General features: G+C 28.7%; 49 protein-coding genes and 1 riboswitch (2 of these 50 only partly in view). Of the genes, 45 read left to right on the plus strand and 4 right to left on the minus strand.

What is annotated here, in order from left to right; genetic code table 11:
• From nifJ to EJL03_RS01220, 42 genes are all read left to right on the plus strand, one after another.
• Nucleotides 1-2,651, plus strand: the 3' portion of a protein-coding gene (nifJ, locus tag EJL03_RS01015) for a pyruvate:ferredoxin (flavodoxin) oxidoreductase (protein ID WP_125152105.1). The gene continues 862 nt to the left of window position 1, outside the view; the window shows 2,651 of its 3,513 coding nt (coding positions 863-3,513); the start codon falls outside the window, past its left edge; it ends in the stop codon at nucleotides 2,649-2,651.
• 152 nt (nucleotides 2,652-2,803) lie between these two features.
• Nucleotides 2,804-4,807, plus strand: coding sequence for a methyl-accepting chemotaxis protein (locus EJL03_RS01020; RefSeq protein ID WP_125152106.1), 2,004 nt, complete (start codon nucleotides 2,804-2,806; stop codon nucleotides 4,805-4,807).
• 106 nt (nucleotides 4,808-4,913) lie between these two features.
• Nucleotides 4,914-6,401, plus strand: coding sequence for a spore germination protein (locus tag EJL03_RS01025; RefSeq protein ID WP_125152107.1), 1,488 nt, complete (start codon nucleotides 4,914-4,916; stop codon nucleotides 6,399-6,401).
• On the plus strand, nucleotides 6,394-7,497 hold the full coding sequence (locus EJL03_RS01030; protein ID WP_125152108.1) for a GerAB/ArcD/ProY family transporter: 1,104 nt from the start codon (nucleotides 6,394-6,396) through the stop codon (nucleotides 7,495-7,497). The genes EJL03_RS01025 and EJL03_RS01030 overlap by 8 nt, the downstream gene beginning before the upstream one ends.
• Entirely contained in the window at nucleotides 7,476-8,582 is a 1,107-nt protein-coding gene (locus EJL03_RS01035) for a Ger(x)C family spore germination protein (protein ID WP_125152109.1), read from the plus strand. Before EJL03_RS01030 ends, EJL03_RS01035 begins: the two co-directional genes overlap by 22 nt.
• Before the next feature lie 122 nt (nucleotides 8,583-8,704).
• Nucleotides 8,705-9,043: a DUF1292 domain-containing protein gene (locus tag EJL03_RS01040; RefSeq protein WP_125152110.1), complete on the plus strand. Its 339-nt coding sequence runs from the start codon at nucleotides 8,705-8,707 to the stop codon at nucleotides 9,041-9,043.
• A gap of 63 nt (nucleotides 9,044-9,106) precedes the next feature.
• Nucleotides 9,107-9,754 (plus strand): HAD-IB family hydrolase, encoded by a 648-nt coding sequence (locus EJL03_RS01045; RefSeq protein WP_125152111.1) that lies wholly within the window; start codon nucleotides 9,107-9,109, stop codon nucleotides 9,752-9,754.
• A gap of 16 nt (nucleotides 9,755-9,770) precedes the next feature.
• A complete protein-coding gene (locus tag EJL03_RS01050; protein ID WP_125152112.1) occupies nucleotides 9,771-10,598 on the plus strand; it encodes an aminotransferase class IV in 828 nt (275 codons plus the stop codon).
• A gap of 80 nt (nucleotides 10,599-10,678) precedes the next feature.
• On the plus strand, nucleotides 10,679-12,706 hold the full coding sequence (locus EJL03_RS01055) for a DUF342 domain-containing protein (RefSeq protein WP_243108585.1): 2,028 nt from the start codon (nucleotides 10,679-10,681) through the stop codon (nucleotides 12,704-12,706).
• A gap of 10 nt (nucleotides 12,707-12,716) precedes the next feature.
• Nucleotides 12,717-13,163: a chemotaxis protein CheW gene (locus EJL03_RS01060; protein WP_125152113.1), complete on the plus strand. Its 447-nt coding sequence runs from the start codon at nucleotides 12,717-12,719 to the stop codon at nucleotides 13,161-13,163.
• A 39-nt stretch (nucleotides 13,164-13,202) separates the two neighbouring features.
• Nucleotides 13,203-13,691, plus strand: coding sequence for a chemotaxis protein CheD (locus EJL03_RS01065; protein ID WP_125152114.1), 489 nt, complete (start codon nucleotides 13,203-13,205; stop codon nucleotides 13,689-13,691).
• Between the two features lie 15 nt (nucleotides 13,692-13,706).
• The gene (locus tag EJL03_RS01070; protein ID WP_125152115.1) at nucleotides 13,707-14,750 is read left to right on the plus strand and encodes a protein-glutamate methylesterase/protein-glutamine glutaminase; all 1,044 of its coding nucleotides are present in this window, start codon (nucleotides 13,707-13,709) and stop codon (nucleotides 14,748-14,750) included.
• Between the two features lie 2 nt (nucleotides 14,751-14,752).
• Nucleotides 14,753-15,520, plus strand: a complete 768-nt coding sequence (locus EJL03_RS01075) for a CheR family methyltransferase (protein ID WP_125152116.1) — start codon at nucleotides 14,753-14,755, stop codon at nucleotides 15,518-15,520.
• 12 nt (nucleotides 15,521-15,532) lie between these two features.
• Entirely contained in the window at nucleotides 15,533-17,584 is a 2,052-nt protein-coding gene (locus EJL03_RS01080) for a chemotaxis protein CheA (RefSeq protein WP_125152117.1), read from the plus strand.
• 12 nt (nucleotides 17,585-17,596) lie between these two features.
• Entirely contained in the window at nucleotides 17,597-18,196 is a 600-nt protein-coding gene (locus tag EJL03_RS01085; RefSeq protein WP_125152118.1) for a chemotaxis protein CheC, read from the plus strand.
• Nucleotides 18,197-18,211: 15 nt separating this feature from the next.
• Nucleotides 18,212-18,571 carry a response regulator gene (locus EJL03_RS01090; RefSeq protein ID WP_125152119.1) on the plus strand — a complete coding sequence of 120 codons (360 nt, stop codon included), beginning with the start codon at nucleotides 18,212-18,214 and terminating at the stop codon, nucleotides 18,569-18,571.
• A 154-nt stretch (nucleotides 18,572-18,725) separates the two neighbouring features.
• Nucleotides 18,726-19,130: a chemotaxis protein CheW gene (locus tag EJL03_RS01095; RefSeq protein ID WP_164508965.1), complete on the plus strand. Its 405-nt coding sequence runs from the start codon at nucleotides 18,726-18,728 to the stop codon at nucleotides 19,128-19,130.
• A 19-nt stretch (nucleotides 19,131-19,149) separates the two neighbouring features.
• Nucleotides 19,150-20,145 (plus strand): flagellar motor switch protein FliM, encoded by a 996-nt coding sequence (fliM, locus tag EJL03_RS01100; protein ID WP_125152121.1) that lies wholly within the window; start codon nucleotides 19,150-19,152, stop codon nucleotides 20,143-20,145.
• Nucleotides 20,138-21,334, plus strand: coding sequence for a flagellar motor switch phosphatase FliY (gene fliY / locus EJL03_RS01105; protein WP_125152122.1), 1,197 nt, complete (start codon nucleotides 20,138-20,140; stop codon nucleotides 21,332-21,334). Before fliM ends, fliY begins: the two co-directional genes overlap by 8 nt.
• 255 nt (nucleotides 21,335-21,589) lie before the next feature.
• On the plus strand, nucleotides 21,590-21,871 hold the full coding sequence (locus EJL03_RS01110) for a flagellar biosynthesis anti-sigma factor FlgM (RefSeq protein ID WP_125152123.1): 282 nt from the start codon (nucleotides 21,590-21,592) through the stop codon (nucleotides 21,869-21,871).
• Nucleotides 21,872-21,951: 80 nt separating this feature from the next.
• Nucleotides 21,952-22,359 carry a flagellar protein FlgN gene (locus EJL03_RS01115; protein WP_125152124.1) on the plus strand — a complete coding sequence of 136 codons (408 nt, stop codon included), beginning with the start codon at nucleotides 21,952-21,954 and terminating at the stop codon, nucleotides 22,357-22,359.
• Nucleotides 22,360-22,403: 44 nt separating this feature from the next.
• Nucleotides 22,404-24,233 carry a flagellar hook-associated protein FlgK gene (gene flgK, locus EJL03_RS01120; RefSeq protein ID WP_125152125.1) on the plus strand — a complete coding sequence of 610 codons (1,830 nt, stop codon included), beginning with the start codon at nucleotides 22,404-22,406 and terminating at the stop codon, nucleotides 24,231-24,233.
• Nucleotides 24,234-24,248: 15 nt separating this feature from the next.
• The gene (gene flgL / locus EJL03_RS01125) at nucleotides 24,249-25,853 is read left to right on the plus strand and encodes a flagellar hook-associated protein FlgL (protein ID WP_125152126.1); all 1,605 of its coding nucleotides are present in this window, start codon (nucleotides 24,249-24,251) and stop codon (nucleotides 25,851-25,853) included.
• A 21-nt stretch (nucleotides 25,854-25,874) separates the two neighbouring features.
• On the plus strand, nucleotides 25,875-26,306 hold the full coding sequence (gene fliW, locus EJL03_RS01130; RefSeq protein WP_125152127.1) for a flagellar assembly protein FliW: 432 nt from the start codon (nucleotides 25,875-25,877) through the stop codon (nucleotides 26,304-26,306).
• Nucleotides 26,306-26,521 (plus strand): carbon storage regulator CsrA, encoded by a 216-nt coding sequence (gene csrA, locus EJL03_RS01135; RefSeq protein ID WP_125152128.1) that lies wholly within the window; start codon nucleotides 26,306-26,308, stop codon nucleotides 26,519-26,521. The genes fliW and csrA overlap by 1 nt, the downstream gene beginning before the upstream one ends.
• A 23-nt stretch (nucleotides 26,522-26,544) precedes the next feature.
• A complete protein-coding gene (locus EJL03_RS01140; RefSeq protein WP_125152129.1) occupies nucleotides 26,545-26,913 on the plus strand; it encodes a flagellar protein FlaG in 369 nt (122 codons plus the stop codon).
• Between the two features lie 19 nt (nucleotides 26,914-26,932).
• Nucleotides 26,933-27,232 carry a hypothetical protein gene (locus tag EJL03_RS01145; protein WP_125152130.1) on the plus strand — a complete coding sequence of 100 codons (300 nt, stop codon included), beginning with the start codon at nucleotides 26,933-26,935 and terminating at the stop codon, nucleotides 27,230-27,232.
• A 10-nt stretch (nucleotides 27,233-27,242) separates the two neighbouring features.
• The gene (gene fliS, locus EJL03_RS01150; protein WP_125152131.1) at nucleotides 27,243-27,626 is read left to right on the plus strand and encodes a flagellar export chaperone FliS; all 384 of its coding nucleotides are present in this window, start codon (nucleotides 27,243-27,245) and stop codon (nucleotides 27,624-27,626) included.
• Nucleotides 27,627-27,652: 26 nt separating this feature from the next.
• Nucleotides 27,653-29,257, plus strand: a complete 1,605-nt coding sequence (gene fliD / locus EJL03_RS01155; protein ID WP_125152132.1) for a flagellar filament capping protein FliD — start codon at nucleotides 27,653-27,655, stop codon at nucleotides 29,255-29,257.
• Nucleotides 29,258-29,285: 28 nt separating this feature from the next.
• Complete coding sequence (gene fliT / locus EJL03_RS01160) at nucleotides 29,286-29,627, plus strand: flagellar protein FliT (protein WP_125152133.1); 342 nt, start codon at nucleotides 29,286-29,288, stop codon at nucleotides 29,625-29,627.
• Nucleotides 29,628-30,167: 540 nt separating this feature from the next.
• Complete coding sequence (locus EJL03_RS01165) at nucleotides 30,168-31,421, plus strand: flagellin N-terminal helical domain-containing protein (protein ID WP_125152134.1); 1,254 nt, start codon at nucleotides 30,168-30,170, stop codon at nucleotides 31,419-31,421.
• Nucleotides 31,422-31,838: 417 nt separating this feature from the next.
• Nucleotides 31,839-32,606: a response regulator gene (locus EJL03_RS01170; RefSeq protein ID WP_125152135.1), complete on the plus strand. Its 768-nt coding sequence runs from the start codon at nucleotides 31,839-31,841 to the stop codon at nucleotides 32,604-32,606.
• An 84-nt stretch (nucleotides 32,607-32,690) separates the two neighbouring features.
• The gene (locus EJL03_RS01175; protein WP_125152136.1) at nucleotides 32,691-33,062 is read left to right on the plus strand and encodes a DUF8042 domain-containing protein; all 372 of its coding nucleotides are present in this window, start codon (nucleotides 32,691-32,693) and stop codon (nucleotides 33,060-33,062) included.
• Between the two features lie 25 nt (nucleotides 33,063-33,087).
• Nucleotides 33,088-33,267 (plus strand): YjfB family protein, encoded by a 180-nt coding sequence (locus EJL03_RS01180; protein ID WP_125152137.1) that lies wholly within the window; start codon nucleotides 33,088-33,090, stop codon nucleotides 33,265-33,267.
• A 197-nt stretch (nucleotides 33,268-33,464) separates the two neighbouring features.
• Nucleotides 33,465-33,652: riboswitch (cobalamin riboswitch) on the plus strand.
• Between the two features lie 157 nt (nucleotides 33,653-33,809).
• The gene (locus EJL03_RS01185) at nucleotides 33,810-34,529 is read left to right on the plus strand and encodes a DUF4430 domain-containing protein (protein ID WP_125152138.1); all 720 of its coding nucleotides are present in this window, start codon (nucleotides 33,810-33,812) and stop codon (nucleotides 34,527-34,529) included.
• Between the two features lie 35 nt (nucleotides 34,530-34,564).
• Nucleotides 34,565-37,186, plus strand: coding sequence for a cell wall-binding repeat-containing protein (locus tag EJL03_RS01190; RefSeq protein ID WP_125152139.1), 2,622 nt, complete (start codon nucleotides 34,565-34,567; stop codon nucleotides 37,184-37,186).
• 118 nt (nucleotides 37,187-37,304) lie between these two features.
• On the plus strand, nucleotides 37,305-38,207 hold the full coding sequence (locus EJL03_RS01195) for an energy-coupling factor transporter transmembrane component T (RefSeq protein WP_125152140.1): 903 nt from the start codon (nucleotides 37,305-37,307) through the stop codon (nucleotides 38,205-38,207).
• A complete protein-coding gene (locus EJL03_RS01200) occupies nucleotides 38,198-39,820 on the plus strand; it encodes an ABC transporter ATP-binding protein (protein WP_243108586.1) in 1,623 nt (540 codons plus the stop codon). The genes EJL03_RS01195 and EJL03_RS01200 overlap by 10 nt, the downstream gene beginning before the upstream one ends.
• Complete coding sequence (locus tag EJL03_RS01205) at nucleotides 39,821-40,555, plus strand: ECF transporter S component (protein WP_125152141.1); 735 nt, start codon at nucleotides 39,821-39,823, stop codon at nucleotides 40,553-40,555. It abuts the gene before it with no gap.
• A 61-nt stretch (nucleotides 40,556-40,616) separates the two neighbouring features.
• Nucleotides 40,617-44,864: a prenyltransferase/squalene oxidase repeat-containing protein gene (locus EJL03_RS01210; protein ID WP_164508966.1), complete on the plus strand. Its 4,248-nt coding sequence runs from the start codon at nucleotides 40,617-40,619 to the stop codon at nucleotides 44,862-44,864.
• An 83-nt stretch (nucleotides 44,865-44,947) separates the two neighbouring features.
• Complete coding sequence (locus EJL03_RS01215) at nucleotides 44,948-46,189, plus strand: prenyltransferase/squalene oxidase repeat-containing protein (protein WP_125152143.1); 1,242 nt, start codon at nucleotides 44,948-44,950, stop codon at nucleotides 46,187-46,189.
• A gap of 37 nt (nucleotides 46,190-46,226) precedes the next feature.
• On the plus strand, nucleotides 46,227-50,057 hold the full coding sequence (locus EJL03_RS01220; RefSeq protein ID WP_164508967.1) for a DUF4430 domain-containing protein: 3,831 nt from the start codon (nucleotides 46,227-46,229) through the stop codon (nucleotides 50,055-50,057).
• 79 nt (nucleotides 50,058-50,136) lie between these two features.
• Here the strand turns inward: EJL03_RS01220 and asd are convergent, their stop codons facing one another.
• Complete coding sequence (gene asd, locus EJL03_RS01225) at nucleotides 50,137-51,216, minus strand: aspartate-semialdehyde dehydrogenase (protein WP_125152145.1); 1,080 nt, start codon at nucleotides 51,214-51,216, stop codon at nucleotides 50,137-50,139.
• Between the two features lie 410 nt (nucleotides 51,217-51,626).
• Here asd and EJL03_RS01230 point away from each other — a divergent pair, with 410 nt between their 5' ends.
• Nucleotides 51,627-52,493: an AraC family transcriptional regulator gene (locus tag EJL03_RS01230; protein WP_125152146.1), complete on the plus strand. Its 867-nt coding sequence runs from the start codon at nucleotides 51,627-51,629 to the stop codon at nucleotides 52,491-52,493.
• 172 nt (nucleotides 52,494-52,665) lie between these two features.
• Here the strand turns inward: EJL03_RS01230 and EJL03_RS01235 are convergent, their stop codons facing one another.
• Both EJL03_RS01235 and EJL03_RS01240 read right to left on the minus strand, forming a co-directional pair.
• A complete protein-coding gene (locus EJL03_RS01235) occupies nucleotides 52,666-54,102 on the minus strand; it encodes a cation:proton antiporter (RefSeq protein ID WP_125152147.1) in 1,437 nt (478 codons plus the stop codon).
• 308 nt (nucleotides 54,103-54,410) lie between these two features.
• Nucleotides 54,411-54,851: a flavodoxin gene (locus EJL03_RS01240; RefSeq protein ID WP_125152148.1), complete on the minus strand. Its 441-nt coding sequence runs from the start codon at nucleotides 54,849-54,851 to the stop codon at nucleotides 54,411-54,413.
• Between the two features lie 165 nt (nucleotides 54,852-55,016).
• Between EJL03_RS01240 and EJL03_RS01245 the strand changes: the two genes are divergently transcribed.
• Nucleotides 55,017-55,820: a flagellin gene (locus EJL03_RS01245; protein WP_125152149.1), complete on the plus strand. Its 804-nt coding sequence runs from the start codon at nucleotides 55,017-55,019 to the stop codon at nucleotides 55,818-55,820.
• A 40-nt stretch (nucleotides 55,821-55,860) separates the two neighbouring features.
• Here EJL03_RS01245 and EJL03_RS01250 read toward each other — a convergent pair whose 3' ends face one another.
• The gene (locus EJL03_RS01250; protein WP_125152150.1) at nucleotides 55,861-56,094 is read right to left on the minus strand and encodes a helix-turn-helix domain-containing protein; all 234 of its coding nucleotides are present in this window, start codon (nucleotides 56,092-56,094) and stop codon (nucleotides 55,861-55,863) included.
• Between the two features lie 384 nt (nucleotides 56,095-56,478).
• Here EJL03_RS01250 and EJL03_RS01255 point away from each other — a divergent pair, with 384 nt between their 5' ends.
• Nucleotides 56,479-57,671, plus strand: the 5' portion of a protein-coding gene (locus EJL03_RS01255; RefSeq protein WP_125152151.1) for a methyl-accepting chemotaxis protein. It continues 802 nt past the right edge of the window; only the first 1,193 of its 1,995 coding nucleotides appear in the window; the start codon lies at nucleotides 56,479-56,481; its stop codon lies off the right edge, out of view.

Genomic DNA, 57,671 nt, shown 5'->3' on the forward strand with positions numbered 1-57,671 from the left:
ACTTAGTAGCAAAGGGAGAAAAAGTTGGTTTAATAAAAGTTCATCTTTATAGACCATTTGCTCCAGAATATTTATTAAAAGTTCTTCCAACTACAGTTAAGAAGATAGCTGTTCTTGATAGAACAAAAGAACCAGGATCAATAGGAGAACCATTATACTTAGATATTAAATCAGTATTCTACAATAAAACAGATATGAAACCAATAATTGTTGGTGGTAGATATGGTTTAGGTTCAAAAGATACAGTTCCATCACATATAGTTTCAGTATTTGAAAACTTAAAAGAAGAATGTCCAAAAGATGATTTCACAATAGCAATTGAGGATGATGTAACATTTAAATCACTTCCAATGGGAATAGATATAGATGCTACACCAGAAGGAACAACAGCATGTAAGTTCTGGGGTCTTGGATCAGACGGTACTGTTGGTGCTAATAAGAGTGCTATCAAAATCATAGGAGACCATACTGATATGTATGCTCAGGGTTACTTTGCATATGATTCAAAGAAATCTGGTGGTATAACAGTATCTCACTTAAGATTTGGTAAGAGCGCTATTAAGAGCCCATACTTAATAAATAAAGCAGATTTCGTTGCTTGTCATAATCAAGCATACGTTCATAAATATAATGTACTTACTGGATTAAAACCAAATGGTACATTCTTACTTAACTGTATATGGTCAGAAGAAGAATTAGATAAGCAGTTACCTGCTTCAATGAAGAATTTCATTGCTAAAAATAACATTAAATTCTGTACTATAAATGCAGTTAAAATAGCTCAGGAAATTGGTCTTGGCGGAAGAATCAACATGATAATGCAGGCTGCATTCTTCAAATTAGCTAGCATAATACCAGTAGAAGATGCTGTTAAATACTTAAAAGAAGCAGTTGTAACTTCATACGGTAAAAAAGGTGAAAAAGTTGTTAATATGAACAACGCTGCTATAGATAAAGGTGTAGAATCAATTCACGAAGTTAATGTTCCATCATCATGGGCAGATACTACTGAAGGATTCGTAGCTGAAGAAAAAGAAAAACCAGAATTCATAAAGAATATTGTTGATGTTATGAACAGACAAGAAGGAGACTCACTTCCTGTATCAGCATTTAACGGTTATGAAGATGGTACATTCCCACAGGGAACTGCTGCTTATGAAAAGAGAGGTATTGCAGTAAATATTCCTGAATGGCAGGAAGATAAATGTATTCAGTGTAACCAGTGTGCATATGTTTGTCCACATGCAGTAATTAGACCATTCTTATTAAATGAAGAAGAAGCTAATAATGCTCCAGAAGGATTAAGAGTTGTGGATGCAAAGGGTGGCGCTACATTTAAGGGCTTAAAATTCACTATGGGAATAACTCCATTAGATTGTACAGGATGTGGAAATTGTGCTGACGTATGTCCAGCTCCAGAAAAGGCTCTTATTATGAAGCCAGCTGAAACACAGTTAAAAGAAGAAGCAAACTGGGATTACTTAAAAGCTACATCACCAAAAGAAAACCCAATGAATAAGATGAGCGTTAAAGGAAGTCAGTTCGAACAACCATTATTAGAGTTCAACGGAGCTTGTGCTGGTTGTGGAGAAGCTTCATACGCTAAATTAATAACTCAGTTATTTGGTGAAAGAATGATGGTTGCAAATGCAACAGGATGTTCATCAATTTGGGGAGGATCAGCTCCTTCAACACCATATACAGTTAATCATAAAGGACAGGGTCCAGCTTGGGCTAACTCATTATTCGAAGATAATGCTGAGTTTGGTTTAGGTATGTATCTTGGAACTAAACAGATAAGAGAAAGATTAGCAAAAGACGCTAAAGAAGCTATGGCTACTGCAAGTGCTGAATTAAAAGCTGCTTTACAGGCCTGGATGGATAGTATGTATGATGGAGAAGCTTCAAAGAAAGCTACAGAAGCTTTAATGCCATTACTTGAAGCTGAAAAGAATAGCAGTGAAGCTATAAAAGATATGTTTGAACACAAAGATTACTTAGTAAAACAGTCACAGTGGATCTTTGGTGGAGACGGTTGGGCTTATGACATCGGATATGGTGGAGTTGACCACGTTCTTGCATCAGGAGAAGATATAAACATATTTGTATTTGATACAGAAGTTTACTCAAATACTGGTGGACAGTCATCAAAATCTACTCCAACTGCTGCAATAGCTAAATTTGCTGCATCAGGTAAGAAGACTAAGAAGAAAGATCTTGGTATGATGGCAATGAGCTATGGATATGTTTATGTAGCACAGATAGCTATGGGTGCTGATAAGAATCAAACATTAAAAGCTATAAAAGAAGCAGAAGCTTATGATGGACCATCATTAATCATTGCTTATGCTCCATGTATCAACCAGGGATTAAAAGTTGGTATGGGATGTAGCCAGTTAGAACAGAAGAGAGCCGTTGATTGCGGATACTGGCAGATGTATAGATTTAATCCAGAACTTAAAGAAGCAGGAAAGAATCCATTCAATCTTGATTCAAAAGAACCAGATTGGAGTAAATTCCAAGACTTCTTAATGGGAGAAGTAAGATATGCTTCATTAAAGAAAGCATTCCCAGAAGTTGCAGATGGATTATATGCTAAGACTGAAGAAGATGCAAAATCAAGATACGAAAGCTACAAGAGATTAGTGTAGTTTATAAATAAAAGAGAAATCCTTTTGGATTTCTCTTTTTTTATATGTTTTTTATTTAAAAATATATTTAAAATATTTAAAAAATTCTTTTAATATGATATATTTTACATATAAACTATAAAATATTACAAACATGGGGGGAGAAATAGCTAATGAGAAAGTTAAAAACAAAAATAAGTATTTTTATACTATTTATTTGTATTACTTGTCTTTTTATTTCCTTGGGTATAAGTTATTCAGTTTCGTATTCATCCTTATCAAGAGAATTTAAAGAAAAGAGTATAGAAGCATCAAAGAAATATGCAAATGAATTTGACGGTTGGATGAATGAGCAAGGTAATGTTTTGCTAAATATTAAATATAATATAGTATATTCTAATTTACATACTGATTTTAATAAATTGCAAAAATATTTAGATTATATGTTAAGTATCAATAAGAAAGATATGTCAGATGTTTATATTGGGTATCCAGATAATAAACTTATATCTGGAGCAGGATGGAATCCAGGCAGTGATTATGATTGTAGAGAAAAGGAGTGGTACAAGGATTCAATAGATAAAAAGGATATAGTGTATACTACTCCTTATTTTGATCCTGCATTTAAAAAGATGGTAGTTACTATAGCGTGTCCTATATTTGATAATAACAAATTAAAATGTGTATTAGCTGCAGATGTACATTTTGATTCCATTGTGAACACTACAGCAAAGGCTAAAACTTCTAATGAAAGCTATGCTTTTTTATTTGATAAAGATAATAATATTATAGTTCATAAAAATGATAAATTTAATCCTAATGATACGGGAATGAAAAATTTATCTAATGTTGATAGTGGTAGGTATAATAAATTATCATCTAGTATTTTAGGAAATAAATCTGGTATAGAAACTTATAAAGATTTTGATGGAAAAGAGAAATTTTTTACTTACTCCCACTTAAAAAGTACTAATTGGACATTTGGATTTTCAGAACCGGTAAAAGAACTTAATAGTAAGTTGTTTAATCTAATAAAAGGATTTATTATAGCTCTTTGTATATCTTTTGCAGTATCTATATTTTTAGCACAATTTTTAATAAAAAATTTAGTAAAACCAATTATGGAACTTACAAAATGTACTGAATTTGTTGCTGATGGAGATTTGACCAAAAAAATATATATTAGTTCTAAAGATGAAATTGGTGACCTAAGCCGTAAATTCAATTTTATGATAAATAATTTAAAAAAAATAATTGAAAATATAAATTTAGTATATGATGTTGTGAAAAATTCATCACAGGATTTAACTTTAAAAACTACATCATTAGGAGAAATATCTAAAGAAATTTCTGAGGCTACTCAACAGATTGCATCTCAATCAGTACATTTAAGTAATAATATTATAGTACAGGAAAATTCCATAAATGAATTTAATGGAAAAATAGATGAGGTAATATTGGTAAGTAAAAATTTAAGAAATAATACAGATTTAAAACAAGAAATAATAAGAGACAATATGCATAATTTAAAAGAGTTAAAATTAATAGATGAAAAGTTAGATGGACATTTTTCATTGATTTATAATGTTATGGATAGTTTTACTGAAAATGTAGATAAAATAAGTTCCATGACAGAACAGATATTCAATATTGCATCTCAAACAGAATTACTTTCTTTAAATGCCTCTATTGAAGCTGCTAGAGCAGGTGAGTTTGGAAAAGGTTTTTCAGTAGTAGCAAATGAAGTGAAGAAGCTTTCAGAGGAGTCTTCTAATACTGTAAGTTTCATTAATTCTATAATTAGTAAACTTTCTATGGAATCAGAAAGACTTAAGGAGGTAAAAATTAAATCTGTAGATATGAATAAACAAAGAAAAGATATCAATGAAAAAGTATTAGCATCATTTGAAAGTATTGAGAGAAATTTTAGGGATGATATAAATGGTATGAATAGCTTAGATAATAATATGGATAAAATAGGATTTGAAAAAGATAATATGAAAGATATTGTTGCAAGTATATCTACTATATCTCAAGAGACTACAGCTGCTACAGAAGAAGTAACAGCATCAGTTGAGAATCAAGTCTCTATAATTCAGGAAATAGTTATGGATATATCTAAGTTATCAGATAAAATAGGTGAGTTAAATTCTTCTGTAAAAAGATTTAAAGTATAATAATTATTTATAACTAGACTGCTGATGTAGCAATTCATTAGCAGTCTTTATTTTTATGAATATATGAAATATATAAAGGTTATACTATCCAAATGAGGTGATTTTTATGAGTATATCCTTTCATAATGAAATTAAAAATAAAGTTTATAGTATAAAAGAAGCTGTAGGGGATAGGGTACAGGTATCTTCAAGAAATATATATATAAAGAATAAAAAAGCTACTATTATATACATAAAAGGGTTGATAAACAAAAATATTTTAGATAGAGACGTACTAAATCCACTTATGTTAAAGGTAAAAGAAAATCTAAATGACACTGAAAATTTAGAGGAATATATATGTAGTAAATATATACCAAGTAGTGACGTATATTTAGAGATAGATTTAAACTCTGTAGCAGAAGAGGTTAAAAAGGGGCATACGGCAATTATTATTGAAGGTTGTGAAAAAGTTATTTTAATAGATACTTCTGGTGGAAAGTATAGAGATATTACAGACCCTATAAATGAAAGTTCTGTAAAAGGTTCCAGGGAAGGGTTTGTAGATAATATTGAAACTAATATGAGTATAATAAGAAGAAGAATAAAAGATAAAAATTTAGTTATGGAGAAATTTGTTGTAGGTAGAAGATCGCAAACTGATGTGGTGATGATTTATATAGATGATATAGTTAGCTTAGAGTTATTAAATAATTTAAGAGATAAAATAAACAATATAGATGTAGATAGTATCATAGCATCCGGTATGTTAGATCAATTTATGGAAAGACATACATTTAGTTTATTTCCTCAAAGTTACTCTACAGAAAGACCAGACTTAGTACAAGCAAATTTAATGGAAGGAAGAATAGCCATATTGGTAAATGGGTCTCCTTTTGCAATAACTATTCCTGCACTATTTTTTGAGTTCTTTCATACTGTAGAAGATTATTCAGAAAGAACTCTACTCGGATCCGTAATAAGATTTATAAGATATATAGCTATGTTTATAGTAATAAGCTTACCTGCTGTATATTTAACGTTTATTAAATTTAATCCTGAGTTAATTCCACTTGACTTTATAGAGTCATTAATACAATCAAGACAAGGGATAGCACTAACTCCATTTATGTCCCTTTTAGGAATGAACCTAATTGTAGAATTTCTAAGAGAAGGGGGGCTTAGATTGCCTATTAAGATAGGTCAGACTCTAAGTGTAGTTGGAGGTATAATTATAGGAGATGCTGCAATAAGGTCTAAACTAGTAAGTGCATCGACGTTAGTTGTAGTAGGGGTAACAACTGTTTCTACCTTTCTTATACCAAATTATGAAATGGCTTTGTCAATGAGGCTACTAAGTTTCATTATGACGGTATTAGGAAATTTTCTAGGCATGTTAGGTGTGGCATCAGGGTGGTTTATTATAATTGGATATTTATCTTCTTTAGATAGTTATGGTGTACCATATTTTAATTTTAAAGCTAAAGATTTAAAAGATATATTAGTAAGGGCTCCTTTATGGACTATGGATAAAAGACCAGAAGCAATCCCTAATAGGAATCCTATAAGGCAAAAAGAAATTAAAAATCAAAATAGGAGGAAAAATAATGGATAGTAATAGGAATGACTTATTAAATAATGAGCAACTTACTATAATTCTTATAGGGAGTATGGTTGGGATAGGGATTTTGAGTCTTCCTAATAATGTAATTAAATATGCAAAGCAAGATTCATGGATAGCAGCAATTTTAGGAGCTATATACCCGATTTATATGATACTAATAGCAAATTATATGCATAAAAAGTTTCCTAAACATGACATATTAGAATTAAGCAAAAAATATTATGGTAAAATACTAGGAAGTATTTTAAATTTTATATTTATAGGTTATTTTTTAGTTTTAGCTACAGAAGTAGCATCGGGAACTAGTAATGTTTTAAGAATATATATTACTCCATTTTTAAAGAATTTTCAGGCACTTTTAATAATTATATTGGCACCTGCATATGTGGTATATAAAGGGAGGTTTGCTCTGAAAAAAACAAATGAAGTGGTGTTTTATTTAACTGCTATTATTTTAATTATACCTTTAGTAGCAATAAAAGATGGTGATATATTAAATATAATGCCAGTTTTTCAAAATAATTTTAAAGATATATTAAAGGGCAGTAAAGAGACTATGTTTGCTTATGCAGGTGTAGAAATAATTTTTTTATTATACTCGTATCTACAAGAGAAAAAAACTGTGGTGAAAGCTGGAATGATAAGCATATTATTTTCTATGGTAATCTATACAGCTGTAATATTTATAACTATTTTATATTTAGGAGTAAATAATAGTGAAAAGTTTTTATGGGCTACAGTAACATTAACGGAAAGTATAGATGTACCTGTTATAAATAGTTTTAGATATATTTTTATGGTACTATGGACAATGATAATGTTTAAAACCATAGCTAATAGTTATTATGCTATGACTTATGGAATAAATAGGATATTTAAAAAGATTAGTAAAAAAAGTATAACTATAATTTTATATCCTATTATATTTTTTTTAGCTCTTTGTTATGGCAATCCTACAGAAAGAAGAGCATTTTTAACAAAGGTTATACCTCCATATGTTTTATTTAATATAACCTATGTGTCAGTATTAGCAATACTTACTAAAATAAAAAAGGATGATAGAAAATGGGTAAATGGAAATTTATAAAAATATTAGTTTTTATATCTATTTTTATAATTGCCTCATTTGGAGTAAAAGGAGGGGTAGTTGAAAATTTAAACATACCTAGAGCTATAGGATATGATATACAAAAAAATCAAGATACTATGGTTCAATACATTGTACCTATAGAGGTTTATACTCAAAACGGTATGGATTTTTCTAGTAAGGTAGATATAGGTATAGCAAATAATATAGGTGAAACTAGAGAAAATAGACAGTTGAAAGCAAATAAAAAATTTTTGTTAGGTTTGGAAAAAGCTATATTAATAAACGAAGAACAAGCAAGGTTTGGAATCGATGGAATATTGGATATTTTAATAGATAATCCACAAATAAATGATAGAGCTACAGTTGCTATTTGCAAACAAAAGGCTACAGATATATTGAATTATAGAACAAAGGACATAAAAAGTGCCACTGAATATATTGATGGAATGATTGAAAACTCATATCAATATAATTTTTTAGCGAAGCACTACACTGTAATAGATACGGTAATAAGATCAGGTTTAGAAGGGGTAAATATGGTGATACCCTATGTGGAAATAAATAATAATAACATAGAAATAACTGGGTTAGCTATATTTAATAAAGATAAAATGGTTTTGAAAACTAATATAGATGATATGAAAATAATAAATTTACTTAGAGAAAATAAAGTCTATGGAATACTTACCCTTCAGGAAAATTCAAAACAATATATAAATTATTATGCTAGGTCTAAGAGGAAAGTTAAATGTGAAAGGGAAGGAGATAAATATAGATTTATAATAGATTTAAATTTAAATGGGGATATTATTTCTAACGAATTATATGAAAATATGAGAAATAATAATAATGTAATAGAAGAGTTTAAAAACAACATGGCATTACAAGTAGAGGCGCAGTGTAATGATTTAATAAATAAAATGAAAAAAGAATATAAAATGGACATAATAAATTTAGGAAAGGTAGCGGCGGCTAAGTATGGAAAAGGCACAGGCGAGGATTGGAATAAGGTAGTTTGCAATTCAGATATATTGGTTAATGTGAAAGTTAAAATAGACAAAGAAGGAAGAGGGAGTTATTGATAACTTTTAATAAAATAATAAATTTTTTCAAAAAACCCTTTTAAAATTCTGCATTTAAGGTTAAAATTATACCATAACCGAAAAGGAGGTGAATATCTGGTTTTAGTAAACCGGATAGATGTATGGATAAAGATAAGATGTTCGAATGTGGATGTGGAGATAATAGTTGCGAGGGAGCAGAACATAGTTGTGGATGTGGATGTGGATGTGGTGAACACGAGCATGAAGCTCTTGTAGTAGATTTAGAAGATGAACAGGGCAATGTTGTAACTTGCGAAGTAATCGATGGTTTTGAATTCAATAGTAATGAATATGTTTTAGTTCAAAATCCTCAAGATGGTTCAGTTTACTTATTTAAAATTGTAGGTGAGGGAGAAGAAGGAGAACTTGTTATCCCTGAAGATAAAGAATTTGAAGAAGCAACAGCTCATTATCAGTCACTTTGTGATTCAGAAAAATAGTTTAAAGAAAGAACCGGCTTTGTCGGTTCTTTTTAATATAACATTGTAAAACAGGAGGAGCTTATGAATAAAATAAAACTTGCTATATTTGATGTGGATTATACTTTAACTAAAAGAGAAACTTTGATGGAATTTTACATGTTTATGATAAGAAAAAAACCTAATTTAATTAAACATTTACCTAGAAGTATTAAAGCAGCTTTTTTTTATTTATTTAAAATATATGATTCTCAAAAATCAAAAGAAAGTTTTATAGCTTTTATAGATGGAATAAATGAAGAGGAAATGAAGGATTTGGTAAAGGAATTTTATCATAAAAGGCTTAGTAAAATACTTTATAAAGATGCTATAGATACTATGAGGAAATTAAAAAAAGAGGGATGTCTAATATACTTAATATCTGCATCGGCTGAATTTTATTTAAATGAGTTGTATAATATAGATATAGTAGATAGGGTAATAGGAACTAGATTTACTTTAAGTGATGGAATTTATGGAAGTAAAATAGAAGGGAAAAACTGCAAGGGTGAAGAAAAAGTAAATAGACTAATGGAAGTTTTAGAAAATGAAGATTTAGAAGTGGATTTCAAAAATTCATATATGTTTTCAGATTCGTTAGCAGATTTACCTTTATTTAAATTAGTTGGTAATCCATATTTGATAAATTATAGAAAAGGGCATGAAGAAATAAAAATATTAAAGTGGAGATAAGTTAGGAGTGAATAACATGAATAAAGTTAATGAATTTGTATTATTGGATGGAGAACTTTATAAATCATTGGAATATGAAGATATATTAGGTAAAGGTAAAGCTTTATATGAAGTTTTAAAAGTAAAAAATTCTGTTCCACTATTTTTAGAAAGACATCTAGAAAGACTTCATAATTCTTCGAAACTTACAGGATTAAAAATATGGATAAGTGATAATTATATAAAGGAAAGTTTATATAAACTTATAAAGTCAAATAATGTGGAGGAGGGGAGTCTAAAATTTGTTCTTAATTTTCAGAAAAATAAATTTTTGGTTTTTTTTGAAGATAAAAGTTTTCCTACTATTGAGAATTATAATAGTGGTGTGAAAGTGGCCTTTTATTCTAGAGAAAGATGTAATCCTAATGCAAAAGTATTGAATATGGAATTTAGAAAGGATTTGGATAAGTTTATAAAAGAAAATGAAATATTTGAAGGAATTTTACTTGATAAAAATAATGATATAACAGAAGGAAGTAAGTCCAATGTATTTATTATAAAGGATAATATGCTTTATACTACTCCAGTTAAAGAAGTACTCCCAGGAACTACTAGAAGTATAGTTTTTGATATATGTAAAGAACTAGAAATATCCATAATAGAAAAGAAAACAAATAAAAATGAGATTAATAATATACAGGGAATGTTTATATCTAGTACACCTTTTGATATACTTCCGGTAAGCCAATTAGAAGGGAAAAATTTGTATTCATCACATAATCAAATAATTCAGAATATAATGAATAAGTACAATGATAAAGTAGAAAGGTATATAAGGGAAAATAGCCTTTGTTGGAATATATAAAGTTATCAAACAAGGGCACGATAGATTTTATAAAGACTTTAATTAAATTTAAAATTTAATTAATTTTACGGGGGGATATAATGAAGGCTATATTTAAAGGCACAAGCATAGATAAATGCATAGATGATGCTTGTGAGTTATTTAATATAGAAAAACATGATCTAAAGTACAATATTTTAGAAGAAAAAAAGATTTTATTTAAGAAAAAATTTGTTTTAGAGGTGACAATACCAGATAATGAAAAGGAAAATAAAAAAAATGAAGTAACTAGTGAATGCAAAAAAATAGATGAAGAGGTAAAAAATGAAGAAGAAGATACTGTAAAATATATTGAAGAAAGTGTAAAATTAAATGAAAAACAGGGGACAGTAAAGGTAAAGGATGGGAAAATAATAGTAAAGAATCCACAGGAAGACGGAGATTTTGCTAAGATAATAGTAGACAAGTCTATAATGTTAACTTTGAATGGGGAAAATGTAAATGGACAAGTACAGGTAACTGAAAACGATAAATTGAAAGTTGACTTTGAAAAGGTACCACCTACTAGACATTTAGATATAAGTGTTAGTGAGGAAAAAATGGAAGCATATATATCCATAAACTATACACCAGGCAATGAATATATTCTTAAAGATTGTGAAGAAAAAAATATAGTTTTATTAGAAAAAAAGGTATTTATGCAAAAATATTCTCCTAAATACACAATAGAAGAAATTGAACAAGAATTATCCAAACTAGGAATTGTTTATGGTATAATAAAAGAAAATATAGAGAATTGTGTAGAAAATGATTGTACAAATGTTCTAATAGCTAAAGGGGATGAAGCGGTAGATGGACAAGATGATATATTAGAATATAAATTTCCTATAGATGAAAAATTTAAAAAATTGGTTGAGGATGAAACAGGAAGGGTTGACTTTAAAAGTATTGGTTCTGTAAAAGCAGTAAAAATAGGGGATATAATAGCTATAAAAAGAAATGGTAACAGTGGAATTAATGGCAAAGATGTTAAAGGAAAAGTAAAAAAAGCTAAACCCGGAAAGAAAATTAAGATTAGGGTAGGACAAGGATGTAAGCTAGAGGATTCAAACACAGTTGTGGCTACTATTTATGGCAAACCTTGTGTGAAAAATAATACTTTTTATGTATATAAGGTGCATGAAGTTAGGTCAGATGTGGATTTGAATACAGGAAATATAAAATTTATAGGAGATATAATTATACATGGAAGTGTAAAAGAAGGCATGGAGGTAACTGCAGGTAATTCAATTGTGATATTAAAAGATGTAGAAAGATCCACTATACAGGCAACGGGAGATATAAATATAGATGGGAATATAATTGCAGCGAATATAATTGGCGGAGGGGAAGATGTAAATAGATTAAAACTTCTAGAAAATTTAACTAATCTAAAAAACGACATAGTAGAATTGATAAATACAGTAGAAGAGATAAAGAAGTTCAACCTTTTAGGCGATGATAAAAGGGATGGAGAAATAATAAAAGTACTTATAGAAAATAAATTTAAATCTCTACCTAAAACTTGTTTAAAAATTATTACGGGCATAACACTGATAGGAGATACTAATGCAGATAAAACCATAGTACCAATAATAAAACAAAAATTAGTAGGGCTTGGTCCTATTACAATAAAACATTATTCAGAGTTAAGTAAAATTTTGGATGTATTAGAATATGAAATAATATTGTTAAAAGGTGAGTTAGCTTTGCCTGTAAATTTGAAGATGAATTATTGTCAAGATTCAAAGATAAATAGTTCAGGAGATATAATTGTTGCAGGTAAAGGAGAATATATATCTGATATAATTGCCAATGGTGGAGTATATTTCTTAGATGAAAAAGGTGTAGCAAGAGGAGGACTTATTAAAGCTAAGAAAGAGATAAAATGTAAAACTGTTGGAAGTATTGGAGGAGTATGTACGAAGCTAATGGTTGAGGAAAGTGGACATATATGGGCAGAAGTGGCTTATCCAAATACAATGTTTGTATTAGGACAAAGGGAATTTTTATTGGAAGTTCCAAGCAAAAATATTCATGCATATATAGATAATAAGGGAGAACTGATAGTGGACAGATTATTATTATAGGAGGAATACTATGGACAGTAGAGAGATTAAAGTATTGATATTTAGCATAAATGATGAGTACTATGCTACAAATATAATGGAAATAGAAAGAATATTAGGCTATGATAAGCCCACAAAGGTTCCGGACTCTCCTTCCTTTGTAGAGGGGGTCATAAATTATGAGGGTAATATATTACCTGTAATATCCCTAGCAAAAAGATTTGGTATAGCTGAAAATGAAAATAAAGACGATGCAAAAATAATAGTAGCAAAAGAAAGAGAAATGCAAATAGGAATAATAGTTGATGTAGTATCTGAAGTAAAAGGAATACATGAAGAGGATATAGAAAATACTCCAGATATAATAGCTAGTATATCTAAAAGATATATTAAGGGGCTTATAAAAATAGACAAAAAAATAATAATATTTTTGAATTTATCTACGATACTTACAGAAGAGGAAAAGAAATTGATCTAATTGTAAATAATAACTATAAAATTATGAAAGGTGCATACTATGGAAGTAAAAGAGTATAAAGTGGGGATTGCAGATCTAGATGTGGCAGTGTCACCGGATAGATTAATTACAGTAGGACTAGGTTCTTGTATAGGCATAGCGTTATATGATAAGTTGAATAAAGTAGGAGGATTACTTCATATAATGCTTCCTGACAGTACTCAATTTAGTAAAGTAACTAATCCATTAAAATTTGCAGATCTAGGAATTCCAGTACTTATAGAAAAAATGGAACAAAAGGGAGCTGTAAAAAGAAATTTAAAAGCTAAAATTGCAGGTGGTGCATCTATGTTTAATTTTTCTGATAAAAGTATGATAATGGACATAGGGAATAGGAATGGAATTGCAGTGAAGAAAATGTTAAAAGAATTAACCATTCCAATACTATCGGAAGATATAGGGGGAAACAAAGGAAGAACCATGGTATTTAATACTTTAAATGGTATTGTACAGATAAAAACTGTAGGAATGGGAATAAAAGAAATTTAATGGAGTTGGTATACCTTGAATAAAATAAAAGTTTTAGTTGTAGATGATTCAGCACTTATGAGGAAAGTAATTTCTGACATGATTAATTCACAGTATAATATGGAAGTTATAGATACAGCAAGAAATGGAGAGGATTTTTTTAAAAAACTTTATAAAAATATTCCCCAGGTAATAACATTAGATGTAGAAATGCCTGTAATGGATGGCATTATGGTATTAGAAGCCATGAAGGAGAAGGGAATAAATATTCCTGTAATAGTTTTGAGTAGTATTTCAAAGAAATCTTCTGAGTTAACTATGGAATGTTTGGAGAAAGGTGCTTTCGACTTTTTACCTAAACCTTCAGGAGCTATATCCCTTGATATAGATACAGTAAAGGATGAACTTATAACAAAAATAAAATTAGCTTACGAAAAAAATCAAGAAAAGAGTATTGAAAAAGAAACAAATATGACGCGAAAAGTAAATAATATAAATAAACTAAGTAAAATAGAAGCGGTGGTAATTGGGGCCTCTACTGGGGGACCAAGAGCATTATATAATGTTATAACGAATTTACCAGAGGATTTAAATGTCCCTGTATTTGTTGTTCAACATATGCCTGCTACATTTACTAAAGCTTTTTCAGATAGATTAAATGTAAATAGTAAACTTAAAGTGGTGGAAGCACAGGATAAAGAATTAATAGAAAAAAATGTAGTTTATGTAGCGCCAGGTGGTTTTCATATGGAGCTTAGGAATGATAAAAGAATACATTTGAATACAGGACCTACCATATGGGGAGTAAGACCAGCAGTAGACAAGCTTTTCATATCAGCAGCTCAAGTTTATAAAGACAGACTTTTAAGTGTAGTTTTGACTGGTATGGGAAAGGATGGTGCTCAGGGAACTGTAGAGGTAAAAAAACACAATGGAATAACTATTTCTGAGGATAAGTCCACTTGCACCATTTACGGCATGCCAAAAGCTGCTTTTGAAACAGGAATGGTGGATGTTGTTTTGCCTCTATCAAATATATCAGATGAAATTATAAAGATAGTTAGAGGAAACTGGAGGTAAATATGGACTTAGAATATTTTAAACAATGGGTTTACAAAGAATTTAGAATAAATTTATATGCATATAAGCCTAATCAGCTTCATAGAAGAATATTAAGTTTAATGTCTAGAGTAGGAGTTAAATCTGTAGATGAATATATAAATTTATTAAAAAGAGATGATGGTCAAAGACAAAAGTTTTTAGATTTTATTACAATAAATGTATCTGAATTTTTTAGAAATCCTGAAATATTTGAGGACTTAAGAAATAAAATTAAAATAGAACTTTTGTCTAAAAATAGAAATTTAAAAATATGGAGCGCAGCCTGTTCTATAGGAGCTGAACCATACTCAATTGCAATGATATTAGATGAAATAGCACCTATGGGTAAACACACAATAATTGCTACAGATATAGATAATACAATATTAGAAAAAGCTAAAAAAGGAATCTATAATATTTCTGAAATTAAGAATGTTAAAAAAACACAAATTGATAAATATTTCGAAAAACAGGGAGAGCAATATGTATTAGATAAAAAAATAAAAGACATGGTAACTTTTAAAAAACATGATTTGATTTTGGATAGATATGATATAGGGTTTGACTTAATAATATGTAGAAATGTAGTAATATATTTTAATCAGGATGTAAAAGATGAAATCTACAAGAAATTCGGTGCATCCCTAAAAAAAGATGGACTGCTTTTTGTAGGTGCTACAGAAAGTATATATAATTATAAGGAATTTGGTTTTGATAAATCTTCCACGTTTATATATAGAAAGCTATAAGGAGGGAATAATATGGATACATCACAGTATATGTCAATGTTTTTAGAAGAATCTATGGATAATCTACAAACATTAAATGAGTCATTACTCCAATTAGAACAGGAACCTGATGATGTTGATAAGCTCAATGAAATTTTTAGAGTAGCTCATACAATAAAAGGAATGGCTGCAACCATGGGATTTAATGAAATGGCAGAGCTTACTCATAAAATGGAAGATGTGCTCTCAGAGTTTAGGGATGGGGAACTTAAAGTGACTCAAAAAGTGGTAACAGTACTTTTTAAATGTCTGGATACCCTTGAACAGATGGTAAATAATATATCAGATGGTATAGAAGATGAAATTTCTATAGATGAAATAATAAAAGAATTAGAAACAGTAGCTGAGGCAGAAGAAATAGGGGAAACAGTGGAAAATAAGGCTATTTTACAACAGGAGGAAACTTTAGATAAAAATAATGAGATAAGTAATGTGGATTTAAATGAATATGATATAAATATTATACAACAAGCTGTGGATAGAGGATATTTTGCATATGAAATAAAAATAACTTTAAGTGAAAATACCCTTTTAAAATCCGCAAGAGCCTTTTTGATATTTAAAAACTTAGAGGATTTAGGGGAAATTATAAAATCTATACCAAGTACAGAAGATATAGAAAATGAAAGTTTTGATTTAGAAATTGATTTAATTTATCTTTCTATGAAAAATAAGGAGGACATTTACAACATTTTAACAAATATATCTGAAGTTGAAGAAGTAATTATCGATAATGTAAATGTAAAAGCAGAAAAAGCCAAGAAAGCAGAATTAGATCAAAAGAAAGTTGAAGAAGTAAAAGAAAAGATAATAAAACAAAAAAGTAAAGTAGCTTCCTCAAATAAAGATCAGCATAAAAACAAAAATGTTAAGGATAGAGAACCTGGCCATAGAAAGCAGCATCAGTCTGTAAGAGTAGATCTTGAAAGACTAGATAAGTTTATGAATATGGTTTCAGAGTTGGTTATTCACAGAACAAGACTTGAACAGATAAGTTCTAATTATAAATCAACGGAACTTAATGAGACGCTAGAACAAGTAGCAAGAACTACATCTGATCTTCAAGATTTAGTTATGAAAATTAGAATGCTCCCACTTGATGTAGTGTTTAATAGATTTCCAAGGATGATAAGGGATTTGTCTGTAGAGCTTGAGAAAGATATGGAGCTTATTGTACAAGGTCAAGATACAGAATTAGATAGAACTGTCATTGACGAAATAGGAGAACCATTGATACATCTAATAAGGAATGCGGCAGATCATGGCATTGAACCTAAGGAAGAGAGAATAGCAAAAGGCAAAGATCCTGTAGGAAAAATAAGACTTATTGCTTATCAAGAAGGTACAAAAGCTGTTATAAAGGTTGAGGATGATGGCGCAGGTATCGATGTGGAAAAAGTAAAAACTAAAGCCGAAAAAGTAGGTATAAGTACAGAAGGCATGTCTGATAATGATATTAGAAACTTAATATTTATGCAAGGTTTTAGTACAAATGAACAAGTAACAGATATATCTGGCAGAGGCGTAGGAATGGATGTAGTTAAAACTAAGATAGCATCCTTAGGAGGAACTGTTGAAGTAGCAAGTGAAATGGAGAAAGGGTCAACTTTTATAATAAGACTCCCATTAACACTTCAAATTATACAAGCCTTACTTGTTAAAGTAGGTAGCGAAACTATGGCTATATCCCTTGGATATATTGATAGAGTTATAGACTTTGAAGAAAATATAGTTAAAAGAACTAATAATAAAGAGGTTATAATATATAATGGAAATGTAATACCTCTTGTAAGACTTAATAAGAAGTTAAACCTTTGTGAGTCTGAAGGTGAAAAAAGATATATAGTTATAGTCAAAATAGGGGAAAAGAATGTAGGACTTATGGTAGATTCCTTATTAGGCCAACAAGAGATAGTAATAAAACTTCTTGGGAAAACACTTCAAGGTATGAAAGAGTATATAGGAGCAACTATTCTTGGAGATGGTTTAGTTACCCTAATTCTTGATGTTGCTGCTTTAGTTTAAGGGGGAATATATATGTCATATGAACATCTTACACCTATGCAGATAGATGCGCTTAGAGAAGTTGGAAATATTGGAGCAGGTAATGCAGCTACAGCATTATCCCAACTTTTAAATAAAAAGATAGATATGTCTGTGCCTTCAATAAATGTAGTTCCTTTTGACGAAATTTTCTCCGGAATTGGTGGAGAGGAGATCGTATTTGGAGTATTAGTTAGAGTTTTAGGAGATACTCCAGGGAATATTTTATTTGTGTTTCAAAAAGAAACAGCTATAAATATCATAGAAAGTTTAACTGGTGTTAAGGAAGAATCTATAAGTGAGATGGGTAATTCAGTTATTTCCGAGCTTGGAAATATAATCTCAGCCTCTTATATGAATGCAATTGCAAAATTTGCTAATTTAACTATAATACCATCTGTACCAGCAGTAACTTATGATATGTTAGGTGCAATACTTTCGACAACTTTTATAGAGTCAGGTCAATTTGATGAATATGTACTAGATATTGAAACTGTATTTTTACAGGATAATTCAGAGATTAGTGGGCATTTTTATTATGTGCCAATGCCTGGTTCATTAGAAAAAATACTAAATTCATTAGGAGTAATGTAATGTGGAGGGAAGAAAATGGCTAAAATATTAATTGTTGATGACGCTGCTTTTATGAGAATGATGATAAAAGATATATTAGAAAAAAACGGATTTGAAGTTATAGGAGAGGCAAATAATGGGCTAAAAGCTGTTGAACTTTATAAAAAGGAAAGACCAGATGTGGTTACTATGGATATAACTATGCCAGATATGGATGGAATACAAGCTGTTAAAGAAATAAAAGCTTTGGATCCAACAGCTAAAATAATAATGTGTTCAGCTATGGGACAACAAACAATGGTTATGGATGCAATAAAGGCAGGAGCAAAGGATTTTATTGTTAAACCATTCCAACCAGATAGGGTTCTAGAAGCAATTAAAAAAGTGATTGGTTAGTCTAGAATATTAAAGTCTAATATAGTAAAGAAAGATTAAATTAGTGAAAAATTAAGGGTGAATAGTTAAAAGTTAAGGTAAGATTCCTTTAGTACTACTCACTCTGACTATCACTAATATTTTAAAAGCTTGTAGAAAAGTTGGGGGTGAAATAGTGCAGGTTGTAATTTTTAAATTGGACAAGGAGCAGTTTGCTGTTGAAACTGCAAAAGTTCAAAGTATAAACGATATTATGCAAATAACTAAGGTACCCAATGCACCAGCTCATATAAAAGGACTAATAAATTTAAGAGGTAATGTTATATCTCTTCTAGATATAAATTTACTTTTAGATGTGTCCAAAGAAGAAGATAGTGGGCAAAACAATATAATAATACTTGATATAGAGGAAGAATTAGTAGGAATTACAGTAGATCAGGTAGATGAAGTTTTAGATGTAGAAGAAAGTTTAATTGAAAAAATTGAAGAAGATAAAAAGAAGGCTTATATAAAAGGAGTTATAAACTTTAAAGATAGAGTAGTAACATTAATAGACATAGATAAACTCCTTTCAAACTAGTAAGAAATGAGGGAGATATATGGCAGAAGTTTTATCTCAAGGCGAAATAGATGCCCTTTTATCTGCTCTATCATCAGGTGAGATAACACCGGATGAAATGCCTAAAGAGGAAGAGAAACAAAAGGTAAAGCCTTATGATTTTAGAAGTCCACAAAAATTTTCTAAAGATCATATAAGGACTTTAGAGCTTATACACGATAATTATGCAAGGATTATTTCAAACTATTTAACTGCACAGGTAAGAACTAATGTAAAGGTAAAAATAGAATCTGTTCAACAAATAACTTATGAAGAGTTTATACACTCTATTCCAAATCCTACTATATTAACTATATTTAAAATGCCTCCATTAAGTGGTTCAATTTTATTTGAAACAAATCCTCAGTTTGTTCATGAAGTAATGGATGTGTTACTTGGAGGTACAGGACATGGAAAGTATAAGTTAAGAGAGTTTACTGATATAGATAAAAACATTATAAAACAAGTAAACCAAGGACTCATATCCTGCCTTAAATTAGCATGGGAAGATGTTTTAGAGGTAAACCCAGAAATAGAAGGATTGGAAACAAATCCAGCCTTAAATCAAACACTAGCGCCTAATGAACCAGTGGCTTTAATTACTTTTTCTGTTGAAATGGGTAAAAGTAGTACTTTTATAAATATATGCATACCTTATTTAAGTATAGAAAAAATATTGGATAAGCTAGTAGTTCAATATTGGTTCCAAGAAAATAATGAAGGTGTATTAGAGGAATCAAGAAGAAAATTAAGAGATAGGCTTAATATAGTAAATACTAATGTTGCTGTAGTTTTAGGATCCACTTATATAACTGTTGAAGATTTTCTAAAGCTATCTTCAGGAGATGTAATTACATTGAATGAGAAAGCAAATAGTGTTGTTAAAATTAAAGTAGAAGATGAAATATATGCATATGGTAAACCAGGTAAAATGGGCAAAAATATGGGCGTTCAGGTATTAGATATTATAGATAAGGATGTGGAAAATTATGGATAAGGGTTTTCTTTCGCAAGAAGAAATAGATTCTCTACTAAACGGTGATGGAGATAGTGGCAAAGATACAGCTCCACAAAATGATAACTCAGAAGAGGTTGTAGCTTCTGATGATGAGGTTTTAGAGCAATTAACAGATATAGAGAAAGACCTTTTAGGTGAAATAGGAAATATATCTATGGGTTCTGCATCTACGGCTTTATCAACTATAATAAATCAGAAGGTGAATATAACTACTCCAGTGGTTTCAGTTACTACCTTAAGAAAGTTAAAGGGTACTTTTGAAGTTCCAAATATTGCACTAGAAGTTAAATATACTAGTGGAATAGTAGGGGAAAATTTACTTGTTATGAAAATAACAGATGCAGCAGTGGTTGCAAATCTTATGATGGGTGGAGATGGAAAAATAGAAAGTTCCACCAGCTTATCAGAAATTGAAATAAGTGCAGTATCAGAAGCTATGAATCAGATGATAGGATCAGCTGCTACTTCTATGGCGACAATGTTTTCAAGAGAAGTAAATATTTCTCCACCATTATCAAGAATATGGGATGATTTAACTTCTCCCCTTTCGGATCAATTAAGTGAAGATGAACCAATAGTAAAAGTATCCTTTAGTCTTACAATAGGTGAATTGGTGGATAGTAATATAATGCAACTATTACCTATTGGTACTGCAAGAAAAATAGTAGCTATAATGATGGGGCAAGAAGAACCAATAGATAATAATGTTGAAGAAAAAAATGTCGAAAACAATGCTACTCATAAAGAAGAAAATAAAACAGTAAAAGAGCCCAATAATGATAATAGTAATTACAATGAAGGTTCTAAAAGTTATGAAAAAAATCCTGTTTCTGAAAAACCTATAGAGGTGCATCAAGCTCAGTTCCAAGATTTGAATGCACCAAGGCCAGTGGGAGATATTTTACCAAGAAATATAGATCTTATAATGGATGTGCCACTTGAAATATCCGTTGTACTAGGAAAGACTAAGATGAATATACGGGATATTTTAAATTTAGGAACAGGCTCCTTAATAGAGTTAGATAGATTGGCAGAGGAGCCAGTAGAAATTTTAGTGAATGGTAAAAGGGTAGCTTTTGGGGAAGTAGTTGTAGTAGATGAAAACTTTGGAGTAAGAATAACAAGTATTGTAAGTAATGAAGATAGAATTAAATCTTTAGGTAGATAAAATAACGGCTAATAAAAGCCGTTATTTTTTTATTGTGGGCATACTATACTTTAGTTGATGCTAATAATTAGTTGATAGTATAATAAAAGAAACAAAAAACTATAAACAATTTAAATTTGGTATCGATAATATAAATAACAAATAATATGGAAATATGTAGTATGCATATATCATTAAATTAAATGTAACTTAAAGTATGTTTAAACTTTTACAAAAAAATTACTTTATCACATTGTTACTGAAGGAGTGTATTAAATGAAAGTAAACAGAACAATACCGAGCAAGGTGTTGAGCCTGTATGGAGAGAATAAAAAAAGCATTCAAAGTAAAAAAGTAGGAGAAGTTAAAAGTAAAGATTCCATACAGATTTCTTCTGTAGGAAAGAGCTTAAGTTCCTATTCTATAGAAGATAAATTTATAAATTCAAAAGAAAAATTAGAGAAATTGAAAGAAGCAATAAAAAATGGGACATATAATAGAGATTCAAAGGTCATTGCAAAAAAAATTATAGACTGTATAAAAAAAAGAGAAGATTAAATATTTTACTAAGTAAAAGGGTTAACTTTTTAACTCTTTTCTTTTTAATCTAACTTAAGAAGGTTTTGAGGTGAAAAAAAGTGTACAGAGAATTATCATCTATAATGAAAGAGGAGATTACTTGTTTAGAAAAGCTTTTAAAATGTTTAGAAAGGCAGCATGAATATATAGCAAAAAATGAAGTGTTTAAAATGGAGGCTGTTATAAAGGAAATTGAAGATAGTAATAGGGAAATTGCAAAGTGGGAAATAAAAAGGCGTAAATTAACAAATGGAGAAGCCATGAGTAAAATTGTACAGGTATCTAAGGATGAAAACTTAGAAGAACAATATATGTTTATGAAAAAATTTGTAGAAGAGCTTAAACTTCAGAAAGAATTAAACGAAATGTTAATTAGACAAGGATTAGGATATACTACAAGAATGCTTAAAATACTAAATCCGGATAGAACTGCTAAAACCTATAGCTCTTATGGCAAAATGAGATAAAAGTATATGAGGTTAATTTAAATAAACTTTTGGAGGGTGATAAATTGTCAGGATTATTTGGAACTATAAATACAGGAAAAAGTGGGATATTTGCCAGTCAAAAGGCTATAGATGTAACATCTCACAATATAGCCAATGCAAATACAGATGGGTATTCTAGACAAAGGGCAAAGCTTCAAACAAGAAGACCATTTTGTACTCCTGCCTTTAACAATGCAGTAGGACCCGGACAGATGGGGACAGGGGTAGAGGTATCTGAAATAGAAAGAATAAGAGATGCATTTATAGACTATCAAGTAAGGGTAGAGTTAGGAGTAAATGGAGAGTACTCACAAAGAGAGAAGTTCTTATCAGAATTAGAAAGTATATTTAATGAACCAAGTGATACAGGAATATCTGATATCTTAGGAAATTTTTTTAGCGTATGGCATGATCTTGGTGGTGATGCACAAACATCTAGTACAAGAGCCTTAGTAGCAGAACAAGCCAATGCTTTAGCAGAGGAATTAAATCATAAATATGAACAAATGCAAAAATTAAAAGGAAATGCTCAAGATATTATAAAGCAAAGTGTATTTGATGTTAACTCTATTTTAGATCAAATAAAAAATTTAGATGAGGAAATCGTACAAGTAAGTGCAGCAGGCAATAATCCAAATGATTTACTTGATAAAAGAGATTTACTCTTAGACGAGTTAAGTTCAAAATTTGGTATAAAAATAGATAAAAAAAATTATAATGGCATGGATGTAAGCACAAAGGATGACCCTAATGCTCAGCCTCCAGGAGGATTAAATTTAGTGCAGCATATAAATCCAGAGGATGTAGCAAGATTTGGATTTATATCAAAAATTGAACCAAAAGAGGGGACAAAGCCAGGAGAAGCAGGTACATATACAGTAACTTATTATAAATATGGTGATATGACTTCTGAAAAGAATAAAGTAACATTAGATGTATTAATCGAAGATGATGCAGATCTTAGTAAAGAAGGTGCTATGACTGCAGAACAAAAGGTTAAAAAGTTAGAAGAAGGAAGAGTGCTTTGGACAAACAAAGATGGTTTAGCACTAGACAAAGAAGGAAAGCCTGCACTAGGAGAAGTTGACTTTTCAAACTTAGCGGTATTTACTCCATCAACCGGAGAAATAAAGGGTTATTCTTCAGTTCAACAAGAAATAGATAATAATATAAATCAACTTAATAAGCTTGCTAAAGCTTTAGCTTATGCAGTTAATGCAGTACACAGTCAAAGTGAAAATTCAAAGGAGGATGATTTGCCTTTCTTTGTTAATGGAAATGTAGCAAAATACGATGATAGTAGTAATATGGTTAATTTAGATGATATTTTAAATGGAGAAATAGATATTAATGCAGGAAATATATCTATAAATAAAAGTATTTTAAAAAATCCTATGTTGATTAAGGCTGGAAAAACAGAAGATGGTGGAGAAAATAACGGACTAAGGGCTACGGCAATAGCAGGTCTTAGAGACAAGCTTATGGAAATACAGAGTATACAAGATAAAATGAATAGAGAAGAGTTTATAAATAAACTTTCTGGCGGGTTTATAGAAGGAGAAGGTGGAGTTTTAACATTAAAGGGCAATACAGGAGGCATGAAGGTAGATAATTTTTTTAAAGATACTGTAAATAAATTAGGAATACAAGTACAAGATGCTAGAAGGGTAGTAAAAAATAAATTGGTGGTACTTTCTGGGTTTGAAGAAAGAAGGGCGTCTGTATCTGGTGTATCTATGGACGAGGAAATGGCAAACTTAATTCAATTTCAACATGCCTATCAATCTAATGCAAAGATTATATCCACAGTGGATGAACTTTTAGATGTAGTTGTAAATGGACTTAAAAGATAATTAGGAGGGATTTTAGTGAGAGTAACAAATAGTATGCTATCAAAAAATTTTTTAAGTGATATGCAAACAAATCTTGATAATTTAAGGATTCTTCAAATGCAGTTAACTTCCGGTAAAGAAATAAGAAAACCTTCTGATAATCCTTTTAAAGTATCAAGAGCAATGCAGCTTCATACGGATATAAATACAAATAAACAGTACAATACCAACATCAAAAATACTATAAACTGGCTTGATGAAACAGATACGTCATTGAATCAATTAGGTGAACAGTTTAAAAGAATGAGAGAGCTTCTTGTTTCATCAGGAAATGCGGGTTATGGTAGTGGTGAGAGGGAAAAAATAAAAGATGAGATAAATGAAATAATAGGTCAGATTTCCCAAACACTGAACTCTAGTTTTGATGGAAAATATATCTTTGGAGGAACAAGAAGTACAGCAAAGCCTACGGAAGTTATAAAAGGACCAAAGGTTACTGAGCCTTCCCATGGGTTAGTTTTAGGGGATGAAGTTCCAGGAAAGGCAGAAGCTTTAGGTAAATATTCAGCTAAAGAAAATAAAGATTTTGTAATAAAAATTAATGAAGCTTCAGCAGGGGAAGTGAAAAAAGTAAGTGTAAGTAGAGATGGGGGAAAAACATTTGAAGATCCTATAGAGGTTAAAGATGGTAAAGTAGATATAGGGGATGGATTGACTTTTAAGATAGAAAAATCTGATGGCAATGTGAAAGATACAGAGTATAAATTTATTGCTATAGCTGAGGGGAATTCAAAACTTGTATTTAATAGTAGAGAAGGAAAGCCTTTAAGAGAGGAATCTTTAGCTAAGGTAACAGATATAAATAACTGGAAGGGAAAAGAAATAACTTTTATAGATAGAGATTTATCATCTAAAGAAGTTTTAGAAAATCCTATAAAAATATCAGTAGGGGATGACATATCTGATATAGATAGTTTGGTTAAGAGTTTAAATGATAACATTGAAAAAAGTGATCTTTCAGGTAAAGTAAAGGCTGTAAAAATTATAGATGGAGAAAATAGCAGTGTAAAATTTGTATCAACTGAAAAAAATCATGAAGTGGTTATAGATGGGAATAAATCTAACACTTCTGTAGAAAATGATTTAAATGGCTTAAAAGGAAAAGCTATAGGGAATAATGAATACGAAATGATGGGAGATAGTCTTATAACTGAGGTATCCCAGGGGGTTTATATAGATTATAATGTAGTGGTAACAGATCTTATAAATTTTACTGATGCAAAAGGAAATGAAAAAGATTTAAGAGGCATTTTAGAGGGAATAATAAGGGATATGGACTCAGAAGACTCTTCAGTATCTGTAAAAGATTTAGTAACAGAAGATTTAGCAAATATTGACCATGTAATTGATAATGTATTAAAGCTTAGATCAAAGGTAGGAGCTAAACAAAATAGAATGGAAAGTGCTGAAGAAAAAAATAAAGCAGAAAATTTTGATATGACAGAAATACTTTCAAAAACAGAAGATATAGATTTTACAGAAAAAACTATGGAGATGGCAGTGGCACTATCTGTTTATATGGCGTCACTTCAAACTAGTGCTAGAGTACTTCAACCTACTTTAATGGATTACCTGAGATAATTGTAATTTTGGAGGAAAAAAATGAAAATAAATACAAAGTGCCATGGAGAAATACAGTATAGTGAAGAAGATATAATAACATTTGAAAAAGGTATACCAGCTTTTAATAATTTGACTAAATTCATAGTATTTAAACTACAGCAAAATGAAGTATTTAGTATAATTCACTCCATAGAGGATTTAAGCATTGGAATTCCTGTGATATCCCCATTTGTTATATGTAAGGATTATGAAGTTAAACTTTCAGAAAAATTAATAGAGAGTTTAAAAATAGAAGATGAAAAAGATGTAATGCTTTTAAATACAGTAACTATTAACTCAGATATAAAAAATATAACTTGTAATTTAAGAGCTCCTATTATTATAAATATAAAAGAAAGATTAGGTGAGCAAATAATACTATGTAATGAAAGCTATAACATTAAACACCCAATTTTTCAGGAGGAAGATTAATGTTAGTTGTAGGAAGAAAAAAAGGTGAGTCTATAATAATAGGAGAAAATATAGAAATTACTGTAATAAAAGTAGAGGATGGTAGTGTTAAGCTTGCCATAGAGGCTCCAAGAGAGGTTACTATTTTAAGAAAAGAACTTTATAATCAGGTTGAGGAAGAAAATAAAAACTCAATAAAATTTGATACTTCTATACTAAAAAAAATAAAGCCATAATTAAGTTAAAAGAGGTGTTTTGCATGGATGTAAATGGACTAGGTCAAGGAGGACCAAAAGCCTTTAAAACAAATGATATATCAGTAAAAAATTTTTCAGGTAATAAAATAGCTTTAGATGGAAAAGTAAAAAATGAACATAATGTTTTAACACACAAGGATGATACACTTGAAAAGGACATAAAAGGAGCAGTGGATAAGCTTAATAAGTTACTTGAAGATAAAGATACTTCTATACAGTATGAGGTTTATGGAAAGTTTAGAGATATAACTATAAAGATAGTTAATAATAAAACAAAAGAAGTTATAAAGGAGATACCCCCTAAAAAGATAATAGATATGGTAGATAAGCTTTGTGAACTTGCAGGAATGTTTATGGATGAAAAAGCTTAAATAAGTTGGGGGTGGTTCTTTGGAGTATAAATTAAATAAAATCGATACAGAGTTAAGAAAGAGGATTGAAGATACTACAAAGGAAGGCTTAATCCATAGAAAGAAAGAAATTATAATAAAAAAAGATGGACACAAAAGAGAAAAGGATAAAAGTGAAGATTTTAGAAATAGTCTAAAAAGATATTCTAAGGAAAAGAAAGATAATAAAAAATTTTTTATAGAGGCTTTAAAAGTAGAGAATGTGAAAGTTGAAGCTTTTATAGAAGAAAAGGATAAGCAAAATACTAGTACTGGAAGATTTTTAGACATTAAAAGGTAGGGATGTAAAGATGTATTCAACAAATGCATTTAAAGCATATAAAAATAATAGTGTAAATTATGCATCAAAGGAACAATTGCTTCTTATGATACTTGATGGAGGGGTTAAGTTTTCAAAAATAGCTAGACAGGCAATATTAGATAAGGATATAACAAAGGCTCATGAAAATATAGTTAAAACAGAAAATATATTTTATGAACTTATGGCTACACTTGATGTATCTCAAGGTGGAGATTGGGCACCAAATCTTATGAGTATATATGAATTTATTATAAATAGATTAGTTGAAGCTAACTTAAAAAAAGATGCAGCTATTATGGATGAGATTATTCCCCTTATAGAAGAAGTAAGAGAAACTTGGCATGAAGCCTATAAATTATCTATAAAAAGATAATGAAATAATGGAAGGGAGCTTTAAAAATGGGTGATTCAATTAGTGGTTTAACTGGTACTGGCGGCGGAAATATGATGAGAGTAATAGGTATGGCTAGTGGACTTGATATAGATGGTATGGTAAAAAAAATGCTTTTAGCGGATCAAACTAAAATAAATAAAGTAAAACAAGATAAACAGATAATTTCATGGAAACAGGAATTTTATCAAGATATAATTAAGGATGTAAAGGAATTACAAAATAAATATTTTAGTGCTACCAGTGAAGATAGCTTAATTTCTTCAAAAAATTATTCGGATTTTAAAATAGAAAGTTCTGATAAAACTGTGGCTACGGCTACAGCAACTGGTGCAGTTGTTGAAGGAAATTATAACATTGAGGTGTTACAGTTAGCTAAAGGAGCCGCCTATGATTGTGATATTAAAGGAACTATGGATACAAAATTATCTAAAGAAGGTACAATCACAATAAAACAAGGTGAAAAGACCGCTAAAATTAATTATAATGAGGGAGATAGTATTAAAGATTTAGTAAATAATATAAAAAACTCTAAATGGGAGGATGGCACAGCAGTAGGAAATGATTTAAAAGTGTCTTATAGTGAACTTACTGAAAAATTTACTATTGAAACTAAAAAAACTGGAGAGGATATTGATTTACAGATTAATGGATTAGATTTTAAGGAAAAACATAAGTCACAAAGTGCTGAATTTAATATAACAGCACCAGATGGAAGCTTAGTTAAAGGGATAAAAAAGGATAAAAATAATTTTTCTATAGATGGTATAAATTACAATTTAATCTGTGAAGGAAACACAAGTTTAACAATTGCTAAAGATGTGGATAAAACTTTTGATAGAATTAAAGGCTTTATAGATAAATATAATGGATTATTGGAAAACATAAATGGTAAATTATCAGAGAAAAAAAATTATAGCTATAAGCCGCTTACAGAAGAGCAAAAAAAGGAAATGAAAGATGATGAAATAAAAGTCTGGGAAGAAAAGGCTAAAAAAGGCATACTTAGAAATGATGATAGATTACAGAAAATGTTAAGTGAGTTAAGAGGATGCTTTTTTCAAGAAGTTCCAGATGCAGGTATATCTTTTGGAAGAACAGATATGGGGCTAGATACAGCGGATTCATCAAAGGATATAAAAAAATCTGGACAAATAGTTTTTACAGCAAATGGAGAAGAAAAATTAAAGGAAGCTTTAAGAGAAAAACCAGAAGAAGTTATGAAATTATTTAATACAAGCTATAAATTAACAGATGAGGATAAAAAATTATTAAAAGAAGAACAAAAAAAGAAAGTTTATAATAATTCAGGTATATCTCAGAGAATAAATAATATATTAAAGGATTATGTAGGTCTTGCAGGAACTACATTAAATAACTCTATACTAACTGAATTTGCAAATAAGCAGGAAGATTATAGTTTAAAGGGTAGTGGAGGGGCAAATAATCTTCCAGACCAAATGTATAGAAAAGATATTTTAATTAAAGAATTAAATACTAAGATGAAAAAAAGGGAAAATACTTTGTATAATCAATTTTCAAGACTTGAGGTAATAATGAATAAATATAACTCTCAAGCAGGATGGCTTGCTCAACAGTTTGGAGGGCAATAACTTTAACTTTAAGGTAAGGAGAAGTTAAATGTGCAAATTAGAAAAATATTTAAATACTTTTAAATTAGCCACTATAGATATGATAGAAACTATTGAAAATGAGGACTATAATAGTTTAGAAAGTTTAATGGAGAAAAGGGAAAATATAATAGATAAAATAGATAAACTATTCTATAAAAAAGAGGACTTTATTAAAATATGTAATGAAATTGAACTTTTAAAATGGGATAAATTGTTAAATGATGCTATGGTGGAAAAAAAACAACAGATAAAAAAAGAAATAGCTAAGGTTAATATAAATAGGAATGCTACTAATAACTATAATAAAAAATTTTATAGAAATAGTGTAATATTTAGTAAAAAAATATAAGTTATATTAGTATAATAATGTATTTTGTAAAATATCCTTGAATTTCTATAAAAGTAATTATATAATAAAATTAGGAGCAAATACTTAGTAAGTTATTTTATCTTACTAAAACTCTGCATCAAAATTTAATCCCACAAGCTCCTAAAGTGTATTTTGCTTTAGGAGCACCCCTGATAATTCTAGAGGCAATGAGCCTCTTTTTATTTTATAAAAGTTTTTTAAAGGTTATAAAGTAAAAATAAATTATCTCGATAAAAGAAGTGTAAGTATAAAGGTAACTTTATAAAATAAATACAAAAGTTAATGACTAAAGGTATAAAGTAAATAAAAGTACTTACGATAAATTTAATGTAATTTAAGAAAAATATGGTATAATACATACCATATGCTTAAACCAAGTGGCCATAGGTTTAAGAGTAAATAAAATATCACACACATTATACCAAAGATAAAATTAAAAGTTTAAAATGTTAGTTAGTCAAAAGACTTTCTATAAAAAGCACAGGGAAGTGCAGATTAAAAATCAAGGAGGAATTTATTATGATTATTAACCACAATATGAATGCTATGAATTCACACAGACAGATGGGAATTAATGTAGGTAATGCAGGAAAGGCAATGGAAAAACTTTCTTCAGGTTTAAGAATAAATAGAGCTGGGGATGACGCTGCAGGTCTTGCAATTTCAGAAAAAATGAGAGGACAGATAAGAGGACTTGATCAGGCATCAAGAAATGCTCAAGATGGTATTTCACTAATTCAAACAGCTGAAGGTGCTTTAAATGAAACTCACTCAATTCTTCAAAGAATGAGAGAACTTGCTGTACAATCATCAAATGATACTAATGTTAAGGTAGATAGAGCGGCAATACAAGACGAAATGAATGCTTTAACAGAAGAAATAGATAGAATATCAAGGGATACAGAATTTAATACTCAAAGCCTTTTAAACGGTTCATTTAAGGGAAAATTCCAAATAGGAGCTAATGAAAATCAAGTTATAGATATATCAATAAACAAAATGGATTCTAGTAGTTTAGGATTAACTTCTACATCAACAAAGGTGGAAGAATTAGCTGGAACACCAGCAGGTACAGGATTCAAAGGAGATGGAAAATATACAGTAAAAGGTACAGATGTATTAAATGAAAAGGGTGAAATAGTAGGTAAGGTATCAGGTAAGGATATAACTTTAGGCGATGCTACTAACAATATAAAGATTACTTCTAAGGAAGACATCAAGGATGGAATAGAATTTACACTAAAGGGTAAAGATGCAACAATAAAACATTCAGGCGATTTGTCAGATAAGGGTAAAGAATTAGCAGCAGGTAACTATGAAATAAAAGGCGACGTAGTTTTAAGAGATGGAAAAGAAGTAGGAACATTTGATGGAACTGGTAAAGAAATTACAATAGGGGAAACAAAAGTTAAAGCTGCAGATTTAGGATTAACTGAAGATTTAGCAGATGGAGCTAAATTTTCTATTAATGGAGCAGATATATCAAGTGCTGATAAAGCTACCGGATCAATAAAAACAATAAATACTGCAATAGAAACTGTTTCCACTCAAAGATCTAAATTGGGAGCTGTTCAAAATAGATTAGAACATACAATAAACAATTTAAATACTTCATCTGAAAACTTACAGGCAGCTGAATCAAGAGTTAGAGACGTAGATATGGCAAAAGAGATGATGACATTTAGTAAAAATAACATATTACAACAAGCTGCCCAGGCAATGCTTGCACAGGCTAATCAGCAGCCACAGGGAGTATTACAGTTATTAAGATAAGCAGCGAAATAGTTTTAGTGGTTTTCTAAAATTTCGTGTGTGGCTTACTCCTTAGACGAAGGAAAAGGAGTTACTACAGTGTGGAAAAAGTTTTAGTGTTTTTCTAATTTTAAGATGTATGTTTATAATTATAAAAAGGAGTTAGATATATTCTGACTCCTTTTTGTGTATTTTAATATCTTACAAATTTAAAAATCAGTAACAGAAGAAGTTATATGGAAGCTTAATATTGCTTTAAACATAATTTACTCATTCCCTATTTATCATGACAATATTAAAAATGATAATTTTAAGAAATATATAGATACAGAATTTATTAAGTAGAAATTAATATTTTTATTAAATATTATCTAATAATTACCGATAATATAGTAAATATTTCTAGTCAAAATATTAAAAAGATTGGGGAGATTTACTATGTACACAATACTTCATATAGAACAAAGTGAGTTTTTTTGTAATATAGTAGAGGATGCAGTAAGAGATAAAGGTTATCAATATATGTATACTGATAGTTTTGAAAAAGCCTATAGTATATTAAAAAGATTTTATGTGGATTTAATAATAACATCCTTATCTGCTAAAGATGGAACTATTGAGGAATTTTTGGTAAAGGTAAATAAAAATATTAAAGATAGAGGTCCAATTTTTGCATTAACAGGGGATAGTTTAGATAATAGAAAGAAAAGAATAATTGATTTAGGGGTAAGTGATTACATATTAAAGAGTAATATAAATGAGGAAATATGCAGTCGTATGGAAGATGTATTAAAAGAGAAGGATGATATGAAATATTTTAAAGAGGTAAAAATGGCAATTGTAGAGGATAATTTTATCGAAAGAGATGTGGAAGAAAGACTTTTAAACAGATATGGTATATATAATATAGACTATTATAAGTCTGGAAAAGATCTTTTAAAAAGCAAAATTATATATGATGTATATTTAGTGGATATAGTTTTAAAAGATGAGTTTGGAACAAATGTTATAAGAAACATAAGAGAAAGGGAAAAGGATGCCTTAGTTATAGCGGTAACTTCTTTAAATAATCCTAAGACCTTAGCTAGCGTTTTAAATTCAGGGGCAGATGATTATATTATAAAGCCTTTAGATGAAAATTTGTTTATGGCAAAACTAAAATCAAATATAAGAAACTATATGTATTGTAGAAAATTAGCTCTTTAAAAATATAATTAGGTGTAAAGTTTATAGCATACTATACGATAACGATTTAGATTATATAACCTACAAAAGGAATGATTAAACTGTATGAATAATTACATTAGTTCAATTAAGAATATTTCAAGTGTTTCTCTTACACTTAAAAATGGTATAGAGTATATAAAAAAGAATATATGTGTAGATACCTATGATGAAGATATAGAAAAACTTATAGAGGATAGTGAATCAGCTTTAAATACTATAGATAAAGTACTAACTCCACTATATAGTAAAATACATAGTGGTAGTAATTTAAAAAATTATACCAAAAGATTAAAAACTATATTTAAGAAAATGAAAGAAGAATTTTATTGTGGAAATATTGATAAATGTATTATTTTAAATAAAGAATCCTCTGATGAATATACTAAGTGGAAAAAGGCTTTTGATAATACTTTGGGAAAATATACTATTTCTTAAATTTTTATAGGAGAAGAGGGGTAAAATGGATATAGCAGCATTATCTATGACAATGAATCAAAATAATCTTAAGGAAGCTGCAAGTATTGCAGTTATGAAAATGGCTATGAATGTAGGCAGTGAAAACAACTCACAGTTGATGGAGTTGATGAACAATTTGTCTTTAGATCCAAATTTAGGAACACACATAGATATTAAGGCATAGAAAAAAGCCAAGAAACTCTTGGCTTTTTTTATTTTGAAAAATATAAGAAAAAGAATTGAGTGTAATGAGTAAAAATGAGTAAAAATGATTAAAAATGTAGTATGACGGAGAAAAAATGTATAAATTTTAAACATATTGTAAATTATATATTGACTTTTCAAATTTACAGATATATACTAGAAAGGAAATGAAGACAAAAATTAAATATTTTATTAGGTGCTTTTACCTTTATGGGTAAAAGTTAAGAGGGAAAGTGGATAAGCCACTGCAGCCCGCCGCTACTGTAAGGATGATGAAACCTTATATGCCACTGGATTAATATCTGGGAAGGTAAGGGAGTAAAAAGAATCCAAGCCAGGAAACCTGCCTAATATTTGTTGATTTCTTTCGGAGGGGAAGATATACACTTAGATAGTAGTTATTTGTTATGGCAAATTCTATTTCTTTTGTTTGTATTTAAAGAACCCTTATGGGTTCTTTTTTATGTATATTTTTAAATTTAATTTATTTTACCTCCGAAATTTTGAGAGGAGGTGTATCATATGAAGAAATTCAAAAAAATCTTGCCAATTTTAATACTAGTCATAATGAGCATTTCTATAGTAGGTTGCAAAAATAAAGAAAATTCGGATAAAAATTTGACGAAACCTACTAGTATAGTATCAAAAAATCAACAAAAAAATGAGAGTAAAAAGGAAAGTGAGAAAAATTCTAGTGTAAAAAAAGATAATAAATCTCTAAAAAAAAGAGATAAAGAAAATAAAAATAAATCCACTGTAAATAGTAAAGAAAAGGATATCAAAAAAGAAAGCAGTAGTAAGAGCGTAAATGTAAATAAAACAAAGAAAGTTACAGCCAGTAAAGCTTTGGAAACTAAAAAAGATAATAAAACCTTTACTTTAGTTGTGGGGAAAAACATAAAAGGATATACAGGAAAATCTCAGGAAATTATTTTAAAAAAGAGAATAGATATTTCAGAAAATAAAAGTGCTATGACCTATTTAAGAGAAAATTTGGATTTAAGAGATGAAGGTGGTTTTATTTATGAAATAAACGGTGTACATAATTTGTATCCCATACCTATGTCACAAAAAACTGAGCAGCAAAAAAAATTAAAAATAATGGGGATAGATTGGTTTATATATATAAATGGTAAAAAAGCATCTGTAGGGGCTAATGATTTATATCCAAAGTCAGGAGATGAAATATTATTAGATTATCATGAATGGGATAAAAGAGAATTAGTAAAAGATAGCTTTTAAATACAATAGATTAATTATTGGAAAGGGAGAAAGTTATGAAGAAAAGATTGTTAAGTAAAATAGCTATAGCAATACTTACTGTAACTTCTATTATAACTACACATGGAAGTGATATTAAAGCAAAGGTTAAAAATAATAGAATATATGGACAAGATAGATTAGAAACGTCAGTAAAAATAAGTAAAAGTGGATGGAAAAATGGCTCACATGTGGTAGTAATAGCTCAAGGTTATGATTATGCAGATGCACTTTGTTGTGCTCCTCTTGCAAAAAAATATAATGCACCTATACTTTTAACTAAAACAGCTAAATTAAGTGATAATACGCTAAATGAAATCGAAAGATTAAAAGCTAAAAAAGTGTTTATTATAGGAGGACCTAAAGTAGTATCAGAAGAGGTTAATAAACAACTAAAGAGCGTAAATATAAATGAAATTCAACGTGTTTATGGTGCTACAAGGTATGAAACTTCTTTGGAAATTGCAAAATGCATGGGAGATACAAAGGAAGTTTTTCTTACATCAGGTAATGGATATGGTGATAGTTTATCCATAGCCTCTATTGCAGCAAAAAAAGGGGCGCCAATATTATTTTCAGATAAGAAAACCGTTAAGGATTCTATAAAACAGTATATAGATAATAAAAAAGCTTATGTTATAGGTGGTAATGGGGTTATTGCAGAGGATGTAGTAAAATCTTTAAAAGGTTCTGAAAGAGTATGGGGAAAGGATAGATTTGAAACAAATAAAAATGTATTAGAAAAGTTTAAAAAGGATATAAGTTTTGAAAACCTATACCTAGTTTTAGCTGCGGGACCAAATAGAAATGAGTTTGCAGATGCTCTTTCTTGTTCAGCATTAGCAGGTCACAAGGCTTCGCCCATAATTTTAACTTATAAAGATATAAAACCTTCCTTAGAAAGTTTTATTAAAAACAATTTACTTTCTATAAGTAGTGTAACTGCTATTGGTGGTGAGGCAAATGTACCTAGTAAAATATTAGATAAACTTAATGTAAAATTTGATTTTATAAATATAAGCAATGACAATACAGTTTATGGGGAAGAAAAAAATACTAAAACTATAAATGGTGATTTAGCTGTAAATTCTAATAAAGTAACGCTACAGAATTTGAATGTTTTGGGAGTTCTTACAGTAAATCCAGGAGAAAAGGGATCAGTAGATATTAAAAATGTAACTGCAAATACTGTAATTGTAAAGTCTGGAGATGTGGATAGTATTCATTTTTACAACTCTAAGATTAGAAATTTGATAATAGATAGTAGTAGTAATGTAAGAGTTAAACTTTTAGAAAATAGTATTATAGATAATACAAATGTATTAAGTGCTTCCCTTTTAGAAAACACTAAAGGAAGTTTTGGAAATGTTTTAGTTGAGGATATGAACTCTAAAAAACCCAATAATAAAGTAGATTTTATAGGAGCGTTTGAAAAGCCTATAGACATTATAGGTAAAACTGAGGCTAGATTTAAAGGAACTTTTAGTGAGATAAAGATAGGTAACCAGTCAAAAATTGATATATGTAAGGAATCAAAGGTTGAAAAAATTAGTGCCAATGCTAAATGTGATATAAAAGTTTTTCAGGGTGCTGAGGTAAAAAAAGTAGAAAAGGGAATAGAAGATGTTTCAATATATGGAAAAGTTTTGGATGTAGTTAATTCAAATACATCTAACTCTTCGGGAAGTAGTAATAATAATCTTAAACCAAATTCTGATGAGGTTTGCATATTAGTATTAAAAGACAATGGAAGTTCAACTTTAATAAGTAAAAATTTGAAAATAGAGAAGGATAAAAATGCCTTAGATTATTTAAAATCTGTGGCTAAGATTTCTGAAAGTGATGGGTTTATAGATTCTATAGAAGGGCTTTCTAGTGTTACAAATTCAAGTCTTACTTTAGAGGAAAGAAAAAAAGGTGTTCTTGGTATAGATTGGTTTATATATATAAATGGAAAAAAATCATCCAAAGGGGTTAAAGAAATATATCCTACAGGTGGAGATAGTATAAAATTTGTCTATGAAAAATGGGATTGGAAATCTTTAGTGGATGAATCTGATAGGGATAAAATGCCTATAAAAATACAAAGTGTGCCTTCAGATATTAAAGCAGGTGAAAAGTTTAAGATAAGGGCTACTTGTATTAATAGAGGTGTATACAATGCAGTAGTTAAAGTAAATGGAGAAAAGGTAGCTACAACAGATATAGATGGTTATGCCACTATAGAGATTAATTCATCTGGTAAACACAGTATAAGTGTAGAAAAGGATGGAGGAACAGAAAAAGTTACAGTAAATGTTAAATCTAGTGGATCAGGAGGTAGTGGATCTGGTGGTAGTTCTTCTGAAGGTGGAGATGGTGAGGACTCCTTTAAAGAACTTAAAAAGTTTGATGGATATATAATCCTTAAAGTACTAAAAAACAAAGATAATAAAATAAAATTGGAATTAACAAGTAATATAAATGAAGAAGTTACAATAACACTATTTGATAAAAATAATAGTTTATGTTATATAGGACAAGGTATTTTGAAAGACGGGAAGTATATTTTTAATACAGTTTTAGATAAAGGTAAGTACTATGGAGTTTATAGAGGGAAAAATGGTGAAAAAATTGAAGTGCAATTTGAAATAGCTTAAAGATGGCAGTTCTTAAGAATTGAAATTTTTGTTAATATCAACCCTTAACGGAAAAGTTTAAATATAATTAATCTTAAGAACTGTCCTTTAATAAAGAGGACCCAAAGGAAGTGATTTTATGCTTACTTATAAAAATAGAAATACTTTTCTGCAAAAGCTACATCCAGTAACTGGGGTATTCCTTGTGGTAATGTATCTTATTTTATTTTTAAAAATTAACAATCCAATATATTTATTTTTAATTTTAATAAGCTTAGTCTGTCTTTCCTGTATGGATGATTCTTTAAAGGATTTGCTTTCCTATGGAAAGCTTGTAATACCTATTACTATAATGATAGTCATATTAAATCCTCTTATAGTACATACGGGCAATACAGTAATTTATCAAGGAAGGATAAATTATCCGGTAATTGGCGCTATTAGAATTACTTTAGAAGCTGTACTTTATGGAGTTTTTAGTGGAATTAGGGTAGTATGTATAACCCTTGCTTTTGGTCTTGGAAATTTGATAATCCATCCTGATAGAGCTTTTGGTTTTTTTTCTAAGATTTTAAAAAATTCCTCTTTACTTATGAGTATGACCATTAGACTTTTTCCTACTATGATGACCTCTTATGAAAATATAGTGAATGTTGAAAAGCTTAGAGGCAATAAACTTTTTCATAAAAATATGAAAAAAACTGTAGCTAGTAGTGGAAATATAGTTAATATATTATTTATATCTAGTCTTGAAGATTCTTCTGATATGGCAGAATCTATGTACTCAAGAGGATATGGAGCTTATAAAAAAAGAAGTTCTTATTTTCATGAAGTATTTAGAGCATGGGATTTAGTAATTCTTATAGCAATTATAATATGTTTTGTATATTTTAAATATTTTGAATTTAAGGGTTTTAATGTGTTGAGTTTTTACCCTAAAGTAGATAATCCTATTAAGCTTTTATCAAAGGAAGGATTTATACTTTGTGTAGTTATGTTTATTCCCACATTGGTAAATTGGGGGTGGAAAAGGTGGAAATAATAAATATAGATAATGTAACATTTAATTATCCAGAAAGTAATAAAAGTGCTTTAGAAAATATTAATCTTAAGATAAAAGAAGGAGAATTTGTTTTAATTGTTGGACCTTCTGGATGTGGCAAGTCTACCCTTATAAGGCTATTAAATAAAATAGTTCCTGATTATTATGGAGGAACTTTGAAAGGTGAAGTATATATTAATGGTAAAAATATAGATTACTTAAATAAAAGTGACATAGTAAAAACCGTTGGAATGGTGTACCAGCATCCTGAAAAACAAATCATTCTTCAAGATGTGGAAAGAGAAATAGCCTTTGGTCTTGAAAATTTCAATACAGATATTAATGTAATGAAAAGAAACGTAGCAGAAGTTATTTCCCTTCTTGCGTTAAATGACATTAAGGATAAACAGACAAATGAGATATCTGGAGGTCAAAAGCAAAGGGTGGCAATAGCCTCTGTGGTTTCTATGGATCCCGATATTATACTATTTGATGAGCCTATATCACAGCTTGATCCAATAGCCTCAGAAGAAGTTTTAAATTCTATAAAAAGGCTTAATAGGGATATGGGGAAGACCATAGTTTTAGTGGAGCAAAGGTTAGATAAGTGTTTCCATATGGCAGATAGAGTTATATTTATGGAGAATGGGAAAATTTTAGGAGAAGGTACACCTTATAATATTCCTCAAAATATAAATAAAAAATATCATCTTCCTAATATATCTTATGTTTTTAAAAAGGCTGGTAAGGATATAATCCCTGTAACTGTAAAGGAAGGAAGAGAGGCTATAAATTCTATAAAATTTAATAAATCACATATAGACAAAAGACAACGTTCTTTAGGCAAATGTGTTATGGAAGTAAGTAAACTAAGTTTTGAATATGAAAGAGGAAGCAAAACTTTAAACAATATAAACTTCAAGCTTAATGAGGGTGAAATACTCGCGGTTATGGGGGAAAATGGAGCAGGAAAAAGTACATTGTTTAAAATAATTTGTGGACTTATAGATAACTATAAAGGTAAGGTTTTTATAGAAGGTGAAAATTTTAAAAAGTTTACCATGGATAAAAGGATAAAGAAAATAGGGTATCTTTCTCAAAATCCTAATAATTATTTTGGAAGAAAAACAGTTATGGAAGAGGTTTCATATACCCTTAAAAATATTTCAGAGTATGATGAAAAAAGAGTTTTAAAGGTCTTAAAAACTTTAGATTTAATTCATTTAAAAGATAGAAATCCTAGGGATTTAAGTGGTGGGGAAAAGCAAAGAACAGCTATTGCCTGTACTTTAATTACAGATCCAGATATTTTAATATTAGATGAACCTACTAGAGGAATGGATTCAGTAGCAAAAGAGAAGCTTGGAAGCATAATAAAAGAATTATCTAAAAAAGGTAAGGCTATAGTTTTAATAACCCACGATGCAGATTTTGCTGGAGATTATGTTGACTCTGTGATGCTAATGTTTGCTGGAGAAATTGTAGCAAATGGAAAAGGAGATGAAATCCTTTGGAATTCCATTTATTATTCACCACAAATTGCAAAAGTTTTTAAGAAAAAATGCAAAGTCATAAGATCTAAAGATGCTATAGAGCTTTTAAGGGTGATGTAAATGAGAGGAAAATTTAAACTAGGTCCCTTAATAATACTTTCTTATATAGTTACTTTAATTATAATTACATATTTAGAAGTTGGTATGGAAGATGGGGTGCAAATTTCAGCTGTGTTTATAATAATTACAATTATTATTTTGTTTGAAAATAGGGAAATGAATTCTCGAACTATGGCAGCTTTAGCTACATTATCTGCACTAGCAGGGGTTTTAAGAGTACCTTTTGCAGCTATACCTGGATTTCAGCCTGTTACTTTTATATGTGCAGTAACTGGGTATACATTAGGACCAGTAAATGGATTTATGGTAGGCTCTATGAGTGCCTTTATTTCTAATTTTTTCTTAGGACATGGTCCCTGGACACTATGGCAAATGATGGGATGGGGACTTTGTGGAGTATTTTTTGGGGTGTTTAAAAAGGGAATAGAAAAAATGGGAATAAAATCTTTTATTATATTATGTGGACTCTTTGGATATATCTATGGATTTATATTAAATCAATGGTATGTATTGGAGTTTATGAGACCAGTTACATTAAAGGTTATAATCATGGGAAGTATTATGAGTTTTTCCCATGATACATGTCATGCCGTAGGTAATATAATATTTGCAAGTATATTTGGTAAAACCTTTATACATGCTCTTGAAAGGTATAATAGAAAAAATAAAATAATTAGAATAAAAAATGATATATGTAATGAAAAAAACTACAAAGAATCTAGTAAGGCATTATAAGTTAAAAATTATAGATTATGTTTTAAAGCTTTGTAAGTTTTACTTAGGGGAGGAAACACAAATGAGGAAGATTTATAAAAGGATAGTGTGTTTTGTATTATCTTTTTTAATGTTATTGTCCTGTGGAGACTTTGGAATATTTAAAGAAAGTAAAGTTTGGGCTCAGGGAAATTCACTTAAAGTTAAGGTTAGAATTGAAGCTAATGATCATACAATAGTTTCTGAAAAAGAAATGGAAATATGTGAATTTGATTTAAAAGAATATGGTATTAAAGAAAGCTCTGGCAAAATTACTCCAATACATGCCATTATAAAGGCATTGGAAAGTGAGAATATTAATTGTAAAGACAATACTAAATTTAATTCTAATGATGGAACTTATTTAGATAATATAGGTGGCGTTAAACAAGGGTCAGTAGGATCTAAAGATGGATGGATGTATTATATAAATAATAAATATGTACCAGAGTATTTAAATAAAATTCAGTTGCAAAGTGGAGATAGTTTAGTAGTTTTTTTTCAAGAAGACTATGAAAAGAATACTTACTCCTATTTCAATAAAAATTTAATTAAAGCAAAGACTGGAGAAGATATAAATTTAAAACTTCTAGGGCTTAAGTTTGATGTGTATACTAATGAATTAAGGGATGTATCTGTAAAGAATGCTAAAATTTTAGTTAATAATAAAGATTATGTAGTCAATGGAAAGTATATTAACACAGATAAAGAAGGTAATGCTACTTTAAAATTTGATAAGGAAGGTACTTATGAGATTTCTGCAGTAAGATTTGATAAAGAATCAAGTAATAGAGATATTTCAAGACCTTATTGTAAAGTTGTAGTAGAAAAGGGAGAAGTAATTGTAGATAAAACTTCTTTAAAAGATTCCATAAAAAAGGGGGAAAAGCTTTTAAATACTGCAATAATTGGTACAGAAGCTGGACAGTATTCAAAGGAATCTATAGATTTATTTAAAATTTCTATAGATGAGGCAAAGGTAATTTTAAATAAAGAGGAAGTTACTGTAGATGAGATAAAAAAAGCTATACTAAAATTAGAGAATTCAATATTTAAATTTAAGAATAGTGTTAATAAAGATGAAGGTTTGTTATCTGTTATAGCTGATGTTCTATCATATTATTCTACTTGGAAAGATAATCCATATAAACAACTTGATTTTATAACGGCAATGGCTTTAAGACGGGCAGGGGTTGATACAGATAAGCTTGCAAGTAAAATAAATATTTATGGCATGGAAGGTGTACATAATAATGCTAGAAATGTAATGAGTATTATAGGAATTGGTAAGAATCCTAAAAACTATAAAGATAAAGACTATACTCAATTTTTAGTTGGATATGATTACAATAAAGAAAACTCTTCAGAAAATATTGCTAAAGCTATTATAGCAATGGATATGGCAAATGTTAAATATGATAAAGAAAAGGTGGTAGAGGCACTTTTAAGTAAGGCTCAAAAAGAAAAAGATGGTAAAATTTCCTTTGGAAAAATCTCAGAATCATATTGGGACGATTTTTTTGAGGAAGAGGTTGAAGGGGAGTATACTTCATCTATAGATTGTATAGCTTGGAGCTTAATTGCATTAGCAAATCATAAAGATTTAAATAATTCCAAGGAAGTAATAGATGGATGCATTAAATTTTTAAAATCAAAACAAGGGGAAAATGGTCTTATCCAAAATTCTGCAGATACAGCACTTGTAATTCAAGCTCTTATACTATTAGGTGAAAACCCAAAAGATGATTATTGGTGCATATTAGATGGGGATAAGAAAATTAGTATGCTAGAAGGCATATTAAAATGTAAAACTAAAAATGAATTTATGTTAACAGAAGCTGCTAATATTACATCGGATTTAGCAACTTCACATGTACTTGCATCTTTAGTAGATTTAAATACTATGTGTTCAATGTATAAATCTCTTAAGTATGAGGAAGAAAGTGTACCTGTAAAAGTAGAAATTTTAGGAGAAAATCAAGTTTATAGTGGTGAAATTCTTAATCTAGAGGCTAAAGCCTATGATTTCAATAATGTGGTAATTAAAAATGCGGCTATATCTTGGAATAGTTCAGATAAAAATATTGCAAATGTAGAAAATGGAAAAGTTAAGGCATTAAAAGAAGGAGAAGTAGAAATTACTGCATATATTTCTGGAACAGATAAAATAAAAGCCAGTAAAAAAGTAAAAGTAGTAACTCCTCCGGAGGTGGATTATAGCGATAGATTAAAAGAAGAAATAGAATTTTTAAAGGATCATTATGTAACTTATGGAAGTTATGAATTTTTAGCATCACCAGCAGCTACTTTATCAGGAGTAGATAAAAGTATTGTAAAAGATAAAATATATAAGTATTCAAAAAATTCTACTGGATTATTAAATGCCAAAATGATTATTGCATATGCTGGAGCTGGTTTAAATCTTAAATGTGCCAATATGAAAGATACTGAAGTAAATTATGTAGAGATACTAGAAAAATCACAAATTGTTGATGGAGAAAATAAAGGAAAATTTATAATAAATAAAAGTACAGATGAAACCTCTATAGAAACTCAAGCGTATTCAATAATAGCTTTAGATTTAGTAGAGGGTAAATATAATAAAGAGTTGGCGGTTAAAGCTCTTTTAGATATGTTAAATGATTCAAACTATAAGGAAGATATCTCCTATAAAAATATTAAAACAGAGGCAGTGGCGGCTTGTGCATTAGCAAACCACAAAGATATATTAGGAACAGAAAATAAAATAAATGAATTAATAAAGTTTTTTAAAGAAAATCAAAATGAAGATGGGGCATTTAATATGGTAGCTGGAAGTACATTTGTAAATAGTCCAGTTGCTACAGGTGCAGTAGTACAGGCTCTAGTAGCCAATGATATTAATCCGTTATCATGGCAGTGGGTCAATAATGGCAAAACTATTTTAGATGGAATGTTAAAAAGCAAATTTCAGGGCAGGGATGCCTCTACGTCAGGATATTCTCAAGGAGAAGGGCTTGATTTTGAGAATTCAGAGGCTACTTATTATGCTTATTCTGCATTAGTTCAAATGTTAAGTAAAAAGTCTATATATGATATGACTAAAGAATTTATAAAGGAAATACCAGAAGAATCAAAGCCAAAAGAATATGAATTATTAGTAAATAATACAATAAATAATATTATAAATAAGAATATATTATTAGGAAATGATTGGTATACTATAGAATTAAAGAAAAGTGGTAGGGAAGTACCAAAGGATTATTTAAAAGAAGTTACAAAAGTGGTTGTAGATGCTAAGGGTAAATTATCTAGTTCTACTGAATATGCCAAAAAGACTTTAAGTATTTTAGCTGCAGGGGGAGATCCTACTAATGTAGGAGGATACAACCTAGTTGAAAAAATATATAATGGAAATTTAGATCAAGGATTAAACGCATATGTATTTTCACTTATTGCTTTAGAATCAGGAAACTTTAATATATCAAGTGAAAGTAAATGGGATAAAGAAAAGCTTATAGATATTATTTTACAAAGTAAAACAAAGGAAAATGGATGGACGTTTTTTGGAAGTGCTGCAGATGTAGATGCTACGGCAATGACTATAGCGTCTTTAGCGCCTTATTATAATAGTAAAATAGAGGTTAAGGAAGCTATAGATAAGTCATTAAATCTTTTATCTAATTTGCAAACTTCAAAGGGTGGTTTCAAGTCCTTAGGAAGTGAAAATAGTAATAGTATATCTATGGTTATAATAGCTCTTTCAACTCTTAATATAGATATAGCTAAGGATAGCAGATTTATTAAAAATAACAATACCATAATAGATGCATTAATGGAATATAAAACAAAAGACGATACATTTGGATTTTCTAATAATAAATATAATGAATTATCTACAGAACAAGCATTAAGAGCTTTAGTTGCTTATAAGAATTTTAAAGAGAAAAAGGGGTCTATATACAAGTTTGATTTTACTCCTCCAGTTGAAGATAAAAAGGATATAGAGATTAAAAATATATCAAAATCTAAGGAAATTAAATTAGGTCAAGAAGCAAAGATAATTGTACAGGCAATAAATTTATCAAAGGAAACTAAAAGTGCTATGTTAATAGTTGGACTATTTGATAAGGAGGATAAACTAATAAACTATGTTGGAGTAAATCAAAATATAGAAGGAGAAAAAAAAGTAGAGTTAATAGGTAGGATTAAAGTTCCTAAAGAAGGAGAATTTGAAATAAAGGCATTCGTTTGGGATAGTTTAGATAATATGAAACCACTTTCAAATGTTATAGAAATACCGGTAAAATAAAAAAGTTAAATAAGGTAGGGTATTATAAAATATTATATAAAAATTCTACCTTATTTAATACTAATTATTAAAGGAGATAAAGTATGTTTAAAAATAGAAAGTTTTTTATTTCTCTATTTGTTGCAGGTGTTATGGTAGTATCTCTTTTTACCACTGTAAGAGCAAATACAATTGAGGGGAAAACAACGGATAGTGATAAAACATGGAATATATTATTTAATGGTGAAATAGAGCTTGATGAAGAGACGAAAAAAAGTATAACTGTTAAAGATAGTAATGGGAGTTTAATAAATGTAAAGATAAATTTAAAGGATAATAAAACCATTGCCGTATCTCCTTTACAACAGGGATATAAAAAGGGAGAGATATATACTTTAAATATAGGAGATAAGGTACATTCAAAGGATTTAAAATATCTAAAAACTCCAAGAAATTTTAAGTTTAAAATTGTAGAAAAAACAGATAGTAGTAATAAGATAGACTATAAATATAAAGATTTGGTTAATAAATCAATATTAAATGTAATGGATATCATAGAAAAAAAAGGTATTGAAACACATTGGGAAGCACTTGCAATGATGAAATCTGGTAAATCTATACCTAAATACTATACAGAAAAGCTAGAAAATGATTTTATAAAAAATAAAGGGGTATTAAAACAACCTACGGATTATGAAAAGTTAGTCCTTTATACAGTTTTAATTGGAAAAGAGCCTAGAAATTTTGGCGGATATAATCTTTTAGAGAAAATATATAACAATGAAGATATAGAAAGCCAAGGAATAAATGCTTATATTTTTGGTCTTATAGCTTTTGATTCAAAGGATTTTAAGATTCCGGACAATGCACTTTGGACAAGAGAAAAATTAATAGATAGTATTTTAGAAAATCGTACTGAAGACAATGGATGGGATTTTGCAGGGATAAAGGCAGATCCAGATATGACTGGAATGGCTATTGCTGCTTTAGCACCACATAATGACAACCCTAAAGTAAAGGAAGCTATAGATAAAGCTATAGAAAAACTATCTATGATTCAAAATAAAACAGCAACCTTTGTTAGTTATGATATTGAAAATTGTGAAAGTGTTTGTCAAGTAATAATGGGACTTTGTGCAAATGGCATAGATCCTACTGATCAAAGATTTGTGAAAAATAATAAAACATTAATAGACGCACTTTTTATATTTAAAACTTCAGATGGGGGATTTTCACATACCTTAAATGGTAAAAAAAATTCTAAGGCTACAGAACAGGCAGTGCAAGCTTTATTGGCATATAAAAGTTTAAAAGAAACTGGTAAAGGATCACTTTATATAAAATAAATGAATTTAAGTAATTAATATGGGGGGAGAGTTTTTTATGAACGTTAAAAAGAAGAGAATAATATCTTTTTTAATAGCATTTACTATGATTTTATCAAGTTTTAATTTTTCATTTCTAGTAAATAATAAAGTTTATGCTGAAGAAGAAATTACTATACAGTCTACTGCCACAGTAAATGATGCTATAAAAGTTTTAATTGATTGTATGAATAAAGATTATCGTGATAAGGTTTATGAACAGTTAAATGGAGAAGAATATGCCGCCATGTATAAGGCAGGTGCAGATTTAAAAAAAACTAGCTGGAAAATAAATAAGGATACTTCAAAGTATGGGTTAGAAAAATTAGGCTTAAAGGTAACTCAAGCATTGGCTTTAATGGATTTAGATGAAGACCCAACAATTTATAAAAATGTAAATTTAATTAGTGATATTGCAAAAGAAATAGGAAATATAAAATCAGCAAGGGATATGGGTAGAAATGAAGTTAAAGCGTTAGTTCTTTTGGAAAGGTATAATGATAAATATAAGGATAAAAAGGTTAATTATAATGTAGAAAATGCAATTTTAAATTTAGTTAAGGCTCAAGATAAAGATGGAGCAATAAATAGTGCTCCTCATCATACTGCTATGGCTATATATGTATTAAATAAACACAAAGATATAGAAGGAGTAAATAATTGTATAAATAATGCTTTGAATTATTTATCTTTAAAATATAATAAAAATGGAGCATTGGTAAATTCTAAATTTTTCACAGCATATAACGCTGAGGCTGTGATGTGGTTTTCACAAATTGGGGAAGATTTAAAAGAAGATAAATGGATTAAAAATGGAAAAGGCATTATTGAAACTTTGTTTAATTTATGGAATGGTAAAACTTTTGTAGATTATAATGGTAAAATTAAGCATACTGATATACCAAAGGTATTAAGTGCATTAGTAGCACTTAAAGAAGCAGGCTATGGGGATTATGAGATTAAGGGTGTTAAATTTGAAAATTTTAAAAAACATAAACCTGAGAATAATAAGAATGGAAGCAGTATTGATTCTGTAATAAAAGGAGTAATAGATTATTATAATACAGATCATTTTGTGAAAAATCATGCTCAATTAGTAAATTATGAGTATTCTGCTATGTATAAAGCAGGGGCAGATTTAAAGAAAAAACCTTGGTTTCTAGTTGAAAAATATGAAAGCAGTTATGATCAATCATTAAAATATCTGGCATCAAAAGTTCATCAAAGTACAATATTATTAGATTTAGATAAAGATGCTAATAATTATGAAAAAATCAATTTAATTAATGAAATAGCAAAAGAAATAGATGAAAGTAGTAGCTTTTTTAACCAAGTGAAGTTACAGGCTGTTATAGCTATAGATAAATATAATGAAAAATTCAAAGATAAAAAGGTAGATTATAATACTGAACATGCAGTTGAAAAAATTTTGCAGGCTCAGTGTGAAGATGGAGGGTTTAAAGAAAGGAAGTCATCTGCTTTAGTAAATACAGCATATGCTTTGACTGCGTTAAGTAAACATAAGAATATAAAGGGAGTAAATGAGGCTATAGATAAGGGCATAAAGTATTTACATGCTATGCAAAAAGATGATGGAGGAATATATGAAAATTCCTTTGTAACAGGATATTGTGCAGAAATTATTCGTGGATTAATTTCAGTTGGTGAAAATCCAACCTCAAAACAGTGGACAAAATCCTCAGGAAAAAATTTAGTAGATGCTTTATTTACACTATGGAAAGATAATAATTCTTTTGATGGTAAAAAAACTGATAGTATAAATATACGTGGATATGTAGAGGCAACATGGAAAGCATTATATGCATTAGTAGATTTAAAAGATGCAGGTTTTGGAGAATATATAGTAGATGGGGTAAAGGTTAAGGGAATAAGTGATGGAGAGGTTGAAAAGGAAGAAAAAACATGTAAGGTTAATGTATGCATATCTATCCCTGAAAATGGAAAATATATTGCTTATACAAAACCAGAAGAAGTTGCTATAAGTGATAAAAAACATAGTAAAGGTTTTACTGCACTTGGTGCATTACAAGCTAAAACAACACTTTTTACTATGACAGGGGAAATGGTTACATCCATTTATGGATATGAAAACAAGGACCAAAATGGTTGGATGTATAGTGTAAATGGGGTTATTCCAAATGTAATGCCAGAAAAACTATCAGTTAAGCCAGGGGATAAAATTATATTTTTTTATTCTATGAACTCAATGAAGGGAAAGGCACCTAGATGGGAAGAATTAATACAAATTAAAGAAGAAAAGCCAGAAGAAAAACTTGATGATGCTACTATAGAGCCAAAAAAAGTAGAAGTTTTTTCTGGGGAAGATATATCTTTTAAAGTTTTATGTGATAAAGGAAATTACCTTGTATATACATCAGAAGTTCCAGGTGTAGAGAGTGGATATAAAAAAATAGGTAATAGTATAAAAATTAATATTCCAAAAGATACTAAGGCTGGAGTCTATAAACTTGTAAATTTACAAGTTTATAATGTAGATGAAGGTAAATTAGAAAACTATCAAGATCCTATAAAACAAGGGTTACTTGAAAAAATGTTAAATGATAAAGAGAATAAAGTTGCAAAATTGAAAGATGTAACTGTAGTTGTTAAAGAAAAACAAGTAGAACATAAGGATTATGTAAAACAGGTTAATGAGGCAATAAATTCATCTGCTTCACTTATTTTAAAAGGGGAAGTTAAATCTTTTCAAGCCATTGCTTTAAAAGTATCAGGCTTTGAAGTTCCTATTTCATATACAGAATGTGTAAAAGAAAAGTTAAGAAATAAAGATGCAAGTTTAATAGATGAATCTGGTAAGTTTAAGGCTACAGAGTTAGAAAAAATAATTATAGGATTAGTATCATCAGGTGAGGACCCAAGAAGTATAGAAGGCTTTAATTTAGTTGAAGAACTTTCAAATATGGATTTATTGAATATAGATAATGTATACACTTTATCCTATGCCTTACTTGCTTTAGATTCAGGGAAATTTAGTTTAACTAAAGATAGTAAGTATACTAGATTAGATTTATTAAACAAAATAATTAGTATGAAGTTTGAAGGTGGATGGGGCTTTGGAACAGTAGATGTAGATACTACTTGGATGGTTTTGGCTGTACTTTCAAATTACAAAAATAAAGATTTTGTTAAAAAGACTATAGATGAATCAGTAAAAGTTTTAAGTAAAATGCAAAATGAAAATGGAGAGTATATTTCCCCATGGAATGAAAATGGATCCAGTGAAAGTCTTTCACAAGCAATAATAGCACTTTGTGCTTTAGATATTGATCCAACTAGTAAAATGTTTACTAAAGGTGATAAAAATTTATTAGATTGTTTATTTGGGTATAAGAGTAATGATGGTGGTTTTGTACACACAAAAGAAAAATTAGATTTTTTTAATGAATTATCAACAGAGCAAGCATTAACAGCGTTAGCTGCCTATAATAATTTTAAAAATAATAAAAAAGGTTCTATTTATAACATTAAGGAATTTGAAGGTGAAAAAGTAACAAAAGATTTAGAGATCAAAAATCTGACTAATACAAAGGAATTTAAATTAGGAACAGAGGCAAAAGTAACTATAAAGGCGGTTAATAATTGCAATGAAGAAAAAAGTGGAGCTTTAGTGGTAGGACTATTTAATAATGATGGAAAACTTATAAATTATGCTTCAGCAGAGCAGATTATAAAATCAAAGGATAACGTTATATTAAAAGTGTGGCTTAAACTACCAAATGAAGGGGAGTATACTATAAAGGCTTTTTTATGGGATAATTTAGATAATATGAAACCACTTTCAAATGTTATAGAAATACCAGTGAAATAAAAACAAAAAGATAATTATAAATATAGTAGAGGGTTTAACTTTAAAAATTATATTTAAAGTTAAACCCTCTTTATTTATATTATCTTAAATATCCTTCTGTTTTTAGAAGCTCTGCAGTAAGTACTGAACCACCTGCAGCACCACGCAATGTATTGTGAGAAAGACATACAAATTTATAATCAAATAAGCTATCGTCTCTTAATCTTCCAAGAGTTATTCCCATGCCCTTTTCTATATCTCTATCTAGTTTTGGTTGAGGTCTATCAGTTTCTTCAAAGTACGTTAAAAATTGTTTTGGAGCATTAGGTAAATTTAAAGTTTGTGGTTTACTAATATAATTTTTCCATGATTTTATTATATCATCTTTAGAAGGTTTATTTTCAAAAGAGACAAATACTGCTGCTAAGTGTCCATCAGATACTGGTACACGTATGCATTGAGAAGTAATTATAGGATCTTTTGCATTTATTATTTCTCCATTTTCTATATGTCCCCAAACTTTTAAAGGCTCTTGTTCGCTTTTATCTTCTTCTCCAGAAATAAAAGGTATAACATTATCATTAATTTCTGGCCAATCAGAAAAAATTTTACCACTGCCTGAAATGGCTTGATAGGTGCAAACTAATATTTTTTTAGGTTTAAATTCCATAAGAGCATTTATAGCAGGAACATAACTTTGTATCGAACAGTTTGGTTTAGCAACAATAAATCCTTTTTTAGTACCAAGTCTTTTACGTTGTGAGTTTATTAATTTTAAATGTTCATGATTAATTTCAGGGATAACTACTGGTACATCTTTAGTAGATCTATGAGCAGAGTTATTAGAGATTACTGGGATTTCAGCTTTGGCATATTGTTCTTCCAATACTCTTATTTCATTTTTAGGCATATTAACAGCACAAAATACAAAGTCAACTTCATTTTTAATTGTGTCTATTTCATAAATATCTTTAACCTTAATGTTTTTAATATTTTCAGGAATAGGAAGATTTAATTTCCATCTATTTTTCACAGCTTCATGATAGGTTTTTCCAGCTGAGTTTTTACTGGCTGCAATTGTTACAATTTCAAAGAAGGGGTGATTTTCAAGTAAAGTAACGAGACGTTGTCCTACAAATCCAGTTCCACCAAGTATGCCAACTTTAAGTTTTTTGTTCATAATAATACCTCCAATTATATTTTTAGTTTATTTAATCTATATAATTTATTTTTAATCAATTTAAAGACAACTACTACTTTTGATACTAACATAGCTAAGATTATATTTCCAGTGGAATTTAGTAAGATGGCTGAAGTATTAATATATTATTTTTATCCACCTTAAAATATGCTATATTAATATTATACGTATAATTTTTACAATGTTTAGTATTAAAAATGCTCTAAACATTGTAAAAACTGCTATATTTTTTATCCTATGACTGTCAATTTTAATAATGCTATAATCTTTTAGTGAGAATTAAAGAGAGGCTACGTTTATGGATAATAATTTGTGAGTTTTAAAGTGAATCTCTAAGTTAAGAACTTTGTTTTGTGAATATAATTTAATAGAAAGTGAGAAATTTATCTATGGAATGTTTTAATGAAAAGTTGGAAAATAAAAGAGGATATTTAAAAAGTGATTTTGAAATATTTCATTTAAAAGATCAGAAGGATTTAGAATTTGCATTTCATTATCATGATTTCAATAAGATAATAGTGTTTATTTCAGGAAAGGTTACTTATTTAATAGAAGGCAAATCATATAAACTAAGGCCTTGGGATATTTTGATAATAAATAAGAATGAGATTCATAAACCTATTATTGATTCTAAGGAAGTATATGAACGTATAATTATTTGGGTAAATACAGAGTTTATTTTAAAACATAATTCTAAAGAATGCGATTTATTAAAATCTTTTAAAATAGCACGAAAGGAAAAACTAAATCTATTAAGGTTAACACCAAATTTGATTGAAAAGTTAAAATATATATTGCTGAATTTGGAAAATGCTAAAGTAGATAATAGATTTGGTAGTCATATACTAAGTAATTCATTATTTTTGCAATTTCTTGTTTATTTAAATAGATTATTCTTAGGTAATAATAAGGCTAATAATGAAAATGTAGATATTGAGTATGATGAGAATATAGATAAAGTGTTAAATTATATTAATGTAAATATTTGTGATGATTTGTCTATAGAAAAAATAGCTTCAATATTATATATAAATAAGTATTATTTAATGCATAAATTTAAAAAACATACAGGATATACTATATATAATTATATAATTCAAAAAAGATTAATAAGAGCTATCACATTAATGAAGGAGGGGAAAAATGCTACAGAGGCCTGTATGAATAGTGGATTTAAAGATTATTCTAATTTCGTAAGAGTTTTTAAGAAGAACTTTAAAATGTCACCTAAAAACTATAGGGAGGGTTTTAAATAATTATAATAATAAAAATGAAAGTTTTTCATATTAAAACTTAAAAGGTATGATTACTATAGTATAGTGCTCATACCTTCTAAACTTAATTGTGTAGTATTTTATAAGGGAAAAGATAAAATATATTGTACTTTTTTTAGCACTTAAGTTATGTAAAGATAAAAATTATATATTTTTAAAAATTTGAGTTCACAATTTTCATCATAATATCTTCCTCTTCTTTAATACCTGCAAGTATAAGTATATCACCTTCTAATATTAAGGTGTTACCATTAGGGATTATTTCATTTTCATTTCGAATTATTATAAAAACTCTACAATTATCAGGAAATTTTATTTCCTTTAAGGCTTTATTAAATATATTTTTATTAGTAACAATTGTCTCTCTTATACATATTTTGTCTATAGCTGGTGTAGCTTTTTTATTTATTCCAACATATTTAAAAGTCGAATCAAATAATAAAGGAAATAATAAACAAGATATTATGGTTGTTATAATTATAAGAGAGTAATAAGTGTCATTTATAAGTTTTAAATTGTAGGCAATTTGTGATCCAACAATCATAAGACTTAATTGACTAGATAAAATAAAAGATGAAGATATAGCTTTATTTATTCCATAAAACTTTGAAAGTATTAAACTAGGTAGGAATTTTACTAAATAAAATATTAAAAGTAATATTGGAATCATAAATAAGGTGTTGTAACTTTTAAAAACGGAACTTATATCAAGATTTACTCCAACTTGAATAAAAAATATAGGAATTAAAAAGCCATATCCAATTATATCTAATTTAAACTTTAAATCTTCTTTACCTTTTCTAAATAGCATAGAAAATATTACTCCAGCCAAAAAGGAACCAAGAACTATTTCTGACTTAACCACATGTGATACAGTTACTAAAATTAATATAATAGCAAAGGCCGCTCTTACTTCAATATGAAGGTTTTTAAATTGTGAGGTAGAGTAGTCAAAACCTTTTAGAAATTTTTTAGCTATTAAATATAACACTAAGGACACTAACAACACAATAATAAATAAAAAACTTTTATAGCTTAATCCATTTATAACACTAGAAGATAATATAGTCATAGCAATAAGACATACAAATTCTCCAATTAATGAAAATATTAAAAGTATTTGTCCATATTCTGTGTTTATAATATCTCTTTCTTTCAATAGTGGAACTAAAAGTCCAGGGGCGGAAGAAGCAAATAAAAAGGTAAAAAATGCAGTGTTAGTTATAATTCCAAAATGTTTTAATGATAGTGATATTAAAAAGGATACCATAATAGAAGCTATAAACATAAGAGAACAGATAAAAATGCTTTTAAAACCTTTACTATTGGAACCATTTGGAAACAAATCATCTATGTCAATTTCAAGCCCACTTAGAAACATAAGATAGGCTAGACCTAAATCAGACAAAAATACTATCCATAAGTCATTATGTACAACATTTAGAAAGCTTTTACCAACAATTAATCCAACAAATATTTCACCAACTACATAAGGAATTTTAATTTTTCTAAAGCTACTAATTATAATAGGAGTAAAAAATGCTAATAAAGATATTATTAAAATAGATTGAAAATTTATACTTTCTTCCATGAAAACACTCCTTTAATAAAGTTTGGTTTAATTTAAATAAATATAATTTAACTTTAATCGAAATTATTATAGTAAGATATTATATATTATTTCTCAAATATAATAGGGTTATAACAGGTTATTAAATAAAATTATTATATTATCTTTTATATAAAGTATCAAGAATTATTTAATTTAACTTATAAAGAAAAAGCACATAGAATTATTGAAAATTCTATGTGCTAGATTAAAAATTATATTTTTGTAAAGTCAAATATTGATTTAATAGGATTTTGAAAAATGAAATTCTTAATATATAGGAAGTCTTATTAGCCAGCTAATTTATCTGATAGTGTTTTCCCTAATTGTTTACATTGTTCTTCTCCATCAGCATCTGGAGTATTGTTTACTATAAGACCTTCTTCTGTTATTAAATCTGCATTGTAGCTTTCCATTCTTTCGTACCAATCTCTCATCCATTTCCCATCTCCCCAGCCATAAGAACCGAAAAGAACACAATGTTTTTTACCTATAATGTTTTGTAAGGATTCAACAAAAGGCTCCATTTCACTTTCTTCTAAAACTTCATCACCCATAGAAGGGCATCCTAAGGCTATAGCATCAGCCTCTTTTATGTCTTCAATGCTTGTTTCATCTACCCTTTTAAGTAAAATATCTACCTCTTCATTTTTAGCACCTTCACTTATACAATTTGCCATTATTTCAGTATTACCTGTACCACTCCAATATGAAATTAATAATTTTTTCATGTAAAAACCTCCTTGATAATGATAATCATTTTCATATTAATAATAAACTATAAACATAATTTTGTAAAGGGAATTTTATAAAGAATAACTAAAATTTTGTATATTAATAAATATTATTATAAAAGTCACGATAATAAAGTAAAGATTTTTATAGGTGGTGATGGTGTGCTCATAAGCAATACTACAATGTTTTTTTCATGTAGTAGAATAGGAAAAGCTAAAAACTTAAAAGAAAATATGGTTGAAAAAGTTTCTTCTGGTATGAGAATAAATAAAGCAGCAGATGATGCAGCGGGGATTTCTATAAGCGAGAGTTTTAAAGCACAGGTAAGGGGACTATCTCAAGCAGAAAGAAATATTCAAGATGGTATTTCTCTTCTTCAAGTTAGTGATGGGGCCTTACAGGATGTCCAAAAGCATCTTCAAAGGATGAAGGAATTGGCAGTTCATGCTTCTAATGGAACACTGACAGATGAAGATAGAAAATGCATTGATGAAGAATTTTTACAAATAAAAAATAGTATTGATAGTATAGCAGAAAATACAGAATTTAATGGAATAAAGTTATTAAAGGAGAATAAGAGTATTAAAATACAGATTAGTGATAAACCTTTTACATATTATGATTTAAATCTTGATAAGCTTGATATAGAGGCTTTAAATATAAAAGATAGCAATTTAAGTAATAAAACTTATGCTGAAGATTCATTACAGAAAATAGATAGGTCTATTTTAAAGCTTAATGATTCCTTAAATAGCATTGGAGCATCTACAAACGAACTTAAACATGCTTTAACTAATACAACAAACTCTAATATAAATTTATCGTCCTCTTTGTCTAGAATAAAAGATGCAGATATGGCATCATCCGTAATGAACATGGTAAAAAGTGATGTTATAACCCAATATAGTGAGTTTATGTATTCCGTATCCAAACAGGATATTGAATCAGTGAAAAAATTTATATAAATTATAGTATGGATAGCTAATCAAAGCTATCCATACTACATTAGTTACTTTTTATAACTAGATCTTCAACTTCCGTAATAAACTCACTAGGCTTTAAATTTAAATTCCTACTTATTTGAAATATAACATTTAAAGTAGGTTTTCTTTTACCTCTTTCTAATAAACTTATATAAGTTCTATCTAAATTACATCTATGAGCTAATTCTTCTTGTGAAAGCTGAAGAGATTTTCTTTGAGTTTTTAGCACGATCGAAATAGCTTGTTCTAGATTCATAAAATTCATCCCCCCATACTATCATTTTTTTAGTAGTTTAATTTTTAGTCTACGGACTATAGTCTACAAAAATTAAGCAGAATATGTTATAATTAGTCTAAAATTCAATTTAAGTATTATTTTACATTGGAAAATTCAACAATATAGGACAAATTATTATCATAACATATTTATATCTAGAATTTATGTAAAATTTAGAAGGTAGTATGGATAAAAATAGAATATATTAAAATAAAATATTATTTATATTTAACATGCAATCTAAAAGAATAGAAAAAACTTCATATAAATTTTTAAAAAATATGTGATAATTTTGATGATTTTATGAAGGCTATTTCTTTAGATTTTTATATAGATATATTATAGAAAGTGGGTGTTTAATAAATGAAAAGTATAAAAGGAAAGCTAGTGTTATATTTTAGTATACTATTAGTAGTAATATGTAGTAGCTTAGGTATTATAGCTTATAAAGTATCATCATATATATTGATAAAGCAGTTAGATACTTCTTTAGTGGATATGTCCAAACAAGCAGTGAAGATAACTGAAAGTAGATTAAAAGATGAACTAAATACTTTAGAAGCTGTAGCAGATAGAGAAACAATAAAAAGTTCAAAGGATACTTGGGAAAGTAAAAAAGGTATTTTACAAAAAGAGGTTAGACGAAATAATAATTTGATTATGGCTATAGTAGATAAACAGGGAAATGCTTTATATACTGATGGAAACAAAGCAAATATAAGTGATAGAGAGTTTTTTAAAAAAGCGATTAATGGGGAAAGAGCGGTATCAGATCCTATAGTAAGCAAGCTTGACAGTAGCATAGTAATAGTTTATGCAGTACCTATTAAAAACAATAATGAAATTGTTGGAGTACTACTTAATATAAAAGATGGAAATGACCTTAGCAATATAGTAAGAGATATAACCTATGGAGAGTCAGGTAAGAGTAGCTTAATAAACAAAGAGGGAACAATAATTGCAGATGAAAATGAAAAGCTAGTATTAAACGGATTTAATGCCATAAAAGAAGCAGAAAAAAATAAAAGTTTAAATAATCTTGCACAAATAGAAAAAGAAATGATAAAAGGAAGTTCTGGTACTGGTAAATGTGAATATAATGGACTTAATAGTTATGTAGCATACTCACCTATAAAATCTACAGGATGGTCTATATTAGTGTATGCGTCTCAAGACGAGATATTAAAGGGAGTAAATAATTTAGTAAAATATATTATTATTATTTCTTTCATATTTATTTTGTTGGGAGTATTGGTAGTGTACATAATTGGAAAGATGTTTTCAGAACCTTTAATAAAAGCTATTAATCATTTAGATATAATAGCTAATGGTGATTATACTGTAGAGATTTCCCTTAAATCTTTAAAATATAAAGATGAGATAGGAAAGTTATATAGATCTATAAATATAATGCAATATAATATGAAGAAAGTACTTTATTCAGTAAAGGATACTTCTAATATATTAGAAAAGGAATCTGAAGGGTTAAGTGCAGTGTCAGAAGAAATGGCTTCTTCTGCGGATAATGTATCCCAAGCAATACAGGATGTGGCTAT

Source organism: Clostridium rectalis, from assembly GCF_900626095.1.
GTDB classification, from domain to species: domain Bacteria; phylum Bacillota; class Clostridia; order Clostridiales; family Clostridiaceae; genus Clostridium_AS; species Clostridium_AS rectalis.

Excerpts from the sequence above, each read along its gene's own strand:
- EJL03_RS01030 (WP_125152108.1), top strand. The coding sequence starts at position 6,394 with ATGGATAGTAATAGGAATGACTTATTAAATAATGAGCAACTTACTATA.
- EJL03_RS01250 (WP_125152150.1), bottom strand. The coding sequence starts at position 56,094 with ATGAATCTAGAACAAGCTATTTCGATCGTGCTAAAAACTCAAAGAAAA.
- EJL03_RS01170 (WP_125152135.1), top strand. The coding sequence starts at position 31,839 with ATGTACACAATACTTCATATAGAACAAAGTGAGTTTTTTTGTAATATA.
- EJL03_RS01060 (WP_125152113.1), top strand. The coding sequence starts at position 12,717 with ATGGACAGTAGAGAGATTAAAGTATTGATATTTAGCATAAATGATGAG.
- EJL03_RS01035 (WP_125152109.1), top strand. The coding sequence starts at position 7,476 with ATGGGTAAATGGAAATTTATAAAAATATTAGTTTTTATATCTATTTTT.
- EJL03_RS01090 (WP_125152119.1), top strand. The coding sequence starts at position 18,212 with ATGGCTAAAATATTAATTGTTGATGACGCTGCTTTTATGAGAATGATG.
- EJL03_RS01140 (WP_125152129.1), top strand. The coding sequence starts at position 26,545 with ATGGATGTAAATGGACTAGGTCAAGGAGGACCAAAAGCCTTTAAAACA.
- EJL03_RS01190 (WP_125152139.1), top strand. The coding sequence starts at position 34,565 with ATGAAGAAAAGATTGTTAAGTAAAATAGCTATAGCAATACTTACTGTA.
- EJL03_RS01240 (WP_125152148.1), bottom strand. The coding sequence starts at position 54,851 with ATGAAAAAATTATTAATTTCATATTGGAGTGGTACAGGTAATACTGAA.
- EJL03_RS01180 (WP_125152137.1), top strand. The coding sequence starts at position 33,088 with ATGGATATAGCAGCATTATCTATGACAATGAATCAAAATAATCTTAAG.
- EJL03_RS01025 (WP_125152107.1), top strand. The coding sequence starts at position 4,914 with ATGAGTATATCCTTTCATAATGAAATTAAAAATAAAGTTTATAGTATA.
- EJL03_RS01230 (WP_125152146.1), top strand. The coding sequence starts at position 51,627 with ATGGAATGTTTTAATGAAAAGTTGGAAAATAAAAGAGGATATTTAAAA.
- EJL03_RS01220 (WP_164508967.1), top strand. The coding sequence starts at position 46,227 with ATGAACGTTAAAAAGAAGAGAATAATATCTTTTTTAATAGCATTTACT.
- EJL03_RS01185 (WP_125152138.1), top strand. The coding sequence starts at position 33,810 with ATGAAGAAATTCAAAAAAATCTTGCCAATTTTAATACTAGTCATAATG.
- fliM (WP_125152121.1), top strand. The coding sequence starts at position 19,150 with ATGGCAGAAGTTTTATCTCAAGGCGAAATAGATGCCCTTTTATCTGCT.
- EJL03_RS01040 (WP_125152110.1), top strand. The coding sequence starts at position 8,705 with ATGGATAAAGATAAGATGTTCGAATGTGGATGTGGAGATAATAGTTGC.
- EJL03_RS01045 (WP_125152111.1), top strand. The coding sequence starts at position 9,107 with ATGAATAAAATAAAACTTGCTATATTTGATGTGGATTATACTTTAACT.
- EJL03_RS01065 (WP_125152114.1), top strand. The coding sequence starts at position 13,203 with ATGGAAGTAAAAGAGTATAAAGTGGGGATTGCAGATCTAGATGTGGCA.
- fliT (WP_125152133.1), top strand. The coding sequence starts at position 29,286 with ATGTGCAAATTAGAAAAATATTTAAATACTTTTAAATTAGCCACTATA.
- EJL03_RS01195 (WP_125152140.1), top strand. The coding sequence starts at position 37,305 with ATGCTTACTTATAAAAATAGAAATACTTTTCTGCAAAAGCTACATCCA.
- EJL03_RS01210 (WP_164508966.1), top strand. The coding sequence starts at position 40,617 with ATGAGGAAGATTTATAAAAGGATAGTGTGTTTTGTATTATCTTTTTTA.
- csrA (WP_125152128.1), top strand. The coding sequence starts at position 26,306 with ATGTTAGTTGTAGGAAGAAAAAAAGGTGAGTCTATAATAATAGGAGAA.
- fliW (WP_125152127.1), top strand. The coding sequence starts at position 25,875 with ATGAAAATAAATACAAAGTGCCATGGAGAAATACAGTATAGTGAAGAA.
- EJL03_RS01055 (WP_243108585.1), top strand. The coding sequence starts at position 10,679 with ATGAAGGCTATATTTAAAGGCACAAGCATAGATAAATGCATAGATGAT.
- EJL03_RS01165 (WP_125152134.1), top strand. The coding sequence starts at position 30,168 with ATGATTATTAACCACAATATGAATGCTATGAATTCACACAGACAGATG.
- EJL03_RS01080 (WP_125152117.1), top strand. The coding sequence starts at position 15,533 with ATGGATACATCACAGTATATGTCAATGTTTTTAGAAGAATCTATGGAT.
- EJL03_RS01235 (WP_125152147.1), bottom strand. The coding sequence starts at position 54,102 with ATGGAAGAAAGTATAAATTTTCAATCTATTTTAATAATATCTTTATTA.
- fliD (WP_125152132.1), top strand. The coding sequence starts at position 27,653 with ATGGGTGATTCAATTAGTGGTTTAACTGGTACTGGCGGCGGAAATATG.
- asd (WP_125152145.1), bottom strand. The coding sequence starts at position 51,216 with ATGAACAAAAAACTTAAAGTTGGCATACTTGGTGGAACTGGATTTGTA.
- EJL03_RS01215 (WP_125152143.1), top strand. The coding sequence starts at position 44,948 with ATGTTTAAAAATAGAAAGTTTTTTATTTCTCTATTTGTTGCAGGTGTT.
- EJL03_RS01050 (WP_125152112.1), top strand. The coding sequence starts at position 9,771 with ATGAATAAAGTTAATGAATTTGTATTATTGGATGGAGAACTTTATAAA.
- EJL03_RS01085 (WP_125152118.1), top strand. The coding sequence starts at position 17,597 with ATGTCATATGAACATCTTACACCTATGCAGATAGATGCGCTTAGAGAA.
- EJL03_RS01020 (WP_125152106.1), top strand. The coding sequence starts at position 2,804 with ATGAGAAAGTTAAAAACAAAAATAAGTATTTTTATACTATTTATTTGT.
- fliY (WP_125152122.1), top strand. The coding sequence starts at position 20,138 with ATGGATAAGGGTTTTCTTTCGCAAGAAGAAATAGATTCTCTACTAAAC.
- EJL03_RS01075 (WP_125152116.1), top strand. The coding sequence starts at position 14,753 with ATGGACTTAGAATATTTTAAACAATGGGTTTACAAAGAATTTAGAATA.
- EJL03_RS01110 (WP_125152123.1), top strand. The coding sequence starts at position 21,590 with ATGAAAGTAAACAGAACAATACCGAGCAAGGTGTTGAGCCTGTATGGA.
- EJL03_RS01205 (WP_125152141.1), top strand. The coding sequence starts at position 39,821 with ATGAGAGGAAAATTTAAACTAGGTCCCTTAATAATACTTTCTTATATA.
- EJL03_RS01175 (WP_125152136.1), top strand. The coding sequence starts at position 32,691 with ATGAATAATTACATTAGTTCAATTAAGAATATTTCAAGTGTTTCTCTT.
- fliS (WP_125152131.1), top strand. The coding sequence starts at position 27,243 with ATGTATTCAACAAATGCATTTAAAGCATATAAAAATAATAGTGTAAAT.